Below are 50,500 nucleotides of genomic sequence, written 5' to 3' on the forward strand. Positions count from 1 at the left end.
CGAATCTCTGGAATGCCAGCCCGGTCCACCCCTGTCACCTTCAAGGCTCTAGACTAGGTGTCCCCCCGACGAAATGCCGAGACTTTTTCGATTGCCGGGCTGTATGAAGTTAACGGTACATTAGTATTTTTTGCATTCGACAGTATCAGGGCGGCAGAACATTTCATCATGGTCCTGACTGCATTGGTCTACGATGTGAGCTATCGCTTTGCCCCGATGTTCAGAACGGCTTTTGTATCGCTGGCCAAATATATTCAGTGTGCATTGGTAGAGGTGACGCCCTGCCAGTGGATGATCAGGACGCTGTTCTATAATGGCACTGAGTTGCTCTACCTTTTTGTTAAGAATGCTTACTTGGTATTCGAGTTCGCGGATCCGTTGTTCGTCGCTTAACGTTGATGAATAACCCGCAGCAGGAAGAAGTAGGATCAGGGCGGTTATAAGTTTTTGCAGGTGTCTTTTCATCGTTGTATTTTGAATGCTGTTTTATTTCGCTCTATAGTAACAAAGCCTCGCTGTGACGAGTAGTCCCTATTACAGGAAAAGGTGTTGAGTATTGTTGACGCTGTCAACTTCAAAGGGTTTTGGTATACGCTGAGACACAGGGTCTTGGCTTGAGATAGATTGGCTATCAGTGTTATCGTGTGGCCTTTCCGGCTAACTGAGGTAGGAGTGAGCATGCCACACTTACGTTTTCGCGCCATTGAATTTGATTTGGTTAAATCATTGTCGACGGAGTTGGTCGATGACTTGCTGCCCCTAATGGGGTGCCCACGGGAAGATTTTACCCTTGAACATATCTCAACCACCTTCATATTCGACGGGGAAGTATCCGATGCTTATCCGTTTGTTGAAGTACTTTGGTTTGATCGGGGGCAGGATATACAGGATAGAGTCGCCGCTGCGATTACCGAAGCAGTGAGGGCGGCGATTGAGATACCTGAACAGGATGTTGCAGTGATATTTACCGTATTGCCCCCTTCTGGTTATTACGATAACGGCAATCACTATTGAGCCGCAGCGGCCTATAGGCCGCTTTTTTGTTTTTGGTGTTTTACGGGTAGGTCAGTGAGATGGCACGTTATACAAAGTTAGTTGCCGGGATCGGTGTTGTCGCAGGAGCGTTGGGGATCAGTGCATTGAACTGGTCGTTTGATGTTTCGGAAGTCCCGGAAGTGAGTGCCAATGTGCTTGCACCGAGGTTTACCTATAGCTGTATCAACAGCGATGTGGCGATGCCATTGGATCAAGATGGCAATCTCACCGTATCAGTGTGGAATATCTACAAACAACAGCGTGATAACTGGCGTAAAGAGTTGGAAACCATTAGTGACACCAGCCGTTTGGTGCTACTGCAGGAAGCGAGTCTGACGAGCGGGTTGAAAGATTATCTTGATGCTGCCAGCTGGAAAGTGCGGATGGCGAATGCTTTCAAATTTTTGAATACGCCTGCTGGGGTGATGAATTTGTCCTCGGTCAATGCGAAATCTACCTGTGCTTATCTTGCAATGGAGCCTTGGCTGCGTTTGCCGAAATCTGCTTTGTTGTCGGAGTTTAACCTTTCCAATGGGCAGACATTGGCCGTTGTTAACCTGCATGGTGTGAACTTTGCCCTAGGGCTCGAAGAATATAAGGAACAGTTTGAAACCTTGAAAAGGGTTCTGGATAAGCATATCGGGCCAATTATTTTGGCCGGGGACTTTAATACCTGGCGTCAGGGACGATTAGATATCGTAAACGCATTTGCCAAGAGTTTGGGTCTAAAAGATGCGGTATTGGCTCAGGATCGGCGGGTGAAGGTGTTCGGCAAACCGTTGGATCACCTTTACTATCGAGGCTTAGATTTAACCAAGGCCGAGGCACCCACGACAGATGCCTCGGATCATAACCCGATTATTGCCAGCTTCAGGCTGCAATGATCATCAGAGGCCAGATCAATAGGGTCATCGCCCACGGCAATGCGGCCACGATGATGCATTTTGCACGGTCGTAGTCTGTCCAAGCGCTCACCGCTGCGTAGGTCAGAGCGATATACCAAGGAGCCAGTAGTGGTACCGTGGTGGAAAATGCTGACCAAGGATGGTTGAGCGGTAGCTTGAGGAAGGCATTCAGGCTATTGAGATCGGCGGCATTGGGCAAGAAATTTCCGGTATTGAACATGGCGTTCAGATAGCTGGCGAAATCACCAATGATGGTTGGCAGCATGATAAAGCATGCCGCTGCGAGCCATTTGCCGAAGCCATGCTTATAGCTGTTGCTCTTGGTTGCTAGGTTGAGCCATAGCGCAAGGATGAAAATGGCAGCAGTACGGCCGACAATATCACTAAATACCTCTCCTGCCAGCAATACCTCTTTCGATAGCCATGCTTCTTGAATCTGCTCGTCAACATTGCCTAATTGAGCCATTAGGGTTTGCTGGAGCCAAGTGAGATCAACGTGGTTGAAATAACTGCCCCAGAAAAAAAATGGCCCGACGATGAGCAGCAAATAAGGAAGGAACGCCCACTTCGGGCGTTCATGTACTGCGGCAAAACAGTCAATAGGGGAGCGGAATGTATCGAGAACCGCAATAAGCGGGTTTTTTGAAGGCGTCATACACTTACCTTAGTGACATCTACATAGAGTTTGAGTTTCTGTCCCGGCTTGAGGTATTTCTGGCCGCGGATTTGGTTCCATTTCACCACGTCGGACACCTTGACTTGGTAGCGTTTGGCGATCTCGCTGAGGTTATCGCCAGCACGTACCTTGTAGAATACAGTGCGGATAATTCCGCCGTCGGTACTCTTTTTCCAAAGGGTTAGGCTCTGCCCAACTTTGAGTGGCGTGCGCTTGCTGATCCCGTTCCATTTTGTGATTTCGTCAATGGATACCTTCTGCTTACGGGCGATGCTCCATAGGCTGTCGCCTGATTGTACGGTATAGCTGGTGCGATAACCGCTGCCGTGGCTACGTTGGGTCTCATTGGCCAAACGGGCTGCAATCGTATCGCCATCTTTGGAAGCAACGGGGATCAGGATGTGGCGTCCTACCCGAATATTGCTATTGCCCATATTGTTGGCGCGCTGGATCTGCTTGGTAGTCGTCTTGTACTTGTGTGCTAGCATGCTCAGGCTGTCGCCTGGCTTGATTTGGTAACGTATTACTTTCATACCGCGGTGGCCGTTTTGGGCAAAGGCGCGGTTGAAATTATCGATACGGTCAACAGGCAGCAGCAGGTGGCTCGGGCCATCTGGGGCCGTTGCCCAATGGTTGTAGCCAGGGTTTAGGCTTTGGAGATCATCCAAGGAGATCCCTGCGAACTTGGCTGCCATTGCCAGATCCATTTGGGTGCCGGGCTTGATAAGCTTGACTGCTGGCTTATTGGCTATCTCTGGAATGTCGATACCGTATTTGTCTTGGTTTTTTATGACATCGGCTACGGCCAGCAGTTTAGGAACGTAGCCGCTGGTTTCCTGGGGTAAGTCTAATGACCAGAAATCGGTTGGCTTGCCAGCAGCTTTGTTGTGGCGGATGGCTCGGAATACCCGTCCTTCGCCGGTATTGTAGGCGGCAAGGGCATGGAGCCAGTCACCGTCAAATTTACGGTTGAGGTATTCAAGAAGATCCAATGCGGCTCGGGTTGATTCAACGATATCGCGACGGCCGTCGTACCACCAGTTTTGTTCTAGGCCAAAGGTGCGGCCTGTAGGTGGCGTGATTTGCCATAATCCAGCGGCTCGACCGTGGGAGTAGGCAAATTGGTCAAAAGAGCTTTCGACAATCGGCAACAATGCCAATTCTAGTGGCATATTGCGCTTTTCTATTTCATTGGTGATGTAGTAAAGAAAAGGCTGGGCACGTTTGGCAACGGTTTGTAGGTGGCCGGGATGGCGTAGGTACCAGTCACGGTAGTAGTTGGTACGCTTGTTATCCGGAACATTCGCCTTTAGTTGCATGCTGATGCGTTGCCAAACATCGTCTTGCTCCTGTGGACTTGGTTGTCGAAGTGGGGCGATGACCTGCGGCTTTGGGGTATGTGTGCCTGCAACTGTCTGTGCAGTTTGTGCCGCAGGCTTTTGTGAAGGTGGTGTGTTTGTTGGTTCTTCTACTGTATTTGTCGTATTAGTAAGTTGGCAACCAGCTAGTAAAAGTGCGCTCGCCAAAAAAAAACGGGATTTCATGTGTCTAGCCTATAGCCAAAATAGTTGGTGATAATACTTGTCCAACTACCTTAGTTACAAGTGACTCACTTCAAAATTCATCCTTCCAACGACGCAGAGCAGCGAAGGTTTCTACATCGCTATCGTTAACCGCTTTATTTGCAACTGATTTTTTTATGCTAGGTTGATCGCAACGCAGGAACGGATTGATCAATTTTTCTTGTTTCAAATTGCTAGGAATCGTGCTTATACCCTGTGCGCGTAGTCGGCTGACATCTTCTCGGTAGCGTTGGAGGTGCGGATTGTCTTGTTCGGCGACAAGGGCAAAGGCCAGATTGCTGCTGGTATATTCATGGGCGCAGTAGATTAGGGTTTCATCGGGAAGGGCTGTCAGCTTTTGCAATGAATGGAACATTTGCTCAGCGGTGCCTTCAAATAGCCGCCCGCAGCCTGCAGAAAATAACGTGTCGCCGCAGAAGAGTTTCTCGTCACCGACATAGGCGACATGGCCTGCCGTATGGCCTGGCACTCCAAGAACCATGAAACGCTCGCCGAAAATTTCAACCTGATCGCCATCTTCAACTGACTGAGTGACACCGGGAACAGGCTCAGAAGCCGGTGCAACAACTTGTACATTGGGGCTGTAGCGTTTTAGTTCGCTGATCCCGCCAACGTGGTCGTGGTGATGGTGGGTAATAAGGATTGCGTCCAGAGTCAGTTGTTCTTCTTCCAGCACTTTGAGTACCGGGGCCGCGTCACCGGGATCGACCACGACGCAATGGTTATCTGGACTGTGAATCAGCCAGATGTAATTGTCATGGAATGCAGGTATGCTTTTTACTGTCAGCATAGAGTATCTCCGGCGATAAGTCATTGAGCATAAATTAAATTTGGTATCAGTATGAAGCCAGCGCGTATATTGGAACAGATAGAGTCGCCTTCGACGTGGTCTCAGGTGAACAATGGTACTTGGGCGGCAGAGTTACTCCAAGCCCAGCTTGATGAATGGTGGCCTAAGTTATTTGGCTATCATATGCTGAAGCTGGGAGGACTGAGCTGCGAGCTCGCCAGTGGTCATTGTAACATCCAACATCAAATTTGCATCGATAAGTTCAATCCACTGCATAATGTCATTGCTGACCCATTTGCATTGCCATTTATCGAAAAGTCATTTGATGCTTGTTTGCTTGCTCACCAGCTAGATTATTGTTCTGACCCGCATAGTTTGCTGAGGGAGGTTGACCGAGTTACTGTCGATGATGGCTATATGATGATCAGCGGTACCAATCCGGTTAGCTTGACGGGATTGAGGGGTTTATTGCCTTGGAACCGGAAGCGCTATCCTTGGAAAGGACGGATGTTTATGCCTATGCGGATCAAAGATTGGTTAGGCGTGCTCAATTATGAAGTGGTTTACCACGAGAATTTTGCTATTCTGCCCGCCAGCCGCCACCAGGCCTGTTCGGCCTGGGCAGAAAGCATGCTGGTTGAGACGTTGTCGTCGATAGGTAGCATGTATCTGATTGTTGCGCGCAAGCGAACTTTCCCGCTCAAGCCGGTGAAACCGACCTGGAAGTTACGTCGCCAGTTGACGCCGCTTGGGATAAACTGCCGAACAAAAGCCAGCCCGCACCAGCGGGATGACATTCATGAGGCCAAATTCAATTAGCCAGCGTCATAGCCATTATCTGGTTGGGTGGGAGCTTCCGCAGCAGTGCGAGCCAGTACATCGCATCGCTCATTTTCTGGGTGGCCAGCATGTCCCTTTACCCAATGCCAGGTAATTTGGTGGCGTTGGGCCTCTGTATCTAATCGCTTCCAGAGATCGGCATTTTTTACCGGTTTCTTGTCGGCGGTCTTCCAGCCACGTTTTTTCCAGTTATGGATCCATTGCGTGATCCCTTGGCGGACATATTGGCTATCGGTAGTTAGGTCAACGTGGCATGGCTGCTTGAGGCTGGAAAGGCCTTCAATGGCAGCTAGCAGCTCCATGCGGTTGTTGGTGGTCATGTAAAAGCCTTCGCTCAGCTCTTTTTCATGCTGCTTGTAGCGCAGCACCGCACCATAGCCGCCGGGACCGGGATTGCCGAGGCAAGAACCGTCGGTGAAAATTTCTACCTGCTTGGTCATATTTGGTAGTATTCGTCTAAGTTAAAAATGTAAGTCTGACACAATCATTACTATGAACGCCACTAATGAACGCATAATCGTTTTCGATACGGAAACAACCGGTATGAATATGACCGGCCCTCACTATGAGGGACACAGAATCGTCGAGATCGGCGCAGTTGAAATTATCAACCGCAAACTCACTGGCAATACGTTTCATGTCTATATCAGGCCGGACCGGGATATTGATGCCGAGGCGATCGCGGTCCACGGTATTACCGACGAATTTCTTGAAGATAAGCCGACCTACCGTGATATCCATCAAGAGTTCATGGATTTCATTCGCGGTGCCGAGCTGGTCGCCCATAACGCGCCCTTCGATATCGGCTTCATGGATTACGAGTTTTCTAAGCTTGATCCATCGATAGGCAAAACTGCCGATTTTTGCAAAATAACCGATACCCTGGACATGGCCAAACGCCTGTTCCCGGGCAAGCGGAATAACCTTGATGTGCTTTGTGGTCGTTACGGGATTGATAACTCCCACCGAACCCTCCACGGAGCCTTGCTCGATGCCGAGATATTGGCCGATGTCTATCTAATGATGACCGGTGGCCAGACATCGTTGGCGCTGAGTTCGGGAAATCAAAGCAGTGATGCAGGAGCTGAAAATGAAATTCGCCGCTTAGTCAGTGGCCGAAAAGCGCTAAAGGTTATCAAGGCAACGGCCGATGAATTGACAGCGCATGAGGCGCGGTTGGATTTGATTAAAAATGACGTGATGTGGCGTCTGTAGGGGTAAGATGAAGCGGTTTTGTTGGCTCTTGTTATTGGTGCCTGTCCTATCGTGGGCAACGGAAAAAAGCGAGATGACATGGCTGGATAATCGTTTCCGTGTCGATGATACAGTGGAACAGGTCTCGTTTGTGATTAAGCGGGAGAATAATAGCCAGCCCGTGGTGTTGGTGCGCCCAGATGGCCATAAATATTATTATTGGCGTCATCCAGACAGTGTGGCGTGGTACCAATCGCCAGATATGGATATTATTTCGATAGACCACCCGATGCCGGGACCTTGGCAGGCCGTAGGCAAGGTGTCTCCGTATAATGAAGTCAAAATATTATCTAACCTCAAACTGACGGTCGATAGGTTGCCGGCTCGCCTGTATCAATCTGAAACGTTGAAATTTTCAGCCCGTTTGACCCAAAACGGTAAGCCACTGACAGATAGAGACTTCCTTGACAAGATGAAGCTATCTGTAGAGTTTTACGAATACGTGGAACTGGCTGACGGTGTATCTAGCGAGGCTCTGCCCAAGCCGATAGTCATGGGGGAGTTTGCCGATGACGGTACGGGCTTCGACGAGCGTCCAGGGGATGGTACATTTACCGTTGAATTGGCTGTTGATTTGCAACCGGGTAAATACCAGGTTGTGATCAATTCCGGCAATGCGATTTTCGAGCGTGCCGTCGAGCAAACCGTCTTGATATACCCGCCGCCACTGACGGCGATATTCATTCAGGGTAAGACGGCAGATGAAATGAATCAGGTGATTATTGATACTGAAGATGGCTCAATTAAACCCGGTTCGCTGGCTGCTCATATCGAGCAGAAAAGCTTCGATGACGATACCACTATCTGCCAAGAGGTGGCGATCGGCGATGAAGAATCCTTGAAGGTGTTGCTGCCCAATGGTCAGAAACCAGGGAGTTATTCGTGGTCCGGCTGGCTCTATGCGACGGACAGTTATGATAATCGCGAATTGGTCTTTAGGTTGCCAGAGAGCCATTTTGCCGTAATGGCGGATTTGGAACTTGATAGTGATTTGGCGAAATACCGAGCTCAGCAACAGGTTAAGAAGCGTAACAAAGAGATTGCGCGTATTACCGCTGAGCGGGAAGAAGCTCGAGACACTGCCACTAAGATCATTATCATGACCAATGTACTGGTGATCATATTAGGTATTGCCGGTTTTATATTTTGGCGGAAGCGAAAAGTAAAACGGCTTCTCGAAGAAGCCGGGGGACTGGATATCGCGGGCGTCAAGGACTAGATGATGAGTTGAAAAAAAGGGGGGAAGCATTGCTTCCCCCCTTTTTCTTACGGGATTGTGGCAAGTGAGTTATGCCGCAATATTCTTGGTTGATGATTGATAGGGCTTGGCTGCCAGTGCATCCGATTCAAAATCATCGACATTGATGACCTGAAGTCGGCCAGTCTCAGCACGGCGCAACAGCTCGGCTTCATCAGGGTTAATCACCTTAAGTTCAAGCCCGATCTCCGCGACTTTATCTAGCTGCATGAACGGGAGCTTCTTACCGACAGCTTGGCAAACTCGGTCGTAGAGCGGCTCTGCGGCGAGGATATCCTTGAGGGTTTCCTCCAGATGGCCTGCCGGGTAGTGGGGTGATGCCTCGAGGAATTGGTTGCGGCCAATTCGAGAGCGAGTCTCGCTTGGTGTTTGCAGGATCCTGGCAATCTGGTGGTCCAGCTTGTCCGAAGGACGACTGCGGCCAAGCCCTAACGGGAAGACCATAACACGTAGCAAGGCGGCGACAGGGCGATTCGGGAAGTTGCGAAGGAAGTTGTCCAGCGCCTCTTCAGTTTGGTAGAGGGCGTCTTGCAATCCCCAGTGTACCAGCGGCAGATCTTCTTGCTTGCAGCCTTCGTCGTTGTAGCGCTTGAGGGTCGCGGAGGCCAGATAGAGCTGGCTCAGCACATCCCCTAGTCGGGCTGATAGGCGTTCTTTTCGTTTGAGCGAACCACCGAGAACGGCCATCGAGATATCGGCTAGCAGAGCGAGGTTGGCACTGTAGCGGTTGAGTTGCTGATAGTAGCGGCGCGTGGCATTTTTGCTCGGTGAGCTCGAACCGCGACCGTCAGTCAGGCCGAACCAGAACGACCGCACCATATTGCTAAATACAAATCCGATATGGCCAAACACGGCGTTGTCGAACTCCGCCAGTGCCTTGTCGGCATCGTCATGGTACGCGGCGTTCATTTCATCCAGTACATACGGGTGGCAGCGGATTGCGCCTTGACCGAAGATAATCATCGAGCGGGTAAGAATATTAGCCCCTTCAACGGTGACTGCAATCGGTGCGCCTTGGTAGCTGCGGGCAAGGAAGTTGCTCGGCCCCATGCAGATACCCTTGCCGCCAACGATATCCATCGCATCGATAACACTGCGCTGGCCACGGTGGGTACAATGGTATTTGACGATAGCGGAAATCACCGAGGGTTTTTCGCCAAGATCAATCCCTGCAACAGTCAGGGTGCTGGCTGCATCCATCACATAGGCATTGCCACCAATGCGGGCCAGCGGCTCTTCGATCCCTTCCATTTTGCCTATCGGCAGTTTGAACTGACGGCGGATGCGAGCATAGGCACCGGTTGCCAGAGCCGCGGTCTTCAAGCCACCTGTTGAGTTTGAAGGTAAAGTGATGCCACGACCAACAGACAGGCATTCGACCAACATGCGCCAGCCTTGCCCGGCCATGTCCTGACCGCCGATAATGAAGTCAATGGGCACAAAGACCTTGTCGCCCTGGGTTGGTCCGTTTTGGAAGGGCAGGTTGAGAGGGAAATGGCGTCGGCCGATTTTGACGCCGTCGAGATCCGTTGGGATCAGGGCGCAGGTGATCCCGAGATCTTCTTCATTGCCCAGCAGATGCTCAGGATCATAAAGCTTGAAGGCGAGACCTAACACGGTGGCGACCGGTGCGAGGGTGATGTAACGCTTGTTCCAGGTCAGCTCCATCCCCAGAACCTCTTTCCCTTGCCATTGCCCGGTTTTTACGATCCCGAAATCTGGGATTGATCCGGCATCAGATCCCGCTTCTGGGCTGGTCAGGGCAAAACAAGGGATCTCCTTGCCTTCGGCAAGCCGCGGCAGGTAATGGTCTTTTTGTTCCTTGGTACCATAGTGCTGGAGGAGTTCACCCGGCCCCAAGGAGTTAGGGACACCAACGGTCGATGACAGGACGCCGGAGATCCCGGTGAGTTTCTGCAGTACCAGAGATTGGGCGTAGGCTGAAAACTCTAACCCGCCGTATTCCTTCTTGATGATCATGGCAAAGAACTTGTTGTCTTTGAGGTACTGCCAAACATCAGGGGGGAGGTCGGCGAGTTCATGGGTGACCTCGAAGTCATTGACCATCCTGCATACTTCGTTGACGGGTCCGTCGATGAAGGCCTTTTCTTCCGCACTCAGGCGAGGGGCCGGGACATCATGGAGCTTGTTCCAATCCGGGGCTCCTTTGAATAAATCCGCTTCCCACCAAACCGTACCGGCATCAATGGCTTCTTTTTCAGTTCGAGACATTTCTGGCATAACTTGCTTGAAAGCCTTGAGGGCAGGGCGGCTGAATAGTTTTTGGCGTAGGGATGGAATATTGAGTGGCAGTGCGATGAGTGCGAACAGCAACCAGCTAATTTGACCGGCGGTATTGATTACCGTACCGAGCAATAGTGCTGCAGCGATGGCGAGGGTAAAGGTCTTGAGGTTAGCCCTGTAGTAGGCAAGCCCCCCGATCAGACCAGCAAGCCCTAACAGGTACACAAGTGTAACCATGGTATATCTCCTTATATGGGCATTATTTTTTTATTATTTGGGTACATTTTATGCAAGGTAAGAGGTCTTACCACTTGTGATAAGTGTAATGCGTTCTTTAAGGGAATGTAAAATCTTTTTCCTTGCTGCAAGGCGGGGGTTACGTAAAGATGTCTTGTCACTTCTGGTAAATAAGGGCTTTGATCAAGATCAGCGAGATCGGAAAAACGACTTGCGAAAAATTCTCATGTAATTACCATATGTCGGTGTTGTCCATTTGCTAATCACCCTTCTGACAGCGAAGTCAGGGAGCAATGGGCCGGAAATGGACTTTAACTGGCAGCGCGACGCGCCAGTGACTACGTTGCCTTTCCCGAATTCCGACTGACGCATGCCCGCCGGATCCCTTCTCGGGTCGACAGCTTCAAACAAACTTTACTTCATTCTTTATCCAGACCAACAGACGTTTGGTTTTTTGCGTTTCCGTTTGGTCTGCAAGGGGCGAGCCGTGTTGATATTTCATGCTTTGAAACAGGCGTGGCAAGAAGGTTTTTCTTTGTCACGCTTACGTTCTGATCTTGTTGCGGGTATTACCGTAGGGGTCGTTGCCATTCCGCTGGGTATGGCGCTTGCCATTGCAGTTGGCGTTCCTCCGCAGCACGGCCTATATACCGTGATCGTTGCAGGTTTGCTAGCAGCTTTGCTGGGCGGCTCTCGTTTTAATATTACCGGGCCGACTGCGGCCTTCGTCGTTATCCTGCTGCCTATTACCCAGCAATATGGTCTGACTGGCTTGATGCTAGCGACGATGATGTCTGGTGTTATCTTGTTGTTGATGGGTATTTTACGTCTAGGCCAGCTGGTGGCATACGTACCTTATCCTGTTACAACGGGTTTTACTGCCGGTATCGGCCTGACCATTGCGTTCCTGCAGCTCAAGGATCTACTCGGCCTGACCGTGGCAACCAACCCAATCCATTTTCCGGAGAAAGTCGTCGCGTATGCCACGGCGATGCCTAGCATCAATTTGTCCGATACCATTGTTGGGGTTGTGACTATTGCTGCTTTCATTCTTTGGGCAAAACTGAAAACCAAAGTACCGGCTCACGTTGTTGCGCTGGTTACCGGTACGCTGCTGGCCCTAGTGCTGAACCATTTTGGCTCGGGTCATGTTGGTTTGCTGGGCGAGAAGTTCCATTACCAAATCGGTGATTTGGTGGGTCAGGGGATCCCTCAGGTGCTGCCTCAGTTCAGCCTGCCGTGGCAAGATGGTGCGGTGACCTGGTCATTGGTGATCGAACTGCTTCCTGCAGCCTTTACCATTGCGATGCTAGGCTGTATTGAGTCTTTGCTGTGCGCTGTAGTGGCAGATGGCATGACAGGGACCAAGCACAACCCTAACGGCGAGTTGGTTGGTCAGGGTATTGCCAATATCGTGGTACCGTTTTTCGGTGGTATCCCGGCAACGGCTGCGATTGCACGTACCGCAACCAATATCCGAGCAGGGGCATTCTCACCGGTGTCTGCTATTGTTCATGCCTTGTTTGTATTGGCGGCCATGATTGCTCTTGCCCCTATGCTGTCTTATGTTCCAATGAGTGCACTGGCTGGTCTGCTGATTATGGTAGCTTGGAATATGTCCGAGGCTCCGCACTTTGTTCATACGTTGAAAGTTGCGCCGCGCCGAGATGTGGCGGTATTGCTGACATGTTTCACTTTGACCGTGGTGTTCGACATGGTCGTAGCGGTTGTGGTTGGCTTGCTATTGGCTGGTCTATTGTTTATTCAGCGTATTGCTTCGCTAACAACGGTCAGCAAGGTATCGGGTACTCACCCTCACCAGAATTTTGGTGACGATGTTGTGGTTTACGATATCAATGGCCCATTGTTCTTTGCGGCTAGCGAGAAGGCGTTGTCAGTGATTGATTGTGTCGCGCCACAGACTCGTGCTGTGGTATTGGATTTCTCTGATGTCACCACCGTAGACATTACCGCGATCCATGCCCTTGAAAATGCCCTCGATCGCGTTCGTGACTACCCGGTTTGCCTGATTGGCGTAGGGCCGCATATCGAGAAGAAGCTGGCTTCTGCTGGGGTGCTGGCACTGGAAAACCTTGAGGTTTATCCTTCTGGTGAGTCATTACGTGAGCATTTGGCATCAAAGGGTCACAATGTCCAGTCTCAGGAGTCGACACCTTTAACGGTTTCTATGTACACTGCTAGCTAGGTAATGAATAGCGGGAAAGTATACTTTCCCGCACAACAATAAATTACGTAACCTGAGTAGAGCCTATGTACCAAGATATTATCCGTGCAGAGCTGACAGAAGCTGCTGACGTACTTAACCGCTTTTTGAGCGATGACAAGAATATGGCGGACATCGAAGCAGCAGCCAAGCTGCTGGCCGAGTCTTTCAAGCAGGGTGGCAAAGTCCTTTCTTGCGGTAATGGCGGCTCGCACTGTGATGCGATGCATTTTGCCGAAGAGCTAACTGGCCGCTACCGTGAGAACCGTCCTGGTTATCCAGGTATTGCGATTTCAGATCCTAGCCACCTGTCTTGCGTGAGCAACGACTTTGGCTACGAATATGTTTTTTCGCGCTACCTTGAAGCTGTAGGCGCAAAGGGCGATGTGCTGTTTGGCCTGTCGACCTCTGGCAACTCCGGCAATATCATCAAAGCGATCGATGCAGCCAAGGCCAAAGGCATGAAGGTGATTGCGTTGACGGGTAAGGATGGCGGCAAGATGGCTGGACTGGCCGATGTCGAAATCCGTGTACCGCATTTTGGCTACGCTGATCGTATCCAGGAAATTCATATCAAAATTATTCATATTTTGATTATGCTGGTAGAAAAGGAAATGGCGGAGTAACCGCTAACATACTGCAAGTAGATAGGGCATAAAGGACTATGTGTGAATTATTGGGCATGAGTGCCAATGTGCCGACGGACATCTGTTTCAGCTTTACCGGCTTGATGCAGCGGGGCGGCAATACTGGGCCACACCGTGATGGTTGGGGGATCACCTTCTATGAGGGCAAGGGTTTTCGTACCTTTAAAGATCCCAACCCTAGCAGCCAGTCGAGGATTGCTGAGCTTGTGCAGGAGTACCCGATAAAAAGCCGTGCGGTGGTCAGCCATATTCGGCAGGCCAACCGTGGTGGGGTGAGTTTGGAAAATACCCATCCATTCACTCGGGAGTTATGGGGGCAGTATTGGACGTTTGCCCACAACGGTCAGTTAACTGGTTATGAAAGCCTTGAAACCGGACGGTTTAAACCGGTCGGGGACACCGACAGTGAATTGGCTTTTTGTTGGTTGCTGAATCAGGTTGAGGGCAGGTTTCCAGAGCCACCAGAAGAGCTCGATGTGGTTTTTGACTGGGTAGCAAAATGTTGCGACACCCTGCGTTCACTTGGTGTCTACAATATGTTGTTGAGTAATGGTGAGTATGTACTTACCTACTGTACGAACAACTTGCACTGGATCACCCGTCGGGCACCGTTCGGAAAAGCGTCGTTGATCGATGAGGACGTGACTATCGATTTCCAGCAGGAGACAACACCGAATGATGTTGTGACGGTAGTGGCGACCCAGCCTCTGACCAATGATGAATGCTGGCATAAAATGCTGCCGGGCGAATTTAGCGTGTTTCATCTTGGTGAGTTGGCATATAGCCGTAAAGGTTAAGCGCCAGTTTGGCAAATGATACGGTACCTAGGCACTCAGAATACCTCATAAAAGAAAAACGCGACCGACAGGTCGCGTTTTTTTATATGTGTTGTCGAACGGCTTGGCGCAGGGAAATGTTAGGATTCATCATCGGATGCATAGCCACCAGAAGGCAGGTCGTTACCGTCGAGACGGGCTCGGTTTCCCTCCATGACTACTCGCTGGGATAGGCACCAGTTGGCGACAAGCGGGTAAATCCGATGTTCCTGCTGCTGCACCCGATCCTTAACGTCATCGGCGCTGTCATCACTAAAAATCGGCACTTTGGCCTGAAGGATAACCGGCCCGCCGTCAAGCTCTTCGGTGACGAAGTGGACGCTGGTGCCATGCTCGTTATCACCGGCATCGATGGCCCGCTGGTGGGTATTGAGCCCCGGGTATTTGGGGAGCAATGACGGATGGACATTGATCATCCTCCCCTGGTAGTGGCGGACAAACTCTGCGCTTAAGATCCGCATAAATCCGGCAAGTACAACCAAGTCCGGTTGATAGCGGTCAATTTGCTCAGCCATAGCCTGATCGAATGCGTCCCGGTCTGGGTAGTGCTCGGCAGACAGGTGCAGAGCATCGATTCCGGCGAGGCGTGCCCGCTCAAGGCCATAGGCATCGGCTTTGTTTGACAGAACGGCAACGACACCGGCGTTGTTGATGATGCCTGACTCGCAGGCATCAATCATAGCTTGAAGGTTGGAGCCGTTACCGGAGAGTAGGACGACAATTCTCTTCATGCCCTAGCATATCTCCACTTGCTCTTCGCCCTTATCTGCTGCCGCTATCTCACCGAGTAGCCATGCCTTCTCACCTTCGGCGTTCAGAATGGCAATTGCCTGCTCGGCCTGTTCAGCGGGTAGGGCAATCACCAGACCCACACCGCAGTTGAAGGTACGGTACATTTCGTAAGTATTAACATTGCCGGCTTGCTGGAGCCAATTGAACACTGCCGGCCATTGCCAGCTGGTGCCGTCGATAACAGCCTTGGTGCCATCAGGCAACACCCGGGGGATATTTTCCCAGAAGCCGCCGCCAGTGATATGGGAGATAGCATGGACGTCGCAGCTTTCCATCATCTTCAATGTGGACTGCACGTAAATTTTAGTTGGCTCAAGCAAATGGTCGGCCAATGTTTTGCCTTCCAGCTCTTGGTTGAGATCGGCTTGGGATACCTCGATGATTTTGCGGATCAGCGAGAAGCCATTAGAGTGTGGGCCGCTGGACGCAACAGCAATTAAAGCATCACCGGCTTTGACCTTGCTGCCATCAATGATGTCGGCTTTTTCTACGACGCCAACACAAAAACCGGCAACATCATAATCCTCGCCGTGGTACATGCCTGGCATTTCTGCCGTTTCGCCGCCAATCAGGGCACAGCCTGACTGCAGGCAGCCTTCGCCAATGCCAGTTATCACTGCTGCTGCTGTATCTACGTCCAACTTGCCGGTTGCATAGTAGTCAAGGAAGAAAAGGGGCTCTGCACCTTGTACAATAAGATCGTTGACACACATGGCAACCAGATCGATGCCGATAGTATCGTGCTTGTTCAGATCCATTGCCAAGCGAAGTTTCGTCCCTACACCATCGGTACCCGATACCAGTACCGGCTCTTTGTATTTGGTTGGCAGGGCACAAAGGGCACCAAACCCACCAATATTGCCCATCACTTCCGGACGATGGGTGCGTTTTACCACCCCTTTAATACGGTCAACCAATGCGTTGCCTGCATCGATATCAACACCAGCATCTTTGTAACTAAGAGAAGAGTTATTGCCGCTCACAGGAGATCCCTCAACGTATTAAAGTAAAAAAGCGGGGGTATGATAACAGCAGTCAGAGCGGAAAGGAAAACGTTTGCGTCAATAAATGTCGTTGGCTGTTTCCTGAGCAAACGAAACGAACACCCCTATCGGTAGCACGATAGTCTAGTGTATAATAATGTGATTTTTTGAAAATTCGTTTGCTTAGGAGTCAGAGATGAAAGTCGTTGAGGTTAAACACCCACTGGTAAAACATAAGATTGGTCTTATGCGCGAAGGTGACATCAGCACTAAGCGTTTCCGTGAGTTGGCAACGGAAGTTGGTAGCTTGCTGACGTATGAAGCGACTTCAGACTTCGAAACGGAAAAGGTTACTATCGAAGGTTGGAATGGTCAAGTCGAAATTGATCAGATCAAAGGTAAAAAAGTAACTGTAGTGCCAATTCTGCGTGCCGGTCTTGGCATGATGGATGGCGTGCTAGAGCACATGCCAAGCGCACGTATCAGTGTTGTTGGTATCTACCGTGATGAAGAAACACTGGAGCCGGTCCCTTATTTCAACAAGCTGGCATCGAATATCGATGAGCGTATCGCATTGGTGGTTGACCCTATGCTGGCGACTGGCGGTTCTATGATCGCAACATTGGATCTGCTGAAGGAACACGGTTGTACCCAGTTTAAGGTATTGGTACTGGTTGCTGCGCCTGAGGGTATCGAAGCGCTTGAAAAAGCTCACCCAGATGTTGAGCTATACACCGCAGCTATCGACGAGAAGCTAAATGACAAGGGCTACATTGTTCCTGGTCTAGGTGATGCGGGCGACAAAATTTTCGGTACCAAGTAACACCGAACCGCTGACAAGAGCCGGGCAGATGCCCGGCTTTTTTTTGTCTGTTATCAATGCTTGGCTTGCGTTATCGGTTAGGTATAAAAACGGGGCGCATTGGCGCCCCGGTTGGTTTTTATTGGTTTAGCGAGCGGTTACTTGCCGTCTGCTTCGATTTGCGCATTGTCCACGACGTGGTTTTCACCGAGATCATCAGGCAGGATCAGGTTGAGGATAATTGCTACGATACCGCACAGGCTGATCCCTTGCAGGCTGAATTCACCGATCCCGAAGGCCATGCCACCGATCCCGAATACTAGAGTGACAGCAACAATGACTAAGTTTCGTGATTTGTGGAGGTCGACTTGGTTTTTAATCAGGGTATTGAGGCCAACGGTGGCAATTGAGCCGAACAATAAGATCATGATGCCGCCCATTACCGGAACCGGTATGGTCTGGAGCATTGCGCCGAGTTTACCGACAAAGGCAAGAACCAGTGCGGTGACGGCAGCCCAAGTCATGATGACGGGGTTAAAAGCCTTGGTGAGCATGACTGCCCCGGTAACTTCCGAATAAGTAGTGTTAGGCGGAGCGCCGAACATAGAGGCGGCAATGGTCGCGACACCGTCGCCAGCCATGGTGCGGTGCAGGCCCGGCTTCTTGAGGTAGTCCTTGCCGGTGACGTTTGAGATAGCGAGCATATCGCCCACATGCTCGACGGCAGGGGCAATGGCAACCGGAATCATAAACAAGATGGCGTTGATGTTGAATTCGGGGAAGGTGAAGTTCGGCATGGCAAGCCAAGCAGCCTGCGCGACCGGCGTAAAGTCAACCACACCAAATGCCAAGCTCATCGTGTAGCCAGCGACAATGCCCGCCATGATCGGCACCAGTTTGAAAAAGCCTTTGGCGAACACGCTGAAGGCAATGGTGACAAGCAGTGAGATTGATGAAATCCATAATGCAGCGCTGCCATCGACCAGTTGGATAGCGCCATCACCGCTCTTGCCCAGTGCCATATTGACAGCCGAAGGTGCCAGGCCAAGGCCGATCACCATAATGACAGGGCCGACAACGACAGGGGGCAACAGCTTGTGGATGATGCCTACGCCTCGCACTTTGATCAGTGCCCCCATACAGATATACACCACACCGGCCATCATCAGGCCGCCCATGGTCGCAGCAATTCCCCAAGTTTGGATTCCGAACATGATAGGAGCAATAAACGCAAAAGAGGAGGCAAGGAAAATGGGGACGGAGCGTTTGGTGATAACTTGGAAGAGGAGGGTACCGAAACCAGCACCGAAGAGGGCAACGTTGGGGTCAAGGCCGGTCAGGAGCGGGACCAGAACCAATGCACCAAACGCAACGAAGAGCATTTGGGCACCCTGTAAAATCTGCATCATTGTGATATCCACCGAGCTAAAAATAAAATCGGGCAATGCTAGCACAGACGCAAACGTTTACCCAGTGCTTAATATGAAAAAAATTAATAGTCGCAGATGGCTAACAGGTACAATAGAAAAATTACAATCCGTTGACGAAAGATTGTTATTTAGAGCAGATACTTATTGATGGAAGTAACAAAAAGTTGCTTTATTTCTGTTCAAAAAGGTACTGTATTTTTGACATGATCAGTTGCCGAGCCAGATAGGTTCAATTTATGATCAGCCCCTAACTTCAGTAATAATGAGTGTTTTATGCTGCGTGTGAGTTTACTCCTAATGGCACTGTTGGCGCTTCCTTTGAAAGCAGCAACCGTGACCAACCTGTATCAGGCTCAGGTAGTCCTGCCGGATACCGACCGCCAATCTGAACAGGCTGCCCGTCAACAGGCCCTTGAGCAGGTATTGGTAAAAGTATCGGGCCAAAGCTCGGTTGTGGGTAATGACGTTATCCGCAAAGCACTTGGCAGCAGTAACCAGTATGTCAGCCAGATGGGCTACGGTAGGCTTAATGGCCAGCAAACATTGGAATTGGCGTTTGAACCTGCACGTATTCGTAGTTTGCTCAGCCAAGCTAAGGCGAGCTACTGGAACGCGCAACGCCCGAGTATTCTGGTTTGGCTGGTACAAGAACAAAACCGCAGTCGCGATATCATCTGGGATCAATCAGATAACCCATTGCTGGTACAGCTTGAAGATAATGCCGATCGCCGTGGTTTGCCGGTTATGATGCCAATCGGTGATTTCGAGGATGTGACAGCAATAAGTATCCCTGATCTTTGGGGTGGTTTTGTTCAGCCAGTTGCGAAGGCAAGTTTACGCTATCAGCCGGGGGCTGTATTGATTGTCAGAGCTCGCCAGCAGGGACAGGATCAATATGATTTAAGCTGGCAGTTATTTACTGAGCCTGCCGATCAAATGGACTCTGCTCAGTCAGCTCCGGTTGAAGGACGTTTGTCCGGCACGGCGGCCGGTGCGATCCAGCAGATGACAGATCAGATCGCCGATCAGCTTGGTGCCCGTTATGCCATTCCTCTGGGCGGCGATACCAATGATCAGCTTTCGGTGGTGGTTGGCAATATCCATTCGGCAGAAGACTTTTTTACCTTGGAGCGGATGATCACTCATTTGAGCTCTGTTGCGGCGGTGAATGCCTACCGTATTCAAGGTGAGCAGGTTGAGTTTTCGGTTCAGCTGCTTAGTACCGAAGATGTTTTCCAGCGTGAGTTGAGCCAAGATAGCCGTTTGTCGGCAGTTACGGCGCCGTTGGATGAACAAGAGCGCATGGATACGGATAACGTGGTAGAAGGTGGCGTGATCCAGCCATCTCAGTTCAGTGCGCCGGTTGACTCGAGTTCAGATGAATCAGCGGCTCCGCAGCAGGTTGCGCCAGCAGCAGTTAAGCCAGCCAAGCAGGTGATGCAGTTTGAATGGCATGTACCCGCGGCGACGACAGTGGCTATCTAATCCTAATCGTAGTCAATAGCGGATCATTTTCCGGTGCTGTTTCCGGTCGCGTACTAACCGTGATGGGTATAGCAAGGTAACAAAAAGAAGACGGTGGCTGAGGCCACCGTTTTTTTGTATCAGCATCCGGCGACTAACCTCTATAGCGCTCGTTTTCTTCTTTTTCTACCTGCGATAGGCGTTTGAGGCGAGAGCCCAACTCGCGGCCGCGCAGTCTGGCATACAGGGCATTGCCGACGAAGGCGGTACTCACGAGGCACAATTCAACTCCAGCCAGCCATCTTTCGCCCTCATCGACCCATAGTAGGGTCAAAGCATGAAGAAAATAGAACATCAGAATGAAGTTGGCCCAGGCAAAGGTATAGGGTTTGCCTGCAATGATCCCGCGCAATGGCAAAAGCAGCGGAAGTACCCAGATACCCGCCATGATCTGCGCATTGAGATGCGGGTGGGGGGAAAGCCATGATTGCCATAGTACGACCCAGCCAGCAAGGCAGAAATAGGCGGCTTGGGCTGCAATGAGAACGAAACGGGTGCGGAGGTGGGGGGGAGTCATAGTTCACATCCTTGCAAACGTATAAAGCCCGCATGGTGACATAACGGGCTGTAATTCAGCGTAGTTTGAGTGCCGTGATAGCCAGTCGCTTTCCGCAGGCTTGGGCCAGTTGTGCTTCTTCACTGCTGAGGTGGCGGAATTCACCGCCACTGAGGTGGGAGGGGCCATAGGGCGTGCCTCCGCTCTGAGTGGTGTGCAGTGCCGGCTCTGAATAGGGGATGCCGACAATCAGCATTCCGTGGTGAAGCAATGGCAGCATCATCGATTGGAGGGTCGTCTCCTGCCCGCCATGCAACGACGATGACGAGGTGAAGACGCAAGCCGGCTTGCCGATGAGTGCTCCGCTAAGCCATTCAGGGCTGGTGGAGTCCCAAAACTGCTTGAGCGGCGCAGCCATGTTGCCAAACCTTACCGGGCTGCCCATGGCCAGACCGATACATTGGTCGAGATCGTTGCGCGTCACAACAGGATCGCCGTGAGGCGCTTGTCTGTCATCACCGATCTCTGCGACAGTCCGTAAGATCGCTTCACAGCCGTCGACTTGCTCGATCCCTCTGGCGATATGCCGGGCAAGTTGGCGGGTATTGCCGTGGCGGCTGTGGTAGAGGACCAGTAGGGAGGCCATATTAAAGGATATCCAGCACTTGCTCTGGCGGACGGCCCATTGCGGCCTTGTTGCCGTTGACAACAATCGGGCGCTCGATCAGCTTGGGGTTGGCTGCCATCGCCTCGATCAGCTGTTGCTCAGACACTGATGCATCGCCAAGGGCGAGCTCTTTATAGGTATCTTCTTTGGTTCGCATCATCTCACGGGCACTGCCGTAACCCAGCTGGCTCAGTAGGGTCTTGAGTTGCTCTGCCGATGGCGTGTCTTCCAAATACTTGATGATTGTTGGGGAGATCCCGCGTTCTTCCAACAGAGCGAGGGTTTCGCGGCTCTTGGAGCAGCGAGGATTGTGGTAAATAGTGACTGACATGGTGGTTATCTTCCTCGGCGTTGTCGGCTCTTGCCATCGCTAATGGCAGGGAGGTAACAAAGCAGTTTGTTTTTAGTATGTTGCACTATTGTATACGATGGCGGACGCAACGCAATGGCAGGGATCGCGTTTGCCCGTCCTGCATTGGCAGGACGAGCGAAAAGGTTAGCGTTGCAGGCTGGCTGCCCGCTGCTGATCGAGCCTTAACTGGTCGATTCGAGCATCGTAACGAGCTTGGTCCAATGAATTGATTTCGACCAGCTGGCTGGCCTGAATGTAGTTCTGGATAGCCTTGGGCCAGGCCCCGTTAAGAGCGAACAATTCCGCCCTTGCCGCCAGTTCTGCATCCCGTCGACCAACGGCAGCCTGACCTTGTGCCAGCATGTGCCAACCATTGGGATCATCGGGGTTGTCATGGGTGTACCGAGTCAGGATTGGGATGCTTTGGCTATACTTCCCTGCCTCCTGCATGGTATGGGCCAGGTTGAGCCGCAGGACATTGTTGCTTGGCGCGGATTTGAGGGCATTCTCCAGCCGCTTTATCGCCCTGCCATACTGTTTTTGGTAGAGATCGAGATCCGTGGCCGTATCGATATAGAAACGGTTGTTGGGCTCCTTGGCCAGCAATGGGGACAATAACGCCTGAGCTTGCTGGTACTTGCCGCTGTCAATGTAGACGATGGCCTTGCCGTAGTTGAGCGCATCTCGGGTCTGCGGGGTCGCGCGTTTGAGCTGGCGATCGAACCAATTCAGCGCGGCATCGCTGTCTAGTCCGGCAAACCGGGCAATGATCCGCGAGCGGGCGAGATGGTAGCGCTCTGAGTAACCGACGTTGGTCTTTGGGTATTGGTTAGCGCGGCTGCGGCTGTCGGCAATCCGGGATTCAGGCAATGGGTGGGTCAGCAGCATCGGTGGCGGTGTGCTGGCATAGCGGTACTCGTCGGCCAAGCGGCCGAAGAATCGCGGCATAGCCTGAACATCGAAGCCGGACTTGGCCAAGGTCGCAATACCGATCCGGTCGGCTTCTTTTTCATTGCTGCGGGTATAGTTGATCTGTCCCTGGGCCGAGGCTGCGGTGGTGGCATGGATTGCCGCCATCCCTGCTTCCGGCGAGGCAATGGCCAGCATCAGCGAGCCGATAAGAGCAGCCATCGTAGCCGGTGATTTGCGGGCTTGGTCTTCCATGCTCCGAGCTAGGTGGCGTTGGGTAACGTGGGCAATTTCGTGCGCGACCACCGAGGCGAGCTCGCTCTCGCTCTTGGCATAAAGGAAGAGCCCAGAGTGAACGGCAACATGCCCGCCGAAGAAGGCGAAAGCATTCAAGGCTCGGTTTTGGATCATGAAAAAGGTAAAAGGGGTTTTGACACCGTTGGCGTTGGCAACGAGGCGATGGCCAAGATCTTGAATATAGTCGGAAAGTAAGGGGTCGCTGATCACCGGCATACTGGCGCGGATCATGCGCATGTAGGCATCGCCGTATTCCATTTCTTTCTCGATGGTCAGGGTCGAGGCTGCGGCCGTACCTATCTCAGGCAACTGGGCGGGATCACTGGCCGTCGCGGGCAAGCTGGTCCCTAGCAATGCACCGATAAGAAAATAGGCTGGTGCTTTAGCGAATAGAGTCATAGTAATAATTATACCGCCTTCTTGCTGTCGCATACTGCGAGGCTAAATCAATCCTGAATGGAGCCCATATAAGGGGGTATGACAACGAAACCTTTGTCTGGTTTCTTTTTTGTCTTGTCGTTGTCATTTACAATAACCTGATGGAGACAAGATGTCAGTACAAGGAAAGGGATCTTTCAATGCTCGATTTAACCAAGGAACGTTGCCCGATGGCTCTGCTGCTGGCAAAGCGAGCAGCAGAATCGCTCAGTCCGGGCGATGCATTGGCGATCCTCATCATTGATACGGGGGCAAGGCAGGATATTCCCCGTTACTTCTCTTCTACTCGTAATTTTTCGTTGAACACGCTTGAAGACAGCCCGCATCGGCTGCTAATCACTGTGACCAAAAGGTTGTAAACACTTATGCTCGATATGCTGACCCGCTGGTATCAGCGACGCTTCTCTGACCCCCATGCCGTGAGCCTAGTGGCTATTTTGCTAGGGGGATTTCTTACTATTTACTTTTTCGGGAACCTCATCGCACCGCTGTTGGTGGCGATTGTTTTGGCTTATTTGCTCGAATGGCCGGTAAGCCAACTCACCCGCCTTGGTTTGCCTCGCACACCGGCCGTGACGCTGGTGCTGCTGGTTTTTGCCGGCCTGATGGTGATGGCGGTATTCGGGCTGATGCCAACCATCTGGCATCAGGTCGCCAATCTTGTTGCTGAGCTCCCGAATATGTTCAATGGCCTGCAGGAATATGTGTCGAGCTTGCCGGAGCGTTACCCTGATTTCGTCCAGCCCCACCAGATCAGCTCGGTGATGATGACTTTCCGCGACAAGGTGATGGGGATGGGGGAGAGCGTCCTCAAAGGCTCGCTTTCATCACTGGTCAGCCTGGCGACAATCGCGGTATACCTGATCCTGGTACCACTGCTGGTCTTTTTCCTGCTTAAGGACAAAGACGAGATGATGGCGATGCTCAAGGGATTCCTGCCCCGTAACCGCCGCCTGGCGAGCGAAGTCGGTGCCGAGATGAACGAGCAGATCTCGAATTATATCCGCGGCAAGGTTACCGAGATTTTTATTGTCGGCATCGCCAGCTACGTGACGTTCGAGGTGATGGGCCTACGCTATGCGGTTCTGCTTGGGGTGCTGGTGGGCTTTTCGGTCCTGATCCCGTATATCGGGGCCGCTGCCGTGACCTTGCCGGTGGCGATGGTCGGCTTGTTCCAGTGGGGGATCAGCCCTGATTTCTGGTGGCTGCTGGTAGCCTACGGCATTATTCAGGCCCTTGATGGCAACGTGTTGGTTCCGGTGCTGTTTTCCGAGGCCGTCAATCTTCACCCTGTGGCGATCATCGTCTCGGTGTTGGTGTTCGGCGGTTTGTGGGGCTTCTGGGGCGTGTTCTTTGCCATTCCGCTGGCAACCTTGGTCAAGGCCGTTTGGCATGCGCTGTCGTCCGCTGAGTTTAGCGAAGAGCCCGCTTCGAGCGAGTAGTGAATACGATATACAGAAAAGGCCGCAATATTGCGGCCTTTTTTATGGTTCGGGGTTAGCCGCTGTTATTGGGCGTCTTTGAGGTAGTTTAGGACGACGTCGTGGTGGTCTTTGGTTTTGAACTTGTCGAATACGTGCTCGATCACCCCGTTCTCGTCGATCAGGAAGCTGATGCGGTGCAGGCCGTCGTAAACCTTGCCCATGAATTTCTTCTCCCCCCAGACACCGAATTGTTCTGCAACGGCATGGTCTTCGTCTGACAGCAGGGTGAAGTTGAGGTCGTCGCGCTCGATGAACTTCGGCAGGCGCTTAACCGGATCGATACTGATCCCCAGAACCTCGACATTGAAGCTATCCAGCTCTGTCTTGCTATCGCGCAGGCCACAGGCTTGGACCGTACAACCCGGGGTCATGGCTTTCGGGTAGAAATAGGCCAGAACTTTTTTTCCTTTGAAATCGGCAAGGCTGACAGGATCGCCGTTCTGGTTGTTCAATGTGAAGTTTGGGGCAGCCGTGCCGGCGGTCAAGGTCTTCATATTGGTATCCTTATTGGTTGTGACCGACGAAGGTGACTTTGCCTGTTACCTGTAAGGTATGGCAAAGCACTTCAAATTCTTCTTGTAGTGTCATTAGGTTGCAGCCTTCAGGCAGGGTAGTGCCAATAAGCAGCTGAAACGTGTTGGCGGTTTCTGGGGTGTTGCTCTCGAGGGTTTGCGCACTGAGCGAAGCGATGCTGAGGCCTCGGGCGGCCAGGAAACGGGTAAAGGGTTCGGTCAGTCCCGGACTGTCATTGGCTTCAACATGAAACTCGGCACTGTATGGTGAGTAGCGTTGCTCATGCTTGCTGGTGCGTTTCATCACGGTCAGTAAATCGTGTTCAAGCGCGGTGAGCGGCAAAGTCGACTCGACCCGGGTAATAGCGTTGGCATTGCCAGACAGCAACATGAACAGGGTAAACTCACTGCCAAGCAGTGCCAGACGGCTGTCGATGATGTTGCAGCCACACTGGGTGATCAACCGGATAATCTCATCGGAGATACCTGGGCGGTCTTTTCCGACAGCAGTGACGACTAAATAATGTTCCATATTGATTACATCATGTTATGAGTACCTGATGCATGGTAGCACAGCCATCTGCCGAGCCAAGTGCCAACGCTGCAAAATTAGGCTTTCGGCAAGGAGTTAGGGATCTTCAATTTACATAACTCTGGCTTGAGTTTACTGTTACTGAAAAGTAGTATGGTTTCTCTTGGCCGCCTTATTATTCGCTTTTGTGGCATATTTAGGGGCTGTTGGACTTTCAATCATTGACCTTTCATTTTTATGCGGCACCGTAACCGGTTTGCCTCGTTCTGAGCACAGGCACGTGCTCTTATACTGGATGATACGGAGCTGTTGGATGACACCATTGCTCTTTGGGTAGCGCCTGAAAAATGCTTATAGTATCCCGGTACGGGAATTTGAGCGTTTTTCAGGATTTACCGGGTAATTTTTGAGAGATCACCAGACCCTGGAGCCCCCGAAGATAAGGATGCCGGGTCGATAGTTATTCAAGGGGAGTAAGGATATGTTTTCAGGCAGTATGGTTGCGCTGATCACGCCGTTTGATGAGAACGGTGAAGTAGACTACGCCAGTTTGGCGTCGTTGGTAGAATATCACATCGCGGCAGGTACCGACGCTATTGTCTCCGTGGGGACAACTGGCGAATCGACGACCCTGACCGTCGATGAGCACGTCAAGGTCGTTCAGAAGACCGTGGAATACGCACAGGGCCGAGTGCCTGTATTGGCCGGTACGGGGGCAAACGCCACCCACGAAGCCATCACCATGACCAAATTGATGAGCGATACCGGCATTGTCGGTTGCCTGAGTGTCACACCTTATTACAACAAACCAACTCAAGAAGGTTTGTACCAACATTATAAGGCAATCGCGGAATCAACAGAGCTGCCTCAGTTCCTTTACAATGTACCGGGCCGTACCGGTGTTGACTTGCTGCCGGAAACTGTTGCTCGCTTGGCGAAGCTGGACAATATCGTTGGTATTAAAGATGCGACGGCGGATTTGTCACGGGTGAGAAAAACCCGGGAACTTTGCGGGCCTGAGTTTATCCAATTGAGCGGTGATGATGCGACGGGGTTGGACTTCCTCGACGAGGGTGGCCACGGGGTTATTTCGGTGACCGCTAACGTTGCTGCACCAGACATGGCATTGATGTTCAAGCTGGCATTAAGCGGCCAGATGGACGCGGCTCGTGAGATCAATCAACGTCTGATGCCATTGCACAAGCAATTGTTTGTTGAATCAAACCCAATCCCGGTAAAATGGGCAGCACATCAATTGGGCTTGATCACGTATGGCGATTTACGCCTGCCGCTGACCAAGCTAAGTGAAAATGCCCAACCAGTGGTCGAAGCAGCGCTGAAGGATGCGAACGTACTGCTGTAGGTAATGGGCAACCGGCTTTAGAGCGTAGGAAAGCGAATGAATTACAAGTATAAGCTGGTGGCTGCAGCCGTCGCTGTAGCAACATTGGCGGGGTGCTCTGGTGGAGCCGAGCAGCGCCGCCAAGCCAACCAGGATTTTAACTATCTCAAGACCGAGCCTTTGCAGGCCTGGAACATGCCAACGAATGCGCAGCCTTTTCAGGTTTCGGATTATGCCATCCCAGCCCGCCAGTTTAACGGCGGTGTCGGGGCTGCGGTGGATATCCGCCCACCGCAACAGGTATTGGCTTTGATTCCGGGTGCCAGAACAGTAAAAACCGAGCAGGGCGTGGTTTTATTGCTGAGCAAGCCAGAAGAGCTAAGCGACATTTGGGGACTGACCCAAAAAGTGGTGGCTGAGCAAAATATTGCCCTTGTTAGCGAAGGTGCCAATGAGATGGTCACAGACTGGGTCACTTGGACCAATGCTGACGAAGACAGTGAAGTTGGCAGTCGCTACCGGATCACGAGGTCGGCAGAGCCTAGCCGCAACAGCTACCAGATTGAGCTGATCGATTGGCGTGAAGGTGGGGTCAAGCAGCCGGTAACCGCGGACAACAAAGAGCGTTACAGCACGCTGATGACCAATTTGATCACTTCTCGTTATGATCAGGAAGAGCGCGATCGTGCTCGTCTGCGAGCTCAGGAGTTGGTCAAGCAGATCCCGATCTCAATGGGTCAGGATCGTAGCGGTCTGCCGGTTATTATTGCCCGTGCTCCGTACTCCGTGTTCTGGGAGCGTTTCCCTGAAATTCTTGGTCAGATTGGATTCTCTGTGGAAGGCCGCAACCGCTCACAAGGTGAAGTGGAAGTGAAGTTCAAGTCACAGGATGATGAATTCTGGACTGAGTTGGGTACCAAGCCAATTATGCTAGATAGCCGTACCTACAATATCTTGCTGGGTGATTTGGGCAACCGTACCTCGATCAATATCACCAATGCCGACGGCAAGCCGATTACCGAAGAAGCACTGGAAAGCATGGTGCCGGTGATGATGGCGGCCATTGAGCGAGACAACCGCAAGTAATCCGATCCTGCCGGATTTGCCCGGAAAGGATTTAGGGATAATAAAAAACGCTGCCTAGGCAGCGTTTTTTTATGGCGCGAGAATATGGTCTTACTTGACCTCTTCGCCGCGAGCTTGCATATCTGCATGGTAAGACGAGCGGACAAACGGGCCGCAGGCTGCGTGGGTGAAGCCCAGATCCAGTGCGATTTGTTTTAGTTCGTCAAACTCTTCAGGCGGCACGAAACGCTCTACCGGCAGGTGATGGCGGCTTGGTGCCAGATACTGGCCTAGAGTCAGCATTGTCACACCGTGGGCGCGAAGATCCTTCAGTACCTCGATGATCTCTTCTTTGGTCTCGCCCAGACCCATCATCAGGCCTGATTTGGTTGGGATCTCAGGGTGGATTTCCTTGAATTTCTTCAACAGATCCAACGACCACTGGTAGTTAGCTCCCGGACGGGCCTTGCGATATAGGCGTGGGGCGGTTTCCAGATTGTGGTTGAATACATCTGGCGGGTTGTCGCGCAAAACTTCCAGCGCGCGGTCCATACGGCCTCGGAAATCGGGAACCAGGGTTTCGATCTGGATGCCCGGGCTCTTGGCGCGGATCTCGCGGGTACAGTCGGCAAAGTGCTGGGCACCGCCGTCGCGAAGATCATCACGGTCCACTGACGTTACGACAACGTAGCGAAGCTTCATGTCGGCGATGGTCTGCGCCAGCTGGGTCGGTTCCTCGGCATTCGGTGGCAGTGGACGGCCGTGGGCCACGTCACAGAACGGGCAGCGGCGGGTACAGATTGCACCAAGGATCATGAAGGTTGCCGTACCGTGGTTGAAGCATTCTGCCAGATTCGGACAAGATGCTTCCTCACATACCGAATGGAGGTTGTTCTTGCGCATCGCCGATTTGATTTCCTGGATGCGCTTGCTGTCAGACGGCAGCTTGATCTTCATCCATTCTGGCTTGCGCAGGGTCTCTTTTGGCGCTTCTTCCTCAGCGACATTGCGAACCGGGATAAGGGCCATTTTGTCGGCATCACGGTATTTGACACCTTGTTCAATTTTGATTGGTTTACTCATGAATTGCTTTCCGTTTTCCACTCAACGCTCTGGTAATCGAGCAGTTTGACCAGCTCTTTTACTAGTACCGGCTGAACTTCCGCTAATTCTGAAGGCCCATCCAACAACGCAGTTTGCGTCATTTCCATCCCGGCATAACCACAAGGGTTGATACGCAGGAATGGGGCCAGATCCATGTTGATATTGAGTGCCAGACCGTGAAAAGAGCAGCCGCGTCTGATCCGCAGCCCCAGTGAGCATATCTTTTGGTTGTTGACATACACACCCGGTGCGTCAGGGCGGGCGTTAGATTCGATCCCGAAGTGGGACAGGGTATTGATGACCGTATTCTCGATATGGGTTACCAGATCGCGAACGCCAAGTTTCTTGCGGCGCAGGTCTATCAGGATATAGGCCACCAGTTGGCCCGGACCATGATAGGTCACTTGGCCGCCACGATCACTTTGGACGACAGGGATATCACCAGTGTTGAGCAGGTGTTCGGCTTTTCCGGCTTGCCCTTGGGTAAAGACGGGGTTGTGTTCAACCAGCCAGATTTCGTCGGTGCTGTCAGCTGTCCGTTGATCGGTGAATTGGTGCATGGCCTGCCACGTTGGCTCGTAGTCGCGGCGACCAAGATTTCGAATGATGATGTTATTGTTCAAAGTCACATCCGTAAGGCCCATAAGCCCAGCCTGTTAGAGACACCCCCACCTGGGTGTTGGGTGATACATTATAAAACTTGGCGGCTGAATTTACAGCCGCCAATTTATAGGGGATTAGGCTTACAGAACGACGCGGACAATATCGATGTCGCCCAGTTCTTTGTACAGGGTTTCAACCTGCTCAATCGACGTGGCGGTGATACTGATAGATACGGCACTGTAGGTCCCCTTGCCGCTAGGCTTAACGTCAGGGGTGTAATCGCCCGGCGCGTGGCGCTGGATCACTTCAACAACGAGATCGGCCAGTTCAGGTTTGTTGTAACCCATAACCTTGTAAGTAAACTTACAAGGGAACTCTAACAGATCTTTCAGTGTTGCCTGTTCTTGCTGCTGCATGCTGAACTCCGAGGTTTTGCATAGATGTTGCGTTTTAGGCTGTGCATATTAAAGGCTCAGGCCGCTTTTCTCAAGCCATCTTGGCCGCAGGCGGCAGGCCGATAGCAAAGAGGCAGCCCGTGGCTGCCTCTTTGTGTTGCTTATCGCTAGGTTAGTTCAACCAGCCTTTGAATAGCAAAACGATGTAATCGATGAAACGGCTGAAGATGCCGCCTTCGTTGACATTGTTCAAGGCAATCAGCGGGTACTCGGCAATATCCTCGTTCCCTACGCGGTAGTATAGCTTACCGACTACGTCGCCTTTTTTGATCGGTGCTTTCAGCTCTTTTTCAAGAACAAAGCTGGCAGCAAGATCTTTGGTCTGGCCGCGAGGCAGAGTCACGAAGGTATCTTCGGCGACGCCAAGTGCCACTTCATCGGTGTCACCCATCCATACTTTTTCGGTAACGAACGTCTCGTTGGCCTTGTGCGGTGACACAGTTTCGAAGAAACGGAAGCCGTAGTTCAGCAGCTTCTTGCTCTCGGCCTTACGGGCATTCGGGTTCTTGGTGCCCATCACGACAGAGATTAGGCGCATTTTGCCTTCTGTTGCCGTGCTCACCAAGCTGTAGCCGGCATTGTTGGTGTGGCCTGTTTTCAGACCGTCAACGTTCAGGCTCTTGTCCCACAGCAGGCTGTTGCGGTTGTACTGGGTGATGTCGTTGTAAGTGAAGGATTTCTCCTTGTAGATGGCAAACTCTTCTGGTACATCGCGGATCAGGCCCTGAGCCAGCAACGCCATGTCGTATGGTGTTGTGTATAGGTTCGGATTGTCCAGGCCGTGAACGTTGGCGAAGTGGGTTGAATCCATCTTCAGGCTCTTGGCCCAACCGTTCATCAGATCAACGAACGAGTCGGTTGATCCGGCAACGTGTTCAGCCATCGCAACACAGGCGTCGTTGCCTGATTGGATGATGATACCGCGGTTGAGATCTGAAACCTTAACCTCGCTACCGACTTCGATAAACATCTTCGAAGAGCCTGGGAAGTTCTTAGCCCAAGCGTTTTTGCTTACGACAACAGTATCATCCATCGAGATATTGCCGCGCTTGATTTCCTGACCGATAACGTAGCTGGTCATCATCTTGGTCAAACTTGCTGGTGGCAGTTGTTCGAACTCTTTATAGCCAGCCAGAATTTTACCTGAATGGTAATCCATCAGGACGTAGCCCTTGGCAGCGATTTGAGGTGCTTCAGGGACAACCGCTGGTGCAGCCGCAGCGCTTGCTGAAGCCAGCAAGGTGGCTGAGATAGCGACCGAGCGGAAAAGTGCAGCAGATTTCTTCATGGTGGTTGTAACTTAATTTTGTCAGTTGCAAAAAAACTCCACACACTATATCAGATTGTCAATGACAGGCCAGTATTGGCCGCAGATATGACGCTGTGAGGAGTGATGATTGCCAAATTTTGACATTTGGTTGGGGTAAAAAACAACAATGGGCAGCAAAAAGCTGCCACATTGTATGCATATTGGATATCAAATTACGATTTTGGTTCCAATTCACGTTTCGATGTGATGATAAAAGCTTGCGGGTAATGGCTCGATTTTGCCTTGTCGCGCAGTGATACTGCCTCATCGCGGTCGATAAACGGTCCCAAGCGGAGCCGGTAGACTTCACCGGCATCGGATTTTTGAGTATCAATCGGGCTGGCAAATTCCTGCTTGAGCTGGGCTGCCATCGCCTCGGCCTTCTCTGCATCGGTGACCGCTGCCAGCTGGACGAAATAGAAATTCGGGTTGGCCGATTGCCACTCATCAGGGTTGGCGGGCTTTGCTATTCGGATCAGCTCAATACGTACCGGCGCTGTGCCGTTCTTGATGACATCGAGTCGAGCCGCTGCCGCCATGCTGAGGTCGATGATCCGTCCGTCGTGGAACGGCCCGCGATCGTTGACTCGGACAATGGCGGTTTTGCCGTTCTTGGTATTGGTGACTTTGACATAGCTCGGCAGCGGCAGGGTCTTGTGGGCCGCTGTCATCGAGTACATGTCGTAGATCTCGCCATTGGAGGTTTTATGGCCATGAAACTTCTGGCCGTACCATGAGGCATAGCCTTCCTCGATGAATGGCTGATCGCCTCGGACGATTTTGTAGTCTTTGCCGCGCAGGGTGTAATCCTTGTTGCCCGCGAGGCTGAAAGGCTCGTAGCGGGGCTGGGCATCTTCGATGTGATCCAGCGTTGGTGATGATGTCGGTGCGACGTCATCGGCCAGCTCGTAGCGCTCGTCACTCGGGGTTGAGCTGCATCCAGCAATCAGCAGGGCAAGGAAAATAGGGGTAATGCGCATTTAGGTCGCCTTGGACAACATGTTTCTATGGGTATGAATGGACATCAGGATACCAAAACCGGCCATCAAGGTAACCATTGAGGTGCCACCATAGCTGACAAGTGGTAGCGGAACCCCCACGACCGGAAGTAACCCGCTGACCATACCGATATTGACAAAGATATACACGAAGAAGCTCAGCATGATACTGCCGGACATCATGCGTCCGAAAGCCGTCTGGGCTCGGCTTGATAGGATCAGGCCGCGGGCGATGATGAACAGGTAGATAGCGAGCAGGCTGCATACACCAATCAGTCCCCATTCCTCGGCAATCACCGCGAAAATGAAATCGGTATGGCGCTCTGGCAGGAATTCGAGTTGGGACTGGGTACCTTGCAGCCATCCCTTGCCATTGAGCCCGCCGGAGCCGATAGCAATTTTAGACTGGATAATATGATAACCCGCCCCGAGCGGGTCAGATTCAGGGTTGAATAAGGTCAGCACCCGGGTTCGTTGGTAATCACGCATCAGGAAAAACCACAATACCGGAATAAAGGCCCCGAGCAAGCTTCCGGCAAGGGCGATGATCCGCCAGTTGATGCCGGAGAGGAACAAGACAAAGACACCCGAGGCGGCGATAAGGATCGAAGTGCCGAGATCCGGCTGTTTGGCGATCAGGATGGTTGGGACGCAGATGAGCACGAGGGCGATGGTGATGTTTTTCAGGCTGGGGGGAAGGGGACGGTTACCGATAAACCGTGCGACCATCAACGGGACAGCCAGCTTGATCAGCTCCGAGGGCTGGAACCTGACCACCCCGAGGTTGAGCCAGCGTTGCGCCCCTTTGGATACCTCGCCGAACAGCAGCACCCCGAGCAAGAGCAGCAGGCCGACCCCGAACAGATAGGGGGCCCAGGTCTCGTAGTGGCGGGGGGCAATTTGGGCAAGGACAAACATCACCCCGAGCGAGAGCAGCATCCGTACCGCCTGCCGCTCCATCATCTCTAGGTTTTGGCCGCTGGCACTGTACATCACCATCAGGGCGAACCCCATCAGGACAAGGATCCCCGCAAGAAGCGGGAAATCCAAGTGAAGACGGTCACTGAGGGTACGTTTGGCGCCTGCTGCAGCCATGATGCTCATCGGCTTACCTCTGCTATTTTCTGGGCAACCAGCTGCTCAATCGGATCCGCGGTCGCGGGCTTGACCAGCATATGGTCGAAGATCTTACGGGCCAACGGACCGCCGTTGGAGGAGCCGCCGCCGGCATTCTCCAAGACCATCGAGACCACGACGGTTGGCTTTTCGAACGGGGCGAATGCCGTGAACAGGGCGTGGTCACGCAGGTGTTCTTCGAGTTCATCGGCGTTGTATTCCTGATCTTCCGCGAGGCCAAATACCTGCGCCGAACCAGACTTGCCGCCAGCCTTGTATTGTGCCCCGTAGAAGGCGCGGCGAGCGGTACCCCGTTTGCCGTACAGCACTTTCAGCATCCCTTCTTTGGCCACGTCCCAGTCCTCTGGCGCAACATTGTCGATTGGCGGGAAATCGTCGTACTTGGCTGGTACTTCGACATTTTCGTCAATCACATCTTTGAGCAGATGAGGCGCCTGCACTCGGCCATTGTTTACCAGTACGGTCGTGGCCTTGGCAATTTGCAATGGCGTTGCCGTCCAGTAGCCCTGCCCGATGCCGACCGGAATGGTATCGCCCTGATACCACGGCTGGCGGAAACGGGCCTGCTTCCACTCGCGGGTCGGCATGTTGGCCTTGCTCTCCTCGTGGATATCAATGCCGGTGTATTCACCGTAGCCAAAGCGGCTCATCCAACTGGACAGGCGGTCTATGCCCATATCATAGGCCACTTGATAGAAGAATGTATCAACAGATTCCTCGATGGCCTTGTAGATATTGACCTTGCCATGGCCCCAGCGCAGCCAGTCGCGGAACGGTCGGCTGTTGGAGTTCGGGATCCGCCAGTACCCCGGGTCGTTCCGGGTGGTACGGGTTGTGATCACCCCTTCGGTCAGGGCGGCAACGGCAATCATTGGCTTGACGGTCGACGCAGGCGGGTAGATCCCTAGCGTGACCCTGTTGACCAGCGGCCTGTCTTTGTCGTTGAGCAGTTCGCGGTATTTCTTGCCGGAGATCCCGTGGACGAACAGGTTAGGATCGTAGCTTGGGCTTGATACCATCGCCAGCACAGAGGAGTCTCGAGGATCCATGACCACGACCGAGCCGCGTTTGTGCTTGATGACTTCAAGGCCGGTATCGGGGTCGATTTTGCGCTGGGTCAGCAGTTCTTGGACATAGAGCTGTAGCTCGATATCGATATTGAGTTTGATGTCCTTGCCGGGGATCGGCGGGACGTATTTTAGGGTGCGAATGATTCGGCCACGGCTGTTAACCTCGACTTCTTGGTAGCCGGAGGTGCCGTGCAGCAAATCTTCGTAATATTTTTCAACGCCGAGCTTGCCGATATCTCGGGTCGCCTTGTAGTTGTTGATTTTGTCTTCGCGCTCAAGGCGTTCGATATCGCGGTCGTTGATTTTGGCGACATATCCGATGACGTGGGTCAATGCCTCGCCGTATGGGTAGTAGCGCTTGAGGTAAGCCTTTACTTCGACGCCGGGGTAGCGGTGCTGGTTGACGGAAAACAGAGCGACCTGTTCATCGGTCATCTGGTTGAGCAGCGGCACGGACTTGAACCGGCGGGTACGGCGGCGTTCGCGCTCGAAGCGCTCGATTTGGTCGTCGGTCACCCCCATCAAAACCTTCAGGCGCGCGAAGGTATCGGCCATGTCTGGCACTTTTTCCGAGGTGATCTCCAGCGAGTAGACAGGGCGGTTCTCTGCCAGCAGTATGCCATTTCGGTCGTAGATCAGGCCGCGGTTCGGGGCAACCGGAACGATTTTGATCCGGTTGTCGTTGGAACGGGTCTGATAATCTTCGTGCTCGCTGATTTGAATGTGATAGAGGTTGGCGAGCAGAATAGCGACAAGGACTACGATGCCGGCAAATGAGACAAGAGCCCGGCGGAAAAACAACGCCGACTCAGCCCGATGGTCGCGGATCTGTGTTCGCTTTTGTCTCATTGTCGGTTATTCCCTGTGGTATGGGTGGTTGGCAGTGATGCTCCAGGCCCGGTACAGGCTTTCTGCCATGACCACACGCACCAGCGGGTGGGGCAGTGTCAATGGTGACAGTGACCAGCTCTGATCCGCAGCGGCTTTACATGCCGGTGCCAGTCCTTCCGGACCACCAATCAGAATCGACACATCACGGCCGTCGAGCTTCCAGCTCTCGAGCTGCTCGGCTAATTGCTCGGTGTCCCAACGCTTGCCCGGAATGTCCAGGGTGACAATCCGGTTGCCTTTGGGAACGGCTGCCAGCATCGCTTCGCCTTCTTTTTGCAAGATTCGGGCGATATCGGCATTTTTACCTCGTTTGCCAGCAGAGATTTCGATGAGCTCCAACGGCATGTCTTTAGGGAAGCGGCGGCTGTATTCCTTGTAACCTTCCTCTACCCACTTCGGCATTTTCGTGCCGACGGCGATTAACTGTAACTTCATCGATTAGCCCCAAAGCTTCTCGAGTTGGTACAGGTTGCGGGCATCTTCTTGCATGATGTGCAGGATCACGCTGCCCATATCGACGATTACCCACTCGCTATCTTCTTCGCCACTGATCCCGAAAGGAGGGTAGTCAATCAGCTTGGATTCTTTGTTAACGTGATCGGCAATTGAGCTTACGTGGCGGTTTGACGTACCAGTACATAGCACCATGAAGTCGGTGATGCTGGATTTGCCACGTACATCCAGGGTAATGATGTCCTGGGCTTTGATGTCGTCTACTTTATCAACAATAAAATCGTGTAGTTCTTGAACCTGCAAAGGGATCCCCTCGTATCAGTATTGTTTGTAACGTTGCGACCGCTGCATGCCTGGCCGCGATGGAGCGGCGCAGTATAGCATGCAGCGACCTGTTCGATATGCCTTTGGCTATATCTTTACACAGTTTAGGCGGCTGGTAGCCTGATGCCGCACATTTGGGCACAGATCGCCGACAGCGCACTCCAGGGCGAAAAATCGAAGTCTGTTTTCACTTTGACTTCCAATATCGCCAATTGTTGCAGCAAGTGGATAATGACGGGTAGCGGCAGGCGGTGTAGGGCGCCGATGTAGATTTCGCGGCGGCTTTGCCAGATGCGGAAATTCTCAAAAATTTTGCTCAGCGGTGTGCCTTTGCTGCCCATCTCCTGCATTTTGTAAAGCTGGGTCAACTCACGCTGCAAGGTGCGCAGCAGGATGATTGCCTCGACGCCCTCGCCCTCTAGCTGGCGCAATACCCGCTGGCTGCGCTTGGCTTGTCCTGCCAGCAGCGCGTCGAGCAACTGAAACGGCGTGTAGTGGTTATGGCGGCTCAGAGCCTGCTCAAGGCGCAGAATCGTCAGCTCCCCGTCAGGGTAGAGCAGGGTCAGTTTCTGCAGGCTCTGCGCAAGTGCCAGAAGGTTGCCTTCGTGCCATTGGGCCAGCATCTGTACCGATTCTAGATCTGGCTTGAGCCCGAGTTGCTGGCAGCGGCCCTGGATGAAACGGGGCAGGAATTTGGCTTCTGGGGTATTACACGGAATGTAGAGGCCGTTGGTCTCCAACGCCTTGAACCACTTGGCTGCTTCTTGCTTCTTGTTCAGGCGTGGCCCTTGCAAAACCAGCAGGATATCCGGATTGAGGCAGTCGATAACCTCTTGCAGTGATTTTGTCTGCGGGACAGTAAGGCCGGCCTCGGGCAGCTCCAGCTCAATGAGCTGGCGCGATGAGAACAGGCTCATTGCCTGACAGCAGTCGATAACCTGGTTCCAGTCGAGCTGGGCATCGACGGTGAAGGCATGGCGCTCGTCAAAGCCTGCCGCCGTGGCAGCTTGACGGATCTGGTCGTTGGCTTCGAGCTTTAGCAAGGGTTCGTTGCCAAACAGCAGGTAGGCTTGGCGCAGCCCTTTGCCGAGCTGCTGCGCCAGTTGTTCAGGGTAAATCCTCATTGTGCAGATTCAACCTGCAATGTGGTGCTGGTCTTGCTGTCCTGTTCCAGTTTGGCCTTAAGCTCAGCCTCTTCCATTTGGTTGAATACCGCAGTCAGGCGGGCTAGCTGGCGCATGATCTGGCGAGCGGCTTGCTGGCGCATCTCATCTTCAATCATGTCGCGCTCCACTGATTTAGCCAGTGCTGTCAGCGGGTTGTCGAGGAAAGTGCGGTTAACACGGGTGGTGTAGGCTTGGCGGCCTTTTTCTGGTACGACAATGCTGTAGTTGACGGTATAAGTCAGTTCGTACTCAGCGGCGCGGGCATTCTGATAGAGCGACAAGGTGCGTTCACCGGTTGATTCGCTGATCAGGTGCAGGTTAGGGACATTGCTAGATGGTTGCACAGGTTCAATGCCGTGCAGTTTGAATTGGGATTCGACTTGGCGCGTCAATTGGCCGTATGGGTCGAAACTGGTCAGGGATAATTTGGCAATGTCGTCGGGCAGCATGTAGTTGCCGCGAAGGTGGAAGCCGCAGGATGCTGTTAGCAATGCCAGCATAACGACCGTAAGGGATCGGATAGTGCTTTTGATAGAAAATAAAGCTAACACCGAGTCTGCTCCATGATAAAGGGTGAAAACTGACCGGCTGACGCAGGTAATTCTAATGTGGGATGTGTGAGCCGGTAAATCTGTGGCTCCGCGAGGGAGCCACAGGTTAGGCAATGGGAACGCTTGTTAGTTCGCAACAATGTTCAGTAGTTTGCCCGGTACGTAGATCACTTTGCGAATGGTTACATCGCTAGTGAACTTGGTAACGCTTTCATCAGCCATGGCAAGTGCTTCTACTTGCTCTTTGGTTGCGTCGGCTGCAACAGTCAACTTGGCGCGAAGCTTGCCGTTTACCTGAACGATAATCAGCTTCTCGTCTTCAACCATCGCCTTCTCGTCAGCAACCGGCCACTCGGCGTTGTCGATGTTGCTCTCGCCCAGTGCTTCCCACATTTCGAAACAGATGTGTGGAGTCATTGGGTACAGCATACGTACGATAGCCTTTAGCGCTTCGTCTAGTAGAGCACGGTCTTGTGCGCTGTCCTGAGACGCTTTCGCCAGCTTGTTCATCAGCTCCATCACTGCTGCGATAGCGGTGTTGAATGTCTGACGACGGCCGATGTCATCGCTTACTTTAGCAATAGTCTTGTGCACGTCACGGCGTAGGGCTTTCTGATCGCCAGACAGTGTTGCCACGTCAAGCGCTTCAACGGCACCTTTCTCAGTGTGCTCTTTCACCAGTTTCCATACACGCTTCAGGAAGCGGTTTGCGCCTTCAACGCCAGATTCCTGCCACTCAAGGGTCATGTCAGCTGGTGATGCGAACATCATGAACAGACGAACGGTGTCGGCACCGTATTTGTCGACCATTTCCTGCGGGTCGATACCGTTGTTCTTAGACTTAGACATTTTGATCATGCCTGAGTGCTCAACGCTGCGACCTTCGTTGTCTTTTGCCGCGACAATACGACCTTTGCCATCACGCTCAACAGTTACGTCTGTTGGAGACACCCACTCTTTACCGCCTTTCTCGGTTTCGAAGTAGAACGCATCCGCCAGTACCATGCCCTGACATAGCAGCTGCTTGAACGGCTCGTCAGATGTTACGTAACCTGCGTCACGTAGCAGTTTGTGGAAGAAGCGAGAGTACAGCAGGTGCATACAAGCGTGCTCGATACCGCCGATGTACTGATCTACTGGTAGCCAGTAGTTTGCTTTTTCTGGGTCTAGAATGTCGTCAGCCTGTGGTGAACAGTAACGTGCGTAGTACCAAGAAGACTCCATGAACGTATCGAACGTGTCAGTCTCGCGTAGAGCCGGTTCGCCGTTAAAGGTGGTCTTCGCCCACTCTTTGTCCGCTTTGATTGGGCTGGTAACGCCGTCCATTACCACGTCTTCAGGCAGGATCACAGGCAGCTGGTCAGCTGGCACTGGATGTACTTCGCCATCTTCAGTGGTGACCATTGGGATTGGAGCACCCCAGTAACGCTGACGAGACACACCCCAGTCACGTAGACGGAAGTTAACTGTCTTGGTGCCTTTGCCTTCTGCTTCCAGTTTCGCTGCGATTGCATCGAACGCGCCTTGGAAATCCAAACCGTCGAACTCGCCAGAGTTGAACAGGATGCCTTTTTCCGTGTAGGCCGCTTCGCTGATATCCAGCTCGCTGTCGTCAGCAGGTTTGATAACCGGCATGATGTCCAGGCCGTACTTGGTCGCGAACTCGTAGTCGCGTTGGTCGTGGGCTGGAACAGCCATTACTGCGCCTGTGCCGTAATCCATTAGGACAAAGTTGGCAACGTACACAGGTACTTCGCGGCCGTTAAGCGGATGGATAGCAGTCAGGCCAGTGGCCATGCCTTTCTTCTCCATCGTGGCCAGTTCTGCTTCGGCAACCTTGGTGTTGCGGCATTCGTCGATGAAAGCAGCAAGCTCAGGGTTGTTCTGGGCAGCAAAAGCGGCTAGCGGGTGGCCCGCAGCAATGCTTACGAAAGTCACGCCCATCAGGGTGTCTGGGCGGGTGGTGTAGACTTCAAGCGGCTTGTCCTGGCCAATAACGTTGAACTCAAGCTCAACGCCTTCAGAGCGGCCGATCCAGTTGCGCTGCATGGTCTTAACCATCTCAGGCCAGCCATCTAGCTGATCAAGGTCGTCAAGTAGCTCTTGTGCGTACTCGGTGATCTTGATGAACCACTGTGGGATTTCCTTTTGCTCTACAGGCGTGTCACAACGCCAGCAGCAGCCGTCTTCAACCTGTTCGTTAGCCAGTACTGTCTGGTCGTTTGGACACCAGTTAACAGAAGAGGTCTTCTTGTATACCAAGCCTTTGTTGTACAGCTTAGTGAAGAACTCCTGCTCCCAGCGGTAGTATTCTGGGGTACAGGTCGCGAATTCGCGGTTCCAGTCGTAGCCGAAGCCCAGCAGCTTAAGCTGGTTCTTCATGTATTCGATGTTTTCGTATGTCCAAGGCGCCGGCGCAGTCTTGTTTTTCACTGCGGCGTTTTCTGCCGGTAGGCCGAAGGCATCCCAGCCGATTGGCTGCATGACGTTCTTGCCCTGTAGGCGCTGGTAACGAGAAACCACATCACCGATGGTGTAGTTACGCACGTGGCCCATGTGCAGTCGGCCACTTGGGTACGGGAACATAGAGAGACAGTAGAATTTCTCTTTATTAGCGTCTTCAGTCACAACAAATGTTTGATTGTTGTCCCAATGTTCCTGAACTTTCTGTTCAATGTCCTGTGGACGATATTGTTCTTGCATCGATGGCATCCGGGATTTTGTGAGTTGAGTACAAACACATTCAATATAATCGACATAGAATAACTAAAGGTAAAGGTGTCAACAATAGCTGAAATCATTTCGGTGGCGAATTGTTGGTAACCTACAAGGTTATCACTCCAAACAGGCTGCAAAGTTCGGCCTGGAGCAATAAAGGAGGAGAACGATGGCTAAGCGGCAAGCAGAATATGAAGCGCTTCTGGAGCAGGTGAAAGAAACGCTCAAGCATAGCCCGGATGAACTCAAGCATTGGGCGGAGGTGACAGAGCAGTACCGTCAGGCGGCCAGTGATATGACCAAAGATGAGCTGGCACTGATTTCTGCCTATCTCAAGCGTGACTTGCAGGAGTTCGGGGAGCATGCCGACAGCAGTTCGGTGCCGTTGAGCGAGAGCCCGTTTTACAACGTGGTACGCGAGACAATATGGGAAGGGCTGGCTGAAATTACCGACAAAACCCAGATTGAGTGGCATGAGGTGATGGACGATTTGCAGCACCAGGGGGTCTATGAAGCCGGTGAGCTCGTCGGACTGGGTAATTTAGTGTGTGAGAAATGTGGCCACCGCGAGCTGATCACCCATGTTAAGGCTATTTCGCCGTGTCTCAAGTGCGGCCATACCCGATTCACTCGTCAGCCCCTCTCGCCTTAGTGCGAGGTTGTCGGTCTGTCATTATTTAACGACAAAACAGCGGGCCAATTGGTCCGCTGTTTTTGTTGGTGCCGGGACCTCTTGTAATCATCCCGTAATCTAGGGGCGCTCCAAGGTACCGACGACTACGGCGGTGGGTTCTGCATTGTCCTGCGCCGAGGTGTTAGGGGGCGTGGTCTGCTGGCCCAGAGGCGTATAGTTGAATTTTTGGCCGGCAATCGATGCCTCTATCATCATCCCGCCCTTGGCGAAGGTAAAGACGGCTACCCCGTTGGTGTAGCTGGCATCCATATGGTGCTCTCCCGAGCTGGCACTGAGCCCCGCGGTACCGGCTTTGGCTTGCGCGCCTTCCGTTAGGGCGACGGCCGATGCCTGTGCGTCGAGATCGAAGTTACCGCTGGTGAAGCGCTTGAAAGCGCGTTGATCTTGGAAGAAGATGATTTCGCTGTATGCCTGCCCGCCAAACTGAAGGCCCAGTGATAGCTGGTAAAGTTTGGCGTGTCCGGTGACATGCTCGTTCTGATAGACGGTACCCGTGCCGTATGCGCCACCGATCCAGAAACCGCCTTTGCCGACGGATGGGAAGACAGCATAGCCATAGGCGGAATGGAAAAAGGGCTGGGTCTCTGGTGCGGCTCGGAAGCTGTCCAATGCCGCCTGTGTCTCTAACTTATCTTTTGCAACAGAGCCTGTTGCGATGCACAGCAGGGCGACGGCGCTGAGCATGGTGAAGAGCTTGGAGATTGTTTTCATATCGCGATTCCCTGCAGCTGTAAAAATGTCCCCTCAATATTAGCAAGGCAAATAAAAAGGCGAAGGGGTTACCTTCGCCTTTTGCTGGTTTTTCAGTGTAGATTCAGCCTTTTTGCCACCGAGTTCTCAGTCGTGGTAGTTAACCTGCGGCTGTTGATCGCGGAAGCGCCCGGCCTGACGGCGGACGAGAAGCCACGATAGGGCAATAGACCATAGCATGTAGATGTACAACGGCCAGCTGCCTAGCGTTGTGTACGGGGTCATGCCGGTAGTAGGGATGACCTCGGTACGTAACACGGCACTTTCGAACTGTGGGATCGAGGCGATGATCTTGCCGTTATGGTCAACCACGCCGGTCAGGCCGCTATTGGTTGCGCGCAGTAGCGGCTTGCCGAGCTCTAGTGAGCGCATCTGGGCGATCTCCATGTGCTGGAATGGGCCAATGGAGCGGCCGAACCAAGTGTCGTTGGAGAGCGTCAGGAGGAACTCGGTATCGACATTGACATTGCGGCGTACCTGCTCGCTGAACGCGACCTCGTAGCACAGTGCCGGAGCCAGCGAATGGCCATTGGCTTCGAGGTTGGGCTGAATATAGCTTCCCCGGCTGAACGATGACATCGGCAGGTTGAAGAACGGGGCCAATGGGCGGAGGATATCCTCGAACGGCACGAACTCGCCAAACGGCAGCAGATGGTACTTGCTGTAGCGCTCGGCACCATCGTAATGGTACGGCCCGACGGCATTGACACCCAGGGTCAGGATATTGTTGAAGAACTGGCCCTTGTCGTTCTGGTCAAGGATCCCGGTGATCACCGTGCTGTGGTTGTTGCGGGCGGCAGCATCCAGGTTCTGGAGGAAGGTCGGAACCTGTTTCTCCAGTGCGGGGACGGCGGCTTCCGGCCAGATGATCAGATCTGCCCCCCAGTTCTCCCGGGTGAGATCCGTATATTTCATCAGGGTCGGCCAACGTTGGCTTGGCAGCCACTTGATTTCCTGCGGCACGTTGCCTTGGATCATCGCGACATCGACGGCCTTGCTAGGCTCAGGGGTAACCCAGGCTTTTTGTCCCGCAAGAAGGCTGATCCCTACGATGAGAGCGGGTACCAGCAGCGGTTGCCAGCGACGGTAATAGCAGGCCGCCGCAAGTGCACCGCTGGACAGTACCAATGCCAGTGTAATGCCCTCTACGCCCAGAATCGGGGCGAGGGGGGCAAACGGGCTGTCTATTTGGCCATAGCCCATCCACAACCAAGGGAAGCCGGTCATCAGCCAACCGCGAACCCAGTCAAGGAGCAACCAGATCACCGGTCCGCTCAGCATCAGCTGGTGGAACGGTCGCCCGCGGTTGAAGGTATTGAACAGGTAGCCGAACAAAGCCGGGTAGAGGGCGAGGTAGGAGATAAGCAACGCCATCAGCGTCCAGCCGGCCAGCCAAGGCATTCCGCCGAAATTGGCAATGCTGACGTGGACCCAGCTGATCCCAGAGCTGAATAACCCTAATCCCCACAGGAAACCGATCAGGGCTGAACGCTTGGCTGATTGATTTTGCAGTAGGATGAATAAGGCAAACAGGGAGGCGGGAGCGAGGTACCAATGATGGTATGGAGCGAAAGAAAGGGTGGCTAGCGCACCTGCTGGGACAGCCAGCGCAGGCTGTCCCAACTTCATAATGGTTTGTTTTGTCATTCGTTATGATGTTGTTGTCGGTTGATGTGCTTCATGCGGCACGGTCACTTGCAACTGAATCACACGGCGGTTGTCTGCCGACGTTACCTTGAAAGAATAACCATCCAACTCAACAACTTCGCCTCGTGTCGGCAAGTGGCCGAAACTGGTCATAACCAGACCGCCTACAGTATCGACTTCCTCGTCACTGAATTGAGTCTGGAACAGTTCATTGAAATCTTCAATGGTCGCCAGAGCTTTTACCGCATAGGTATGTTTGCTTAACTGACGGATATCCTGCTCTTCCTCGTCGTCGAATTCGTCTTCGATTTCGCCGACGATCTGCTCGAGGATATCTTCAATGGTTATAACTCCTGACACCCCGCCGAATTCATCGACGACGATGGCCATATGGTAGCGCTCCTCGCGGAACTCTTTAAGCAGGCGGTCTACACGCTTGCTTTCAGGTACTACGACCGCTGGTCGCAAAACCTTGTCCATGTCGAACGGCTCGCTGTTTGGCAGCAGGTAACGCAGTAGATCTTTGGCAAGGAGGATCCCTTCCACGTGGTCTTTGTCGTCACTGATCACCGGGTAGCGAGAGTGCTGGGCGTCAACAATTAAATTAATCAGATCTTCTAACTTCTGAGAACGATCGACCGTGGCCATTTGAGAGCGAGGGATCATGATATCGCGAACCCGCATCTCGGCGATTTCCATAACACCTTCGAGCATATCGCGGGTGTCGTGGTCGATCAGTGCGTTTTCTTCTGAATCGCGGAACACTTCGACAAGATCTTCGCGGTTCTGCGGCTCAGCTTGGAAAAGTTGGCCAATACGTTCAAAGAAGGACTTTCTACTCGGACCTTCAGAATTCTGTGAGTTATCTTCGTTCATTGCTTGTAAGGAATTACTTCTATATCAGTTAAGTGGCTGTGCCACAGGGAAAAATACGGCAGCTTCGCCGCCGTACCTATTAGACAACAAAAAGAGCCAATGGTTACAGCTTTTCTGCGGCATACGGATCAGAAAAACCCATGTTTTGCATGATTTCCGTTTCCAAGCCTTCCATTTCCTCAGCTTCATCATCTTCGATGTGGTCATAACCTAGCAGATGCAGGCTGCCATGTACAACCATATGTGCCCAATGTGCCGATAGTGGCTTTTCCTGCTCAATTGCTTCTTTTTCGACAACTTGGCGACAAATGACCAAATCACCCAAAAGTTCGAGCTCGACACCAGGCGGTGTTTCGAACGGGAAGGTCAGAACATTGGTCGGTTTGTCCTTACCGCGATATTGGTGGTTGAGGGCGTGGCTCTCTTCCTCGTCAACTAAGCGGATGGTCACTTCGGCATCTGGCTGGAACGGGGCAATTGCCGCATCGAGCCATTGTTGGAAGTCGCTTTCGCTTGGCATTCCGTCGGTATTTTCTGTGGCGACTTGGAGGTCAAGGTAAATAGCCATTACTCTGTTTTTTCCGTTTCTACATGTGGGTTGGCTTGATTGGCCAACAGTGCTGCTTGATTAGCGGCCTGTTCGTCACGGCGACGCTGCTCATTGAGCTTGCGTTGTTTCTGATCTTCGTTTTCCCATACTTCGTAGGCCTGTACGATGCGGGCAACCACTGGGTGGCGGACGACATCATCGGCTTGGAAGAAGTTGAAGCTGATCTCGTCAACGTCCGATAGCACCTCGATAGCATGGCGCAGACCGGAGCGGGCACCGCGCGGCAGGTCGATCTGGGTGACGTCACCGGTGATCACCGCCCGCGAATTGAAGCCGATACGGGTCAGGAACATCTTCATCTGCTCGACCGTGGTGTTCTGGCTCTCATCGAGGATGATAAAGGCATCGTTAAGGGTACGGCCGCGCATGTAGGCCAGCGGGGCGACTTCGATAACGTTGCGTTCAATCAGTTTCTCGACACGCTCGAAGCCCAGCATTTCGAACAGGGCGTCATAGAGCGGGCGCAGGTATGGATCGACCTTCTGGCTTAGGTCCCCCGGCAAGAAACCGAGCTTCTCGCCGGCCTCGACCGCTGGGCGGGTCAGCAAGATGCGGCGGATTTCCTGGCGCTCGAGGGCATCAACCGCGGCGGCAACAGCAAGGTAGGTTTTACCGGTACCGGCAGGGCCGACCCCGAAGGTAATGTCATGGCGGACCATGTTGGCGATGTACTGGGCCTGGTTCGGAGTCCTTGGCTTGATAACGCCTTTCTTGGTCTTGATGACGACTTCCTTGCCGTAGGGAATGCTGGACTCGATGTTTTGCTCGAGAACCCCAGATTCTTTGATGGCAAGGTGGATTTGCTCAGGCTCGATATCTGGCACGTTGTTGCGAACCGGTGCGGTATCGACGTAGAGCGTCTTGATGATGTCAGCGGCGGCTTGGGCCGTATGCGGCTGGCCGACAATGCTAAAGCTGCTGCTGCGGTGGTTGATTTCTACACCCAAACGGCGTTCAAGTTGTTTAATGTTATCGTCGAAGGGGCCACAAAGGCTGGAAAGGCGCTGGTTATTGGCGGGTTCCAGATTAAATTCAATGGTAATAACTTTGCTCAAGATTTGCCTCTCAATAGGGCTGCCCGGATGGGCAGCCTCTGGTTCAGGGCTCGTCCTACTTGTGTCGAACGGGCGTCTTACTATGGAGTATATACGCCTACACCCAATTCATCTTCTTTGCGTGTCTTTTCCATTACCTCGGCTGGAGACATGGCAACGCGAAGGTTCATTTCGGCTTCGGTACGTACCAGTTCACCACGCAGTGAGTTGGTCAAGACATCGGTGATTTTCACGTCAACGAACTGGCCGATGAGATCGGCTGAGCCTTCAAAGTTGACGATGCGGTTGTTTTCCGTACGGCCGCGTAGTTCCATGATGTTTTTCTTCGATGGACCTTCAACCAGAATACGCTGCTCGGTGCCAAGCATTTGGCGGGCATGGCGCATTGCCTGGCTGTTCACCTGCTGCTGCAGTTCGTACAGGCGTGTTTTCTTCACCTCTTCCGGAATATCACACGGATAATCGGCTGCCGGAGTACCCGGGCGAGGGGAGAAAATAAAGCTGAAGCTGATATCGAAATCGATATCGCGAATGAGCTTCATCGTATCTTGGAAGTCTTGGTCCGTTTCACCTGGGAACGCAACAATGAAGTCGGAGCTCATGGTGATGTTTGGACGAACTTTTCGCAGCTTGCGGATTTTCGACTTGTATTCAAGCACCGTGTGAGGGCGCTTCATCATGGTAAGAATACGATCTGAGCCACTTTGAACCGGCAGGTGCAAGTAGTCAACAAGCTCTGGCGTATCTTCATAGGCCTCGATGATATCATCGGTGAACTCGATTGGGTGGCTGGTGGTGTAGCGAATACGGTCAATACCGTCAATCGCTGCGACCAGGCGCAATAGCTCAGCAAAAGTGGCGATCTCACCATCGTGCATTGGGCCACGGTAGGCGTTTACGTTCTGACCCAATAGGTTAACTTCGCGCACGCCTTGATCGGCTAGCTGGGCAATTTCGAACAGCACGTCGTCAAGCGGGCGGCTAACTTCTTCACCACGGGTGTATGGTACGACACAGTAGGTACAGTACTTTGAGCAGCCTTCCATAATTGATACGAACGCAGTTGGGCCTTCAGCCCTTGGTTCTGGCATGCTGTCGAACTTTTCGATTTCCGGGAAAGAAATATCCATAACCGGCGCTTCGGTATTTTGTGACTGCTTGATCATTTCTGGCAGGCGGTGCAGTGTCTGCGGGCCAAAGATCACATCCACATAGGGCGCACGTTTACGGATAGAGTCACCTTCCTGGGTTGCCACACAACCACCGACACCGATAACCAGGCCAGGTTTCTTGTCTTTAAGTGTCTTCCAGCGGCCAAGCTGATGGAAAACTTTCTCCTGAGCCTTTTCACGGATCGAGCAGGTATTGAGCAGCAGAACATCTGCTTCTTCTGGTTCTTCCGTTAACTCGAAGCCATTGGCTGCATTTAGAAGATCGGCCATTTTCGATGAATCGTATTCGTTCATCTGGCAACCCCAGGTTTTAATAAGCAGTTTCTTAGCCATGTCTAACTCTTCACTCGTAGTGTTTATTCATTGCATTCAACATTGCATCGTTCAGTCAGCACATTCAAGTAGGGTGGTGACTGTAGCAAGCCGCGTATTGTACTGCTTTACGCCCTGCCTGACCAGATCATCACCACCCCGAATAAAATGTGGGTTTAGCGATCAAGGCGGTCAAGGGTTTGTGTACCGAGTTGGCGCATTTGCTGGCGAATCCAGCGCGCCCTCTTTTTAATATAGGAGCTGGCGGGCGCAGGGCTCATCCGGTAGGGATTGGGAAGAACAGCGGCTAGCTGGGCGGCCTGCTGGGGCGTCAGCCGGGAAGCCGGGCGGCTGAAGAAGGTCTGGCTGGCGGCTTCGACGCCATAGACCCCCGGCGCGAACTCGACGATGTTGAGGTAGACCTCTAGGATCCGAGACTTGCTCCATAGCCACTCCATCCACAGGGTGAAATAGAGCTCAACACCTTTGCGCAAGAAGGTGCGTGAGGGAAACAAAAACAGGTTCTTGGCCGTCTGCTGGGTGATAGTACTGCCGCCGCGGGAGGGACTGTCGGTGCCAGCCTGTTTGATGATGGTGAGTACCGCATTGATATCGACGCCGTGGTGGCTGGGGAAGTGCTGGTCCTCCGAGGCAATGACCGCCAATTGCATGGCTGGGGATATCTGTTTTAGATCGACCCAGTCATGCGCGGTGAAGGGCGGGAAATCCTTTGGCGGGAACAGGGAGCGGTGGATCTGCCAACCCCATATGGGCGGGTCGATAAATTTACCCGCCGCGACAAGGAAGACGGGAAAAGCCAGAATAAATAGGATAGTACCGAGCAGGATGTGTTTTAGACGGCGTAGCAAGCGTATTCTCCGTAGATGGGGTGAGCGAGTCAGATCATCCGCCGATGATTGACACTGCCTAGTGTAGGGAATTTCGGTAAAATGGGTATATCGCGCTGCGGGTTTTCTTGAATTTTTCGAGTTTAGCCAAGGTGGTAGGAAGCAGCTGCGGTATAGTGGCGTTAATAATATAGACACAGCAGTGGAGCCTAAATGGAACAGTTTGACGTGGTTGTAGCCGGTGGCGGGATGGTCGGTGCTGCAACGGCCATTGGTTTGGCCCAGCAGGGGCTGGCGGTGGCAGTGGTTGAAGGCATCGAACCCAAGGCGTTTGATTCAGAGCAGCCGATGGACTTGCGCGTATCGGCAATTTCCCCACATTCTGTCGCCTTGCTTCAGCAATTGGGAGCGTGGGATGACGTTTTGGCGATGCGCCTGTGCCCTTACAAACGGCTTGAGACGTGGGAGCACCCAGAATGCCGGACGCGTTTCAGCGCCGATCAGATGCAGCTTGACCAGTTAGGCTTCATTGTAGAAAACCGGGTGATTCAGCTGGCCCTCTGGCAGCAATTCGAGCAGTACCCGACGCTTACATTATTGTGCCCGGCGAAAATCCGATCCTTGGCCAACCACGATAATGGCACCGAGGTTACGCTTGATGACGGGCGACAATTATTGACCCGGCTGGTTGTTGGGGCCGACGGTGCCAATTCCCAGATCCGCCAACAGGCTGGGATTGGGATCACCGCATGGGATTACCGCCAGCACTGCATGTTGATTAATGTCAGAACAGATTTACCCCAGCAAGATATTACATGGCAGATGTTTACCCCGCATGGCCCGCGTTCTTTCCTGCCACTGCCGGGCCATCAGGGATCGCTGGTATGGTATGACAGCCCGCAGCGGATTAAACAATTATCGGCTATGCCCAATGCTCAGCTGGCCGAGCAGATCCGCCATCATTTCCCTGCCGAGCTGGGAGGTTTTGAGATCCTCGGTCACGGTAGCTTCCCACTTACGCGGCGTCATGCACAACATTATGTTAAGCCGGGTGTGGTTTTGGTCGGTGATGCCGCCCATACCATCAATCCATTGGCCGGGCAGGGGGTGAATCTTGGCTTCAAGGATGTCAGCGTGCTGCTGGAGGAAATTGAAAAGGCGAAGCAGGATTGGGACTGTATGGCTGTATTGGCCAATTATGAACGTCGCCGCCGGCCTGATAATTTGTTGATGCAGGCCGGGATGGATTTTTTCTACACGGCATTTAGCAATGATTTACTGCCGGTGAAACTATTGCGCAATATCGGTCTAAAGGCGGCGGAACACGCAGGGCCGCTCAAGCACCAGGTACTGAAGTATGCGATGGGACTTTAGTTTTTTGTAACTGTCGTTTGTAATGGATTTGGAAGGAAGCGGGCGGAGTCCCGCTTTTTTGCGGGCAAAGAAAAAGCCGGATGTAATTAAAACACCCGGCTCCACAACCAGAGAGATACGATCATTTGAGTAGGTTGTAAAACAGATTGTATTCTGAGTTTTGCCAAAATTCAGGCAAAAGAAAACCCACCAAAGGTGGGTTTCTAAATGATGGTGCGGAAGGAGAGAC

The 50,500-nt window shown here is 52.6% G+C and carries 50 protein-coding genes; 17 read left to right on the top strand and 33 right to left on the bottom strand.

Annotated elements, in window-relative coordinates; all coding sequences use genetic code 11:
- Positions 1-57 precede the first annotated feature (57 nt).
- From ABT56_RS08555 to ABT56_RS08565, 3 genes are all read left to right on the top strand, one after another.
- The gene (locus ABT56_RS08555; protein ID WP_047878468.1) at positions 58-393 is read left to right on the top strand and encodes a hypothetical protein; all 336 of its coding nucleotides are present in this window, start codon (positions 58-60) and stop codon (positions 391-393) included.
- A 285-nt stretch (positions 394-678) separates the two neighbouring features.
- Positions 679-1,014 (top strand): DUF1904 domain-containing protein, encoded by a 336-nt coding sequence (locus ABT56_RS08560; protein ID WP_047878469.1) that lies wholly within the window; start codon positions 679-681, stop codon positions 1,012-1,014.
- Positions 1,015-1,073: 59 nt separating this feature from the next.
- On the top strand, positions 1,074-1,919 hold the full coding sequence (locus ABT56_RS08565) for an endonuclease/exonuclease/phosphatase family protein (protein WP_047878470.1): 846 nt from the start codon (positions 1,074-1,076) through the stop codon (positions 1,917-1,919).
- Here the strand turns inward: ABT56_RS08565 and ABT56_RS08570 are convergent.
- From ABT56_RS08570 to gloB, 3 genes are all read right to left on the bottom strand, one after another.
- Entirely contained in the window at positions 1,906-2,595 is a 690-nt protein-coding gene (locus ABT56_RS08570; protein ID WP_047878471.1) for a YIP1 family protein, read from the bottom strand. The genes ABT56_RS08565 and ABT56_RS08570 overlap by 14 nt on opposite strands.
- Positions 2,592-4,160, bottom strand: coding sequence for a lytic transglycosylase (locus tag ABT56_RS08575; RefSeq protein WP_047878472.1), 1,569 nt, complete (start codon positions 4,158-4,160; stop codon positions 2,592-2,594). Before ABT56_RS08575 ends, ABT56_RS08570 begins: the two co-directional genes overlap by 4 nt.
- Before the next feature lie 70 nt (positions 4,161-4,230).
- Positions 4,231-4,989, bottom strand: a complete 759-nt coding sequence (gene gloB, locus ABT56_RS08580) for a hydroxyacylglutathione hydrolase (protein ID WP_047878473.1) — start codon at positions 4,987-4,989, stop codon at positions 4,231-4,233.
- 51 nt (positions 4,990-5,040) lie between these two features.
- Here gloB and ABT56_RS08585 point away from each other — a divergent pair, with 51 nt between their 5' ends.
- Entirely contained in the window at positions 5,041-5,808 is a 768-nt protein-coding gene (locus ABT56_RS08585; RefSeq protein ID WP_047878474.1) for a methyltransferase domain-containing protein, read from the top strand.
- Here the strand turns inward: ABT56_RS08585 and rnhA are convergent.
- Complete coding sequence (gene rnhA, locus ABT56_RS08590) at positions 5,805-6,269, bottom strand: ribonuclease HI (RefSeq protein WP_047878475.1); 465 nt, start codon at positions 6,267-6,269, stop codon at positions 5,805-5,807. The two genes, ABT56_RS08585 and rnhA, sit on opposite strands and share 4 nt — an antisense overlap.
- Before the next feature lie 52 nt (positions 6,270-6,321).
- On the opposite strand from rnhA, the gene dnaQ reads away from it, so the two are divergent.
- Complete coding sequence (gene dnaQ, locus ABT56_RS08595; RefSeq protein WP_047878476.1) at positions 6,322-7,044, top strand: DNA polymerase III subunit epsilon; 723 nt, start codon at positions 6,322-6,324, stop codon at positions 7,042-7,044.
- A 7-nt stretch (positions 7,045-7,051) separates the two neighbouring features.
- On the top strand, positions 7,052-8,302 hold the full coding sequence (locus ABT56_RS08600) for a TIGR03503 family protein (protein WP_047878477.1): 1,251 nt from the start codon (positions 7,052-7,054) through the stop codon (positions 8,300-8,302).
- 69 nt (positions 8,303-8,371) lie between these two features.
- Here the strand turns inward: ABT56_RS08600 and fadE are convergent, their stop codons facing one another.
- Entirely contained in the window at positions 8,372-10,822 is a 2,451-nt protein-coding gene (fadE, locus tag ABT56_RS08605; protein WP_047878478.1) for an acyl-CoA dehydrogenase FadE, read from the bottom strand.
- Positions 10,823-11,309: 487 nt separating this feature from the next.
- Between fadE and dauA the strand changes: the two genes are divergently transcribed.
- From dauA to ABT56_RS08620, 3 genes are all read left to right on the top strand, one after another.
- Positions 11,310-13,028, top strand: coding sequence for a C4-dicarboxylic acid transporter DauA (gene dauA, locus ABT56_RS08610; protein WP_047878479.1), 1,719 nt, complete (start codon positions 11,310-11,312; stop codon positions 13,026-13,028).
- A 65-nt stretch (positions 13,029-13,093) separates the two neighbouring features.
- Entirely contained in the window at positions 13,094-13,672 is a 579-nt protein-coding gene (gene lpcA, locus ABT56_RS08615; protein ID WP_047878480.1) for a D-sedoheptulose 7-phosphate isomerase, read from the top strand.
- Positions 13,673-13,710: 38 nt separating this feature from the next.
- Complete coding sequence (locus tag ABT56_RS08620; RefSeq protein ID WP_047878481.1) at positions 13,711-14,490, top strand: class II glutamine amidotransferase; 780 nt, start codon at positions 13,711-13,713, stop codon at positions 14,488-14,490.
- A gap of 119 nt (positions 14,491-14,609) precedes the next feature.
- On the opposite strand, the gene purN is transcribed toward ABT56_RS08620, so the two are convergent.
- Both purN and purM read right to left on the bottom strand, forming a co-directional pair.
- On the bottom strand, positions 14,610-15,260 hold the full coding sequence (gene purN / locus ABT56_RS08625) for a phosphoribosylglycinamide formyltransferase (protein ID WP_047878482.1): 651 nt from the start codon (positions 15,258-15,260) through the stop codon (positions 14,610-14,612).
- 3 nt (positions 15,261-15,263) lie between these two features.
- Positions 15,264-16,304, bottom strand: a complete 1,041-nt coding sequence (gene purM, locus ABT56_RS08630) for a phosphoribosylformylglycinamidine cyclo-ligase (RefSeq protein WP_047878483.1) — start codon at positions 16,302-16,304, stop codon at positions 15,264-15,266.
- 196 nt (positions 16,305-16,500) lie between these two features.
- Here purM and upp point away from each other — a divergent pair, with 196 nt between their 5' ends.
- Positions 16,501-17,127 (top strand): uracil phosphoribosyltransferase, encoded by a 627-nt coding sequence (upp, locus tag ABT56_RS08635; protein WP_047878484.1) that lies wholly within the window; start codon positions 16,501-16,503, stop codon positions 17,125-17,127.
- Between the two features lie 137 nt (positions 17,128-17,264).
- On the opposite strand, the gene ABT56_RS08640 is transcribed toward upp, so the two are convergent.
- Positions 17,265-18,515, bottom strand: coding sequence for a uracil-xanthine permease family protein (locus tag ABT56_RS08640; protein WP_047878485.1), 1,251 nt, complete (start codon positions 18,513-18,515; stop codon positions 17,265-17,267).
- A 294-nt stretch (positions 18,516-18,809) separates the two neighbouring features.
- On the opposite strand from ABT56_RS08640, the gene ABT56_RS08645 reads away from it, so the two are divergent.
- The gene (locus tag ABT56_RS08645) at positions 18,810-20,021 is read left to right on the top strand and encodes a DUF2066 domain-containing protein (protein ID WP_047878486.1); all 1,212 of its coding nucleotides are present in this window, start codon (positions 18,810-18,812) and stop codon (positions 20,019-20,021) included.
- A 133-nt stretch (positions 20,022-20,154) separates the two neighbouring features.
- On the opposite strand, the gene ABT56_RS08650 is transcribed toward ABT56_RS08645, so the two are convergent.
- The 4 genes from ABT56_RS08650 to bepA form a co-directional block, all read right to left on the bottom strand.
- Positions 20,155-20,577: a DUF2069 domain-containing protein gene (locus ABT56_RS08650; protein WP_047878487.1), complete on the bottom strand. Its 423-nt coding sequence runs from the start codon at positions 20,575-20,577 to the stop codon at positions 20,155-20,157.
- A 55-nt stretch (positions 20,578-20,632) separates the two neighbouring features.
- Entirely contained in the window at positions 20,633-21,202 is a 570-nt protein-coding gene (wrbA, locus tag ABT56_RS08655; protein ID WP_047878488.1) for an NAD(P)H:quinone oxidoreductase, read from the bottom strand.
- A 1-nt stretch (position 21,203) separates the two neighbouring features.
- The gene (gene arsC / locus ABT56_RS08660) at positions 21,204-21,554 is read right to left on the bottom strand and encodes an arsenate reductase (glutaredoxin) (protein WP_047878489.1); all 351 of its coding nucleotides are present in this window, start codon (positions 21,552-21,554) and stop codon (positions 21,204-21,206) included.
- Positions 21,555-21,719: 165 nt separating this feature from the next.
- A complete protein-coding gene (bepA, locus tag ABT56_RS08665; RefSeq protein ID WP_047878516.1) occupies positions 21,720-23,180 on the bottom strand; it encodes a beta-barrel assembly-enhancing protease in 1,461 nt (486 codons plus the stop codon).
- Positions 23,181-23,359: 179 nt separating this feature from the next.
- Between bepA and ABT56_RS08670 the strand changes: the two genes are divergently transcribed.
- The gene (locus ABT56_RS08670) at positions 23,360-23,578 is read left to right on the top strand and encodes a sulfurtransferase TusA family protein (RefSeq protein ID WP_084722199.1); all 219 of its coding nucleotides are present in this window, start codon (positions 23,360-23,362) and stop codon (positions 23,576-23,578) included.
- A 6-nt stretch (positions 23,579-23,584) separates the two neighbouring features.
- Complete coding sequence (locus tag ABT56_RS08675; protein WP_047878491.1) at positions 23,585-24,661, top strand: AI-2E family transporter; 1,077 nt, start codon at positions 23,585-23,587, stop codon at positions 24,659-24,661.
- A 65-nt stretch (positions 24,662-24,726) separates the two neighbouring features.
- Here ABT56_RS08675 and bcp read toward each other — a convergent pair whose 3' ends face one another.
- Both bcp and ABT56_RS08685 read right to left on the bottom strand, forming a co-directional pair.
- The gene (bcp, locus tag ABT56_RS08680; RefSeq protein ID WP_047878492.1) at positions 24,727-25,197 is read right to left on the bottom strand and encodes a thioredoxin-dependent thiol peroxidase; all 471 of its coding nucleotides are present in this window, start codon (positions 25,195-25,197) and stop codon (positions 24,727-24,729) included.
- Between the two features lie 10 nt (positions 25,198-25,207).
- A complete protein-coding gene (locus tag ABT56_RS08685) occupies positions 25,208-25,747 on the bottom strand; it encodes a glycine cleavage system transcriptional repressor (protein ID WP_047878493.1) in 540 nt (179 codons plus the stop codon).
- A gap of 481 nt (positions 25,748-26,228) precedes the next feature.
- Here ABT56_RS08685 and dapA point away from each other — a divergent pair, with 481 nt between their 5' ends.
- Together dapA and bamC are read left to right on the top strand one after the other, a co-directional pair.
- Positions 26,229-27,110, top strand: a complete 882-nt coding sequence (gene dapA / locus ABT56_RS08690; protein WP_047878494.1) for a 4-hydroxy-tetrahydrodipicolinate synthase — start codon at positions 26,229-26,231, stop codon at positions 27,108-27,110.
- 36 nt (positions 27,111-27,146) lie between these two features.
- Positions 27,147-28,175, top strand: coding sequence for an outer membrane protein assembly factor BamC (bamC, locus tag ABT56_RS08695; protein WP_047878495.1), 1,029 nt, complete (start codon positions 27,147-27,149; stop codon positions 28,173-28,175).
- A gap of 90 nt (positions 28,176-28,265) precedes the next feature.
- Here bamC and lipA read toward each other — a convergent pair whose 3' ends face one another.
- From lipA to leuS, 12 genes are all read right to left on the bottom strand, one after another.
- Positions 28,266-29,237, bottom strand: coding sequence for a lipoyl synthase (gene lipA, locus ABT56_RS08700; protein WP_047878496.1), 972 nt, complete (start codon positions 29,235-29,237; stop codon positions 28,266-28,268).
- Positions 29,234-29,902 (bottom strand): lipoyl(octanoyl) transferase LipB, encoded by a 669-nt coding sequence (gene lipB / locus ABT56_RS08705; protein WP_047878497.1) that lies wholly within the window; start codon positions 29,900-29,902, stop codon positions 29,234-29,236. Before lipB ends, lipA begins: the two co-directional genes overlap by 4 nt.
- Before the next feature lie 99 nt (positions 29,903-30,001).
- On the bottom strand, positions 30,002-30,277 hold the full coding sequence (gene ybeD, locus ABT56_RS08710; protein ID WP_047878498.1) for a DUF493 family protein YbeD: 276 nt from the start codon (positions 30,275-30,277) through the stop codon (positions 30,002-30,004).
- A gap of 151 nt (positions 30,278-30,428) precedes the next feature.
- Positions 30,429-31,604, bottom strand: coding sequence for a serine hydrolase (locus tag ABT56_RS08715; protein ID WP_047878499.1), 1,176 nt, complete (start codon positions 31,602-31,604; stop codon positions 30,429-30,431).
- A gap of 194 nt (positions 31,605-31,798) precedes the next feature.
- A complete protein-coding gene (locus tag ABT56_RS08720) occupies positions 31,799-32,605 on the bottom strand; it encodes a septal ring lytic transglycosylase RlpA family protein (RefSeq protein WP_047878500.1) in 807 nt (268 codons plus the stop codon).
- Complete coding sequence (rodA, locus tag ABT56_RS08725) at positions 32,606-33,727, bottom strand: rod shape-determining protein RodA (RefSeq protein WP_047878501.1); 1,122 nt, start codon at positions 33,725-33,727, stop codon at positions 32,606-32,608.
- Positions 33,724-35,679 carry a penicillin-binding protein 2 gene (gene mrdA / locus ABT56_RS08730; RefSeq protein WP_047878502.1) on the bottom strand — a complete coding sequence of 652 codons (1,956 nt, stop codon included), beginning with the start codon at positions 35,677-35,679 and terminating at the stop codon, positions 33,724-33,726. The genes rodA and mrdA overlap by 4 nt, the downstream gene beginning before the upstream one ends.
- Before the next feature lie 6 nt (positions 35,680-35,685).
- Positions 35,686-36,156, bottom strand: a complete 471-nt coding sequence (rlmH, locus tag ABT56_RS08735) for a 23S rRNA (pseudouridine(1915)-N(3))-methyltransferase RlmH (protein WP_047878503.1) — start codon at positions 36,154-36,156, stop codon at positions 35,686-35,688.
- A 3-nt stretch (positions 36,157-36,159) separates the two neighbouring features.
- Positions 36,160-36,477, bottom strand: coding sequence for a ribosome silencing factor (gene rsfS / locus ABT56_RS08740; protein WP_047878504.1), 318 nt, complete (start codon positions 36,475-36,477; stop codon positions 36,160-36,162).
- 125 nt (positions 36,478-36,602) lie between these two features.
- On the bottom strand, positions 36,603-37,622 hold the full coding sequence (holA, locus tag ABT56_RS08745; RefSeq protein WP_047878505.1) for a DNA polymerase III subunit delta: 1,020 nt from the start codon (positions 37,620-37,622) through the stop codon (positions 36,603-36,605).
- Complete coding sequence (locus ABT56_RS08750; protein ID WP_047878506.1) at positions 37,619-38,215, bottom strand: LPS-assembly lipoprotein LptE; 597 nt, start codon at positions 38,213-38,215, stop codon at positions 37,619-37,621. Before ABT56_RS08750 ends, holA begins: the two co-directional genes overlap by 4 nt.
- Positions 38,216-38,341: 126 nt before the next feature.
- Positions 38,342-40,918, bottom strand: coding sequence for a leucine--tRNA ligase (gene leuS, locus ABT56_RS08755; RefSeq protein WP_047878507.1), 2,577 nt, complete (start codon positions 40,916-40,918; stop codon positions 38,342-38,344).
- A gap of 184 nt (positions 40,919-41,102) precedes the next feature.
- Here leuS and ABT56_RS08760 point away from each other — a divergent pair, with 184 nt between their 5' ends.
- On the top strand, positions 41,103-41,585 hold the full coding sequence (locus ABT56_RS08760) for a zinc ribbon-containing protein (RefSeq protein WP_047878508.1): 483 nt from the start codon (positions 41,103-41,105) through the stop codon (positions 41,583-41,585).
- A gap of 99 nt (positions 41,586-41,684) precedes the next feature.
- On the opposite strand, the gene ABT56_RS08765 is transcribed toward ABT56_RS08760, so the two are convergent.
- The 7 genes from ABT56_RS08765 to mtgA all read right to left on the bottom strand — a co-directional run bounded on the left by ABT56_RS08765 (position 41,685) and on the right by mtgA (position 48,918).
- Positions 41,685-42,338: a lipid-binding SYLF domain-containing protein gene (locus tag ABT56_RS08765; protein WP_047878509.1), complete on the bottom strand. Its 654-nt coding sequence runs from the start codon at positions 42,336-42,338 to the stop codon at positions 41,685-41,687.
- A 126-nt stretch (positions 42,339-42,464) separates the two neighbouring features.
- Positions 42,465-44,024: an apolipoprotein N-acyltransferase gene (gene lnt / locus ABT56_RS08770; protein ID WP_047878510.1), complete on the bottom strand. Its 1,560-nt coding sequence runs from the start codon at positions 44,022-44,024 to the stop codon at positions 42,465-42,467.
- A 3-nt stretch (positions 44,025-44,027) separates the two neighbouring features.
- On the bottom strand, positions 44,028-44,900 hold the full coding sequence (corC, locus tag ABT56_RS08775) for a CNNM family magnesium/cobalt transport protein CorC (protein ID WP_047878511.1): 873 nt from the start codon (positions 44,898-44,900) through the stop codon (positions 44,028-44,030).
- A 103-nt stretch (positions 44,901-45,003) separates the two neighbouring features.
- Entirely contained in the window at positions 45,004-45,468 is a 465-nt protein-coding gene (gene ybeY / locus ABT56_RS08780) for an rRNA maturation RNase YbeY (RefSeq protein ID WP_047878512.1), read from the bottom strand.
- Positions 45,468-46,565 (bottom strand): PhoH family protein, encoded by a 1,098-nt coding sequence (locus tag ABT56_RS08785; protein ID WP_047878513.1) that lies wholly within the window; start codon positions 46,563-46,565, stop codon positions 45,468-45,470. The genes ybeY and ABT56_RS08785 overlap by 1 nt, the downstream gene beginning before the upstream one ends.
- Before the next feature lie 80 nt (positions 46,566-46,645).
- The gene (gene miaB / locus ABT56_RS08790; RefSeq protein ID WP_047878514.1) at positions 46,646-48,070 is read right to left on the bottom strand and encodes a tRNA (N6-isopentenyl adenosine(37)-C2)-methylthiotransferase MiaB; all 1,425 of its coding nucleotides are present in this window, start codon (positions 48,068-48,070) and stop codon (positions 46,646-46,648) included.
- A gap of 155 nt (positions 48,071-48,225) precedes the next feature.
- Positions 48,226-48,918: a monofunctional biosynthetic peptidoglycan transglycosylase gene (mtgA, locus tag ABT56_RS08795; protein ID WP_084722200.1), complete on the bottom strand. Its 693-nt coding sequence runs from the start codon at positions 48,916-48,918 to the stop codon at positions 48,226-48,228.
- A 192-nt stretch (positions 48,919-49,110) separates the two neighbouring features.
- Here mtgA and ABT56_RS08800 point away from each other — a divergent pair, with 192 nt between their 5' ends.
- Entirely contained in the window at positions 49,111-50,271 is a 1,161-nt protein-coding gene (locus tag ABT56_RS08800) for a 2-octaprenyl-3-methyl-6-methoxy-1,4-benzoquinol hydroxylase (protein WP_047878515.1), read from the top strand.
- The last annotated feature ends 229 nt before the right edge of the window (positions 50,272-50,500 follow it).

It is taken from the genome of Photobacterium aquae, assembly GCF_001029445.1.
GTDB lineage: Bacteria > Pseudomonadota > Gammaproteobacteria > Enterobacterales > Vibrionaceae > Photobacterium > Photobacterium aquae.

Bases quoted from the DNA above. Each gene is read 5' to 3' on its own strand.
- rlmH (WP_047878503.1), bottom strand. From the start codon at position 36,156: ATGAAGTTACAGTTAATCGCCGTCGGCACGAAAATGCCGAAGTGGGTA.
- lpcA (WP_047878480.1), top strand. From the start codon at position 13,094: ATGTACCAAGATATTATCCGTGCAGAGCTGACAGAAGCTGCTGACGTA.
- upp (WP_047878484.1), top strand. From the start codon at position 16,501: ATGAAAGTCGTTGAGGTTAAACACCCACTGGTAAAACATAAGATTGGT.
- leuS (WP_047878507.1), bottom strand. From the start codon at position 40,918: ATGCAAGAACAATATCGTCCACAGGACATTGAACAGAAAGTTCAGGAA.
- lnt (WP_047878510.1), bottom strand. From the start codon at position 44,024: ATGACAAAACAAACCATTATGAAGTTGGGACAGCCTGCGCTGGCTGTC.
- ABT56_RS08645 (WP_047878486.1), top strand. From the start codon at position 18,810: ATGCTGCGTGTGAGTTTACTCCTAATGGCACTGTTGGCGCTTCCTTTG.
- ABT56_RS08650 (WP_047878487.1), bottom strand. From the start codon at position 20,577: ATGACTCCCCCCCACCTCCGCACCCGTTTCGTTCTCATTGCAGCCCAA.
- ABT56_RS08565 (WP_047878470.1), top strand. From the start codon at position 1,074: ATGGCACGTTATACAAAGTTAGTTGCCGGGATCGGTGTTGTCGCAGGA.
- ABT56_RS08765 (WP_047878509.1), bottom strand. From the start codon at position 42,338: ATGAAAACAATCTCCAAGCTCTTCACCATGCTCAGCGCCGTCGCCCTG.
- gloB (WP_047878473.1), bottom strand. From the start codon at position 4,989: ATGCTGACAGTAAAAAGCATACCTGCATTCCATGACAATTACATCTGG.
- ABT56_RS08640 (WP_047878485.1), bottom strand. From the start codon at position 18,515: ATGATGCAGATTTTACAGGGTGCCCAAATGCTCTTCGTTGCGTTTGGT.
- ABT56_RS08585 (WP_047878474.1), top strand. From the start codon at position 5,041: ATGAAGCCAGCGCGTATATTGGAACAGATAGAGTCGCCTTCGACGTGG.
- wrbA (WP_047878488.1), bottom strand. From the start codon at position 21,202: ATGGCCTCCCTACTGGTCCTCTACCACAGCCGCCACGGCAATACCCGC.
- ybeD (WP_047878498.1), bottom strand. From the start codon at position 30,277: ATGCAGCAGCAAGAACAGGCAACACTGAAAGATCTGTTAGAGTTCCCT.
- ABT56_RS08560 (WP_047878469.1), top strand. From the start codon at position 679: ATGCCACACTTACGTTTTCGCGCCATTGAATTTGATTTGGTTAAATCA.
- ABT56_RS08715 (WP_047878499.1), bottom strand. From the start codon at position 31,604: ATGAAGAAATCTGCTGCACTTTTCCGCTCGGTCGCTATCTCAGCCACC.
- ABT56_RS08570 (WP_047878471.1), bottom strand. From the start codon at position 2,595: ATGACGCCTTCAAAAAACCCGCTTATTGCGGTTCTCGATACATTCCGC.
- ABT56_RS08800 (WP_047878515.1), top strand. From the start codon at position 49,111: ATGGAACAGTTTGACGTGGTTGTAGCCGGTGGCGGGATGGTCGGTGCT.
- ABT56_RS08575 (WP_047878472.1), bottom strand. From the start codon at position 4,160: ATGAAATCCCGTTTTTTTTTGGCGAGCGCACTTTTACTAGCTGGTTGC.
- bamC (WP_047878495.1), top strand. From the start codon at position 27,147: ATGAATTACAAGTATAAGCTGGTGGCTGCAGCCGTCGCTGTAGCAACA.
- arsC (WP_047878489.1), bottom strand. From the start codon at position 21,554: ATGTCAGTCACTATTTACCACAATCCTCGCTGCTCCAAGAGCCGCGAA.
- purN (WP_047878482.1), bottom strand. From the start codon at position 15,260: ATGAAGAGAATTGTCGTCCTACTCTCCGGTAACGGCTCCAACCTTCAA.
- corC (WP_047878511.1), bottom strand. From the start codon at position 44,900: ATGAACGAAGATAACTCACAGAATTCTGAAGGTCCGAGTAGAAAGTCC.
- ABT56_RS08685 (WP_047878493.1), bottom strand. From the start codon at position 25,747: ATGGAACATTATTTAGTCGTCACTGCTGTCGGAAAAGACCGCCCAGGT.
- holA (WP_047878505.1), bottom strand. From the start codon at position 37,622: ATGAGGATTTACCCTGAACAACTGGCGCAGCAGCTCGGCAAAGGGCTG.
- ABT56_RS08670 (WP_084722199.1), top strand. From the start codon at position 23,360: ATGCTCGATTTAACCAAGGAACGTTGCCCGATGGCTCTGCTGCTGGCA.
- ybeY (WP_047878512.1), bottom strand. From the start codon at position 45,468: ATGGCTATTTACCTTGACCTCCAAGTCGCCACAGAAAATACCGACGGA.
- rodA (WP_047878501.1), bottom strand. From the start codon at position 33,727: ATGAGCATCATGGCTGCAGCAGGCGCCAAACGTACCCTCAGTGACCGT.
- mrdA (WP_047878502.1), bottom strand. From the start codon at position 35,679: ATGAGACAAAAGCGAACACAGATCCGCGACCATCGGGCTGAGTCGGCG.
- dnaQ (WP_047878476.1), top strand. From the start codon at position 6,322: ATGAACGCCACTAATGAACGCATAATCGTTTTCGATACGGAAACAACC.
- ABT56_RS08600 (WP_047878477.1), top strand. From the start codon at position 7,052: ATGAAGCGGTTTTGTTGGCTCTTGTTATTGGTGCCTGTCCTATCGTGG.
- ABT56_RS08675 (WP_047878491.1), top strand. From the start codon at position 23,585: ATGCTCGATATGCTGACCCGCTGGTATCAGCGACGCTTCTCTGACCCC.
- lipA (WP_047878496.1), bottom strand. From the start codon at position 29,237: ATGAGTAAACCAATCAAAATTGAACAAGGTGTCAAATACCGTGATGCC.
- rnhA (WP_047878475.1), bottom strand. From the start codon at position 6,269: ATGACCAAGCAGGTAGAAATTTTCACCGACGGTTCTTGCCTCGGCAAT.
- ABT56_RS08760 (WP_047878508.1), top strand. From the start codon at position 41,103: ATGGCTAAGCGGCAAGCAGAATATGAAGCGCTTCTGGAGCAGGTGAAA.
- ABT56_RS08720 (WP_047878500.1), bottom strand. From the start codon at position 32,605: ATGCGCATTACCCCTATTTTCCTTGCCCTGCTGATTGCTGGATGCAGC.
- ABT56_RS08620 (WP_047878481.1), top strand. From the start codon at position 13,711: ATGTGTGAATTATTGGGCATGAGTGCCAATGTGCCGACGGACATCTGT.
- miaB (WP_047878514.1), bottom strand. From the start codon at position 48,070: ATGGCTAAGAAACTGCTTATTAAAACCTGGGGTTGCCAGATGAACGAA.
- bepA (WP_047878516.1), bottom strand. From the start codon at position 23,180: ATGACTCTATTCGCTAAAGCACCAGCCTATTTTCTTATCGGTGCATTG.
- fadE (WP_047878478.1), bottom strand. From the start codon at position 10,822: ATGGTTACACTTGTGTACCTGTTAGGGCTTGCTGGTCTGATCGGGGGG.
- dapA (WP_047878494.1), top strand. From the start codon at position 26,229: ATGTTTTCAGGCAGTATGGTTGCGCTGATCACGCCGTTTGATGAGAAC.
- lipB (WP_047878497.1), bottom strand. From the start codon at position 29,902: ATGGGCCTTACGGATGTGACTTTGAACAATAACATCATCATTCGAAAT.
- bcp (WP_047878492.1), bottom strand. From the start codon at position 25,197: ATGAAGACCTTGACCGCCGGCACGGCTGCCCCAAACTTCACATTGAAC.